The following is a 56905-nucleotide window of genomic DNA, read 5'->3' as shown; positions in this document are numbered from 1 at the left end:
GCCGGCGTGCTCAAGGAACTCGAGCGCCGCCAGAAGTCCCGCGCCACCCGTACCGGCCGCGACGCCCTCGACCGCGCCCTCATCGACATCGCCGGGCTGTACCGCGACGCCCTCGCCATGCGTTTCGCCGGCCGCGGCGTCCCCATCACCCTCACCCACCCGGACATGGCCGACGAGATCACCGACCTCGCCACCAGCGTCCGCCCCGAGGGCCTGCTCCGCAGCATCGACGCCGTCCTGGCCTGCCGCGAAGCCCTGGACCTCAACGTGAAACCCCGCTTCGCCGTAGCCGCCATGGTCGCCACCCTCATCGCCGCCCGCGCCACCTGACCGGCCGCTCAGCCATCGTTTCCCACAACGAATGACCTGCCGTTTTCGCGTTCCGACCGGGAGACGATAGACTCACACCGCCTGACGGCACGCCGCCTTAGCTCAGTCGGTAGAGCGCTTCACTCGTAATGAAAAGGTCGGGGGTTCGATTCCCCCAGGCGGCTCCAAGGTCAAAGGCCCTTTCCGGGATTCCGGGAAGGGCCTTTGGCGTTTCTGACGACACCATGTGACGACAGTCCTGGGTTTCGTCGCCGAAGAGGCCGTCGGATGCATCGTCTCCGACCACCGGAACTCGGGCGAGCGGGTTTTCCCGTGAATAGGCTGGGTGGGTGGCATACGAGGCGGTCTACGCGATGATCTTTCGTGCGGTGGACGAGGGCAGTGATGACCCTGCCAGGCCGTATGCCGGTGTGCGGTTGATCAGGGAGGGCGAGGAGCTCGTGCATGCGGCGGCGCCGCCAGGACGGGTTCCTGTTTGTGGCACGACCGCACGCGTCATCGTCACCGGGTTTCCCTGGTCGGACCCTATTTCGGGGGTGTACAGGCGGTGTCCGGAATGTGAGCGGTTGTGCCCGTTGAAGTTCAGGCGGCGCGCATGGCTCGGTAGACGGCGGCGCCGATGAATTCGCCGAGGGTGTCGGGGGTCCAGGGGGTTTCGGCGGCCAGGAGGGTGCGGACGGCGCCTTCGCCCGCGGAGACCCAGAGTTCGGCCAGGGCGGGGAGTTTGTGGTCGGCGTTCTCGGTGCCCCAGGCGTGCAGGGTGGGGCGGAGCAGGGCGGTGCAGCGGGTGACGGCGAGTTGGCGGCCGCGGCCGAAGGAGCCGGCGACGGCGGGGTCGGGGTTGCCGTAGACGAGGCGCCAGGCGTCGGGGCGGCTGGCGGCCTTGTGCAGGAGGGCGCGGAAGCCTTCGACGAAGACGGTCTCGTCGGCGTTGGTCGTGCGCGGCGGCAGGACCTCGATCACGCCGGAGATGAGGTAGTTCTCCTCGCGCTCGAGCAGGGCCTCGATGAGCTGGACGCGGTCGGGGAAGCACGCGTAGACCACGGGCCGGGTGACGCCCATCCGGTCGGCGACGGCGCCCATGGTCACCCCGGCGACACCGCTCTCGACGGCGATGGCCAGCGCGGCATCGAGCACCTGGGGGCGGCGGCGTTCCGGGCCCAGGTGTGCGGCTCTTCGTCGCCGCGCCACGGCTGTCTCGCTACCCACGCTCACCACCTTAGCAATGCGACTTTTTTCCTTCATTCGTGTAGGAAGATTTACTACAGTGTTGTAGGAAGTGGTCTTCCGATGAGGAGTCGATGATGTCCCAGGCCCTGTTCCACCCGAAGAACAGCGATTTCGCGCAGTTCGACCCGGCCACGCGGGCGCTGCTGCGCACCGTCGTGGAGTGGTTCGAGGCCCGCGGCAAGAAGCGGCTGATCCGCGACGATCACGAGCGGGTGTGGCCCGCGGAGTTCGTCGACTTCGTGCGGCGGGAGAAGCTGTTCGCGACCTTCCTCACCCCGGCCGAGTTTGCCGACGGTGATCCGGACAAGCGCTGGGACACCGCCCGCAACGCCGCGCTCAGCCAGATCTTCGGCTTCTACGGGATGACGTACTGGTACATCTGGCAGGTCACCATCCTCGGCCTCGGGCCGATCTGGCAGAGCGGCAACGTCGCCGCCAAGCGCAAGGCGGCCGCGCAGCTCGACGCCGGGGAGATCTTCGCCTTCGGCCTGTCCGAGCAGCAGCACGGCGCCGACGTGTATTCCACCGACATGATCGTCGACCCGCAGGCCGACGGCACCTACACCGCCACCGGCGCGAAGTACTACATCGGCAACGGCAACCTGGCCAGGATGGTGTCGGTCTTCGGCCGCCGCTCCGACAAGCCGATCATCGACAGCGCCGCGGCGATGCGGCAGAAGCCGACCGACGCCGACTACGAGGGCTACCTGTTCTTCGTCGCCGACAGCCAGCATGAGGCGTATCAGCTGCGCAAGAACGTGGTGGCTTCGCAGATCTACGTCGCCTCGTTCGAGCTGGACAACTACCCGGTCGCCGAGGAAGACATCCTGCACACCGGCGAGGACGCCTTCCACGCCGCGATGAACACCGTGAACATCGGCAAGTTCAATCTCGGCTTCGGCGCGATCGGCGCCTGTGAGCACGCCTTCTACGAGGCCGTCGACCATGCCGACAACCGCATCCTGTTCGGCCACCGGGTGACCGAGTTCCCGCAGGTCCGCGCGCTGATCACCGACACCTACGCCCGGCTGATCGGCATGAAGCTCTACAGCGAGCGGGCCGTCGACTACATGCGTTCGGCGAACGAGGACGACCGGCGCTATCTGCTGTTCAACGCGATCGAGAAGATGTCGGTGACCAGGCAGGGGCAGCGCGTCATCGAGGACCTCGCCGATGTGATCGCGGCGCGCGGCTTCGAGAACGACATGTACTTCCCGATCGCGATGACGGCCATGTTCGGCCTGCCCCGGCTGGAGGGCACCGTGCACGTCAATATGGCGTTGTCGCTGAAGTTCATGGCCAACTACATGTTCCATCCCGCCGACGTCGGGCTGGCGGTGCTGCGTTCGCTGCCCGGCGCCGCGATCGCTCCGGCGGCGACGACGCGGGCCGTCGCGGGCGCCCTGTCGTGGTCGAGCCGCAAGCTCGCTCCGCGCGCGGGCGCGGTGATCAAGCCGCTGCGCGCCGAATTCGCGGGCGCCGCTTACGCTCCGGTGCCGACCAGGCGTGACGGCGCCGACGACGAGTTCCTGTTCCGGCAGGGGCCCAGCTCGGGGCTCGGCAAGGTGCGCTTCGCGGACTGGCTGCCGGTGTTCGAGGAGTTCGCGACGGTCCCCAATGTCGCGGTGTTCCTCGAGCAGGTGCGCGCCTTCCAGGCGCTGTTGGCCGCCGCGGGGCCGACCGCGCGGCAGCAGCGCGACGTCGACTTCCTGTTCGTGATCGGGGAGCTGTTCACGGCGGTGCCCTACGCGCAGCTGGTGCTGGAGCAGGCGCGCATCGAAGGCACCGATCACGCGGTGCTCGACCAGCTCTTCGACGGCTTCGTCCGCGAGTTCTCCCGGCACGCTGTCGCGCTGCACGGCAAGCCCAGTGCCACACCGGCGCAACAGAAGCGCGCCATGGACCTCGTGCGCCGCCCGGTCGCGGACGAGCGGCGCTTCGAGCGGGTCTACGCCGAGGCGCGGTCGCTGGCGGGCGCGTACGAGATGAACCCGTAGGAGCATCGTCGGCCGATGAGTTCGCGGTGGTCGCGCAGTCTCTACTGAGAGGGGGCCGGTCGAACGAGGAGGCTTCGTGCGCACACTGGCGATCACGCAGAACATCACCGTCGACGGCGCGGTGGAGATGCTCGGTGACTGGTTCGATCCGACGGCGAGCAATGCCGAGCAGCTCGCCGAACTGCACCGGCAGACCGCCGCGTCGGACGCGCTGGTGCTCGGCAGGCAGACCTTCGAGGACTTCCGCGGGTACTGGCCCGAGCAGGTCGACGACCGGACCGGGATCACCGAATCGCTGAACCGGCAGCACAAGTACGTCGTGTCGGCCACGATGACCGAGCCTGGGTGGCAGAACTCGACGGTGCTCGCCGGCGATCCGGTGACCCTGATCGCCGAGCTCAAGGCGCGGCCGGGCGCGGACATCGTGGTGACCGGCAGCATCCGGCTCAGTCATGCCCTGATCGAGGCGGGTCTGGTCGACGAGTACCGGTTGTTCGCCTATCCGACCGTGCAGGGCGAGGGCAGGCGCTTGTTCCCGGACGGGTACGAGGTGCCGCGGCTGCGGCTGGTCGAGTCCAGGGTCCTCGACGGATGGGTGGTCTATTCGCGCTACGCCGTCGACAGGTAGACAGTCAGGGCGCGTCGGTCAGGCTGACGTCGTGCGCTACCGCCGTCGCGTGCAGGCCGTCGGCGCCCGGCTCGATGGCGGTGAGGCGGGCGCCGAAGGGGAGCTGGCGCAGGGGGACGACGAAGGTCAGGGTGCTGCGGAGCAGCGACAGCGGGATCGCCGGGCCGCCGATCGCGGGTTGGGCCGAGACCGGGGTGACCTCGATGCCGCCGTCCACCGGGGTGACGGTGACGAAGACCGTCGCGGGGACGGAGATGCCCGCGACGGGGAACTTTCCGGTGACGCGCAGGCCCTCCGGGCTGTCGGAGATCGACTCGACACTGGACGGTGCGAAGGTGCGCACGACGTCGTAGGGGACGACGGCCGTGGCGGTCGCCGTCGCGGCGACCAGGTTCGAACCGCGGCGGTTCAGCACGTCGGACAGGGACGCGGTGACATCGGTGAGCGCGACGTCCAGGTCGCGGACGGAGATGTCCTGGCCGCTCCAGTCGCCGACCCGGATGTCGATGTCCTGGTAGATGCCGTCGACGGCCTGGGTCAGGAACGGGTAGCCGCCGATCGTGACATCGGGGCGCTGGGGCAGCTCGTACTCGGCGGCGACCTGGCGGCCGATCTCGTTCTGCGCCATCACGACCGCGACCCGATCGCCGACGACCAGCGCGATCACGAGCACGACGAGCAAAATCAGCACTGCGCGCATGCGCTCACCCCTTCGGCCATCACACCATCATGCTGTGGATCGCCGCCCGGTGTCGGGAACCGGCGTGCGCGAACGTGCAGAAAAACCTTTGCATAGAAATCTGTGCAAAGAGTACTGTGCATATATGGCCGAGGAAGTAGCACCCAGGGAGATCACCGATCCCGTCACACTCAGGGCGCTGGCACATCCGTTGCGGCAGCGCATCCTTCGCGCGCTCGCGGAGAAGGGCCCCGCCACGGCCACCGCCTTGGGAGCGCTGCTGGGGGAGAACACCGGCGCCACCAGTTATCACCTGCGTCAGCTCGCCGAGCACGGATTCATCGAGGAGGCTCCGGAACTGGCGAAGGGCAAGGAGCGCTGGTGGCGTTCGCCGCCGAAGGATCTGCGGTACCGGCTCGACAAGACGCAGTCGCCGGAGATGCGCGAACTGCTGGAAGGGCTTGTCGCGCAGTACATCACCGAGGATGTCGAGACGTTCCAGCGCTTCCTGGCGGAGCGGGAGGAACTGGGCGAGTGGGGCGATGTGATGCCCTTCTCGCGCGGCGCGATCTACGCGACCCCCGAGGAGCTCGAGGCCTTCTGCGAGGACTACCTCGCCCTGCTCAAACGCTTCCAGGCCACGCACGCCGAAGGGCGGCCGGGCACGCGCCGGGTGCTGACCCGCTTCCTCGCCTTCCCGGCGCCAGGGATGACCGACAACGAATAGAGATCGACCGTGCTTCTGCGAACAGCCCTGCTCACCGGCATGATCGCCGCTGTCGTAGCCGGTGCGCCGGTCGCGCGGGCGGACGGGCCGACCACCACCGATATCACGTTCGGCCGTTCCGACGGGACCACCACCACCGGCACGGTCCACGCGCCGGCCGACGCGACCGGCCGCCCCGGCGTCGTGCTCGTGCACGGCTCGGGGACCTCACCCAGCCCTCAATACGCCCAGGTCGCCGCGGCATTGGCGCGTCAGGGCATCGTCGCGCTGACCTACGCCAAGCGCACCGAGGACTACACCCCGGCCCACCGCGACTACTCCCTGCTCGCCGAGGACGCGCTCGCCGGCGTCGCGGCGCTGCGGGCGCGGCCGGAAGTCGATCCGGCGAAGGTCGGCCTGTGGGGGCTGTCCGAAGGCGGCTGGGTCGCGCCGATGGCCACGGCGCGCTCGGCCGACGTCGCGTTCCTGATCACCATCGGGGCCAACTCGGGCGCGCCCGCCGCACAACAGAACTGGGCCAACGAGACGAGATTCGCGGCGGGCGGCGTGCGCGGTTCGATGGTGGACACGCTGGGACGCAACGCGATCCGCGTGTCGGCCGGTGCGGGCCTGTTCGCCCAGGCCGACTACGACCCGACGCCGGTTCTGGAGAGCATCCGGCAGCCGGTGCTCGGGATCTGGGGTGAGCTGGATCGGCTGACCCCGCCCGGTGACAGCCTGCGCGGCTTCCAGAAAGCGTTCGACCGCGTCGGCAAGACGAACTACACACTGCGCACCCTGCCTGGCGCGCAGCACGGCGGTTTCACGACGACCGACGGGTTCGACAAGGGCGAGGACCTGGCTCCCGGCTACGCCGAGCTCATGGGTGATTGGGTGACCGCGCTCCCGGCCTCGGCCGACAGGTCCGCGGACAGACCTGCGGCGCAAGCGCATTCGGTGTCGCCGTTGACCCCGCTGTCGTGGTGGGAATCGCCGGCGGCGTTGCTCGCGGTCCTGGTGACGACGGTGCTCGCCTTCGCGGCGTACGCGCTGACGGGTCTCGTGCGCGCATGGCGTCTGCCGCGCCCCGGCCCGGCCCGGATCCTGGTGGTGACGGCCGGTATCGGTGTGGTCGGCACGATCGCGCAGCTGGTGTGGGTCGCCTCGACGCGGGCGACCTCGTTCGGCCCGCTGCTGTTCGGGCGCACGCTGCCGTGGGTGGCCCTGCAGGTGATCGCGGTGTGCGCGGTGGTCGCGCTGGGGTTCGTCGTCGCCAGGGGTGGCGGCGAGTCGGCCGTGGCGCGGACGCGGTGGGCGCTGCTCGTGTGCGGCGGCGTCGGTTTCACGCTGTGGGCGCTGTATTGGGGCCTGCTGCTGCCCTGAGAAAAGGGAAGACCCCGACCCGGGAAGGGTCGGGGTCTCGCGTTGCTCCTGAGCCGATCGCCGTTGACCGGACCCAGGAGAACCGACTCGGGTCAGCGGGCGGCGACGTTGCGGCGGGTGGCCCGAGAGTAGGTGGCCGAACGCAGGATCTGGCGCAGGATCGCGTCGAAGGCGTCGGTGTCCTCGATGTTTCCGAGGTGGCCGTGCGGCAGCACGTGGACATCGGCCAGGTGGCCGGTGCGGCGCAGGATGTCGACGATCGGCCGGGACATGCGCTGCGGGAGCAGCCGGTCCTTGGCGCCCGCGATCACGGTCGTCGGCACGGTCAGGTTGGCGGTGCCCTCCGTCAGGTCCATGTCGGCCATGGCGGCGGCGTGGCGGCCGCGCGCGAGCGGACGGCACGAGCGGATGATGCCGATCGCGAAGGCGATCTCCTCGGCGCTGGCCTCCGGGGTGCAGATCCGGTACCGGAACATCTGCTCGGTGAACCAGCCGCCGGGGATCGGCAGCGGCGCGAACAGCAGCGACTCGCTCACCGGCTGCGGCATCCGCACCGGCGCGCCGAGCAGGGTGACCGGGTAGTCGGCGACGGTGAGCTGCTTGTTCAGCACCGGCAGCATGTCGGTTTCCCAGCGGATCCCGCCGTTGGCGGTGTTGGCCAGCAGCACCGCGGCGGCCCGCTCGCCGACCTGCTCGGGGTGGTGCTTGGCCCAGGCCTGGATGGTCAAGCCACCCATGCTGTGCCCGGCGAGCACGGCCTTCTCGCCCGGACGCAGCGTCGCGTCGAGGACGGCGGCGAGGTCGTCGGCCAGGGTGTGCTCGCTCGGGGTGGCGGTGCCGAGGGTCGATTCGCCGTGGCCGCGCTGGTCGTAGGCGACCACGCGGTACTCGCCGGCGAAGGCGTTGAGCTGCGGGTTCCAGTATTCGATGCTGCACGCCCAGCCGTGGATGAGAACCAGGGTGGGTGCGGTGTCGGGCCCGTAGACGTGGACCCGGAGATCGGCGCCGTCGGCGGTGGTCACCGGGACGACCTGGGGCGCGGTGGCGGGGGCGTTGAGCTTCGCGGTGGCGAAACCGCGGGTACGCAGTCCGGTGCGGAACCGGGCACTCACGCCGCCGAGCGTCATCATCGACTTCGCTAGCATGTCGGCACTCCTTTGTGTCGTAGGCCACCGTACAGTGCGTGCTGGGGTGCTAGCTAGTGTTAGCGGGTCACAGTGTCCCATTTGTTGTGAACGGGGTCACGCGAGGCGCTGACACTGTGAAATCGCCCGGATTCGCCGGAAAATTACAGCGTCCGGCGTGCTGGACGGCCTCGTCTCGGCCCCAGTACCGTGGGAGCGTGGACAGCACGCCGGTCATGGCCGAGAACCCGAGCACGGAGACGCCGCCGGTCTGGCGACGGCTGGCTCCGCCGCTGATCACGGCCGGGCTCGGCATCGGCACGCTGGCGCTGCTGCATTTCCGCGACCCGCACGTCGAGGGGTCCTACGGGCTGTGCCCGGTCTACGCGCTGTTCGGGGTGTACTGCCCGGGCTGCGGCGGCATGCGGGCGATGCACAATCTCACCGACGGGCGCGTGCTCGACTCGCTGCACAGCAACATCCTGGCGTTGCCGCTGGTCATCGCGTTCGCGGTGTTCGTCGTCGACTGGGCGCTGCGCGCGCGCCGGGGTGAACGGTGGCGCCTGCCCGGGCTGAGCGCGGTGACGGTGTGGTCGTTCGTCGGCGTGCTCACCGCCTACACCGTGTTGCGCAACACGCCGTGGGGAACCTGGCTCACGCCCGTCTGATACTGGTGCCCGCGCCGTCGGGCAGGCAGTCTGGACGTATGCGCGATTCACTGAAGGATCGAGTCCGACAGAAGCTGTTGCGCCAGCTGGCCGAGGACGGCCCCGACCCCGAGCGCGACGACACCAGGAGCATCTCGGTCGCCGACGACCTCGAGGCACTGGAGATGGTGCCCTCCGACGATCCCCTCGTGGAGGAACTGGCCCAGCGCTACCTGGTGTTCTGATGCGCCGACCCGCCCAGCGGCGGGAGCGTCGGCAGCGGCTTGGTGCCCAGCCAGAGCGCGAACAGTGGACGCAGCGGGGCCACGCTGTAATGGCCTGCCAGATCGACGAATTCCTCGGTCGTCACCGAGCCGTGCCGATAGCGCGCGGTCCACTCCCGGACGAGTTCGAAGAACAGATGGTCGCGCAGCTCCAGGCGTAGCGCGTGCAGGGTGAGCGCGCCGCGCTTGTAGACGCGGTCGTCGAACATGTCCTTCGGGCCGGGGTCGCCGATGACGATGTCCTGCGGCTGGCGCGCCAGATTGGTCCGCGCGGCCCTGGCCAGCTGGTCGGCGGTGGGGCCGCCCGCCGCTTCGGACCAGATCCACTCCGCGTAACAGGCGAAGCCCTCGTGCAGCCAGATGTCGCGCCACTGCTTCAAGGTCAGGCTGTTGCCGAACCACTGGTGCGCCAGCTCGTGCGCGACCAGGCGCTCCGAACCGCGTTTGCCGTCACAGTGATTGGCGCCGAACACCGAGATGCCCTGCGCCTCGATGGGGATGTCGAGCTCGTCGTCGGTGACCACCACCGTGTAGCCCTCGAACGGGTACGGCCCGAACTTCTCGGTGAACAGCGCCATCATCTGCGGCTGCCTGGCGAAGTCGTGCTCGAAGTTCGCGCGCAGCCGCGGCGGGACGACGGCCTGCATCGGCACCGGCTCGCCGGGCGCGCCGATCCGGTACTTGCGGTAGTTGCCGATCTGGATCGTCGCCAGGTAGCTGGCCATCGGCTCGGGCTGCTCGTACACCCAGGTCGTCTGGCTGGCCTTGGCCTGCTTGCGCATCAGGGTGCCGTTGGCGACAGCGTAGAACGGGCTGTCGGTGGTGATCGAGATCCGGTAGGACGCTTTGGAACTCGGGTGGTCGTCGCAGGGGAACCAGGACGCCGCGCCGTTGGGCTGGCTCGCCACCAGCGCGCCCTCGGTGAGCTCTTCCCAGCCGACCTCGCCCCACGGCCCGCGCACCGGCTTCGGCGTGCCCGCGTACTGGACGGTGATCTCCAGGACCCCGCCCGCGGGAATCTTCTGCTGCGGGGTGACCGAGAGCTTGTTGTGCTGGTGCGCGAACTTGGCGGCCTTGGCCCCGTTCACGAACACCTTCGACACCGTCAGCGCCTGCGACAGATCGAGGGTGAACCAGGACCGCACCGCGGTGGTCACCGCGATGACTACCGCGCGCCCGGCCAGGCGGTTGCTGGCGGGCTTGTAGCTCAGTTCCAGTTCGTACCGGGAGACGCGGTAGCCGCGGTTCCCGTTCTGCGGTAGGTAGTCGTCGATGGGGGCCTCGTAGAACTTGCTCCGCATCAGGCGGCTCCGCGCTGCCTCGACTCCGGCGTCGCGGCGGTGCCGGTCCACGGCGAGATGGGGTTGCCCCACCAGCGGGTCGACGGTGGGACCACGTCACCGCGCATCACCAGCGACGCGGGGCCGATGGTGGCGCCGGCGCCGATGTGGGCGGCGGGCAGGGCGACACAGTGCGGGCCGAGGGTGGCGCCCGCGTCCAGGGTCACCGTGTCCATGGACATGATGCGGTCATGGAACAGATGGGTCTGCACCACGCAGCCGCGCTCCACGGTCGCGCCGTCACCGAGTGTCACGAGGTCCGCCTCCGGTAGCCAATAGGACTCGCACCATACCCCGCGGCCGATCTTGGCACCGAGTCCACGAAGCCACAGGTTCATCACGGGAGTACCCGTGGCGGCCCTGGCGAACCAGGGCGCCGCGACGGTCTCGACGAAGGCGTCGGAGACCTCGTTGCGCCACACGAACGAGCTCCACAGCGGATGCTCGACGGCGCGAATCCGGCCGACCAGCAACCACTTCGCGGCCACCGCGAGCGCACCCGCCACCGCGCCCGCCGCCATCAACACCAGGCCGGAGAGCAGCGCCGCGACGAGATAGTCCGAATGCCGCGCGATCAGGGCCAGGGTGAACAGCACGCCGAGGCCGATGGCGAACGTGACCATCACCGGAATCAACCGGCAGGTCTCGACGAACGCGCGGGCCAGCTTCAACCGCAGGGGCGGATCGAACGTGCGTGAGGTGTCGCTGGATTCGGTCGCGCGGCGCAGTCGCACCGGCGGGCTGCCCAGCCACGACGAGCCGGCCTTGGCCTTGGTCGGCGCCGCCGACAGCACCGCGACCAGCCCGTTCTTGGGCACCCGGCGCCCCGGCGCGGTCATGCCGGAGTTGCCGAGGAACGCGCGCTTGCCGACCTTGGCCTCGCCGATGCGCAGCCAGCCGCCGCCGAGTTCGTAGCTGGCGATCATGGTGTCGTCGGCCAGGAACGCGCCGTCGGAGACGACGGTGAACTTGGGCAGCAACAGCACCGTCGACGCCTCGACGTTCTTGCCGATCTTCGCGCCGAGCAGGCGCAGCCAGATCGGGGTCAGCAGGCTGGCGTAGAGGGGGAACAGGAACGTGCGGGCCGAGTCGAGCAGGCGCTCGGTGGCCCACACCTGCCAGCCGGTGCGGCTGCGCACGGGGTGGTAGCCCTCGCGCAGGCCGATGCCGAGCAGGCGCACGGCGAGCACGGTCGCGACGGCGTACACGGCGAGACTGAGCAGGGTGGCGACCGGCAGGATGGCGAAACCGCGCAGCGCGGCGGCGCCGATGGTGGTCTCCTCGCGCACCCACCAGGCGATGAACGTGCCGCCGACGGCCAGGCCGAGCACGGGCATGGCGGCCAGCGCCATCGAGGACAGGCCGAACACGATCAGCCAGTGCCTGGCGCGTTCGGGCGCGTGGTCGGGCCAGCGGCGCGGGGCCTTGCCCGTCTTCGTGGCGGGCGAACCGGCCCATTCCTGTTCGGCCTTCACCTTGCCCGAGACGGCAGAACCGGGCGCGATCTCGGCCTTCTTGCCGATCTTGGTGCCGGGCAACAGGATCGAGCGGGCGCCGATCACCGCGCCGTCGCCGATGGTGATGCCGCCGATGTGCACGACGTCGCCGTCGACCCAGTAGCCGGACAGGTCCACCTCGGGTTCCACGCTGGCGCCGTCGCCGAGTTCGAGCATGCCGGTGACCGGCGGCAGGGTGTGCAGGTCGACGCCCTTGCCGATCTTCGCGCCGAGCGCGCGGGCGAAGGGCACCATCAGCGGTGCGCCGGAGAGGCTTTCGGCACCGCTGGCCTCCGACAGGCGCACGGCGGCCCACAGTCGCAGGTGCACCCACGAGCCGCGCGGATACGTGCCGGGGCGCAGTCCAGCGAGCAGCACGCGGGAACCCGCCACACACAACGTCATCCGGCCCAGCGGCGAGATGAACAGCACGAAGGCCAGTGCGATCCACCACCAGGACAACCGCGGCAGCCACGGCAGCGAGCCGGACCAGCCGGCGATGGCCGACACCACGGCCAGCCAGGTGACCCACTGCAGGCCGGTGAGCGTGGTGAGCGGAATGGTGGCCAGCACCTGGGTGAGCTGTGCGCGCAGCGGTGTCGGCGCCACCACGCGCTCGTCGACCTCCGCGACCGGTGCGCTGCCGTCGAGCAATTCCACCAGCGAACCCAGCCGCGGATGATCGTAGAGATCGGCGACGGTGACGTGCGGATACCGCTCGCGCAGCGCCCCGACCAGCTGTGCCGCCGCCAGCGAGCCGCCGCCCAGGTCGAAGAAGTCGGCGTCGAGGTCGGTGGGTTCGGCGCCGAGGATGGCGTCCCACAGGCCGGCGACCCAGGCCGCGGTGCCGCCGAGCCCGGATTCGGCGGGCTCCTCGGAACTCGGCAGGGGCCAGGGCAGAGCGTTGCGGTCGACCTTGCCCGAGGTGCGGGTCGGCAGGTCGGGGACGACCGCGAGCCGCGGCACCAGCGGAGCCGGGAGCTGTTCGGCCAGGATCTCCCTGGCCTTCTTCACGTCGAAGTCGGGTCCGGCGCCGGTGAGGTAGCCGACCAGGATCTTGTTGCCCGCCTTGGTCGTCCGGATCGCGGCGGCCGCGCCGCTCACGCCGGGCAGGTGCTGCAGGGCGTTGTCGATCTCGCCGAGCTCGATGCGGCGGCCGCCGATCTTGATCTGGTCGTCGGCGCGGCCGAGGAAGATCAGGCCGTCGGGGTCGTTGCGCACCAGATCGCCGCTGCGGTAGGCGCGTTCCCAGCCGAGCGAGGGCAGCGGGGCGTACTTCTCGGCGTCCTTGGCCGGGTCCAGATAGCGGGCGAGGCCGACACCGCCGATCACGAGTTCCCCGGTCTCGCCCACCGGCACCGGCTGACCCTGCGGGTCGACGACGGTGAGGTCCCAGCCGTCCAGCGGCAGGCCGATGCGGATCGGCATGGTGCCGTCGAGCAGCGCGGCACAGGCGACGACTGTGGCCTCGGTGGGGCCGTAGGTGTTCCACACCTCGCGGTCGGCGCCACCGGCCAGGCGTTCGGCCAGCTCCGGCGGGACCGCCTCGCCGCCGAAGATCAGCAGCCGCACCGAATCGAGTGCCTCGGCGGGCCAGGTTGCGGCCAGCGTCGGCACGGTGGAGACGATGCTGATCTCGCGGCGCATCAGCCACGGGCCGAGGTCGGCGCCGGTGCGCACGAGGTCGCGCGGGGCGGGAACCAGGCAGGCGCCGTGGCGCCAGGCCAGCCACATCTCCTCGCAGGAGGCGTCGAACGCCACCGACAGGCCGGCCAGCACGCGGTCGCCGGGGCCGATCGGAGCGTGCCGCAGGAACAGGTTGGCCTCGGCGTCGACGAAGGCCGCGGCATTGCGGTGGGTCACCGCGACGCCCTTCGGGGTGCCGGTGGAGCCGGAGGTGAAGATGATCCAGGCGTCGTCGGCGGGGCTCGGCAGGGTGTTCCAGTCCGAGGTGGGCGGGCGGCCCGCCGTGGCGGTGGCCGATTCGATGCCGTCGGCGGTGGCCATGGCGCTCACCCTGGCCTCGCCGAAGACGAGCCGGGCGCGCTCCTCCGGGTCGTCGGCGTCGACGGGTACGTACGCGGCGCCGCAGTACAGCACGGCCAGGATGGTGACATACAGCGCGGCCGAGCCCGACGGCATCCGCACGCCGACCCGGTCGCCGGGGTGCACGCCGGCCGCGGTGAGCTCGACCATCCTGGCCTCGATCGCCGCGATCAGCTCCAGGTAGGTGAGCACGACGGTGCCGTCGTCGATGGCCGGTGCGTCGGGGTGGGCCAGTGCGGTGCTGGTGAGGATGTCGACCAGGGTGCGCGGCGGCGCGGCCAGGTCGGCGCGTAACAGCGGATCACGCAACCTGGCCGGTTCCTCAGTGCGTGGCTCGAGCATCGTGCTCAGTCCACCTCTCATCGGTTGACCCCCATCGGTGTCGTCAGTCATTTCACGGTCGGGTTACCGGAGGGCAAACAGGATGGTCACCAGATGCCAACGGTACTCGGGAGGTGAGCGCTCGGACGGCAGCGCGAAGCGTGCCGTCGGCGCCGATCACGAGGGTGATCCCGGGTCCTCGCCCAGCGCGGTGAGGGCGAGCTGGTGCAGCTGCCGTTGCTCGCCGGCATCGAGCCGCTCGAGCACCCGCGCGGTGGCGTCGGCGATCAGGCGGTCGGTGCGCTTGCACTGCTTGCGCCCGGCGTCGGTGATCCGCAGCCGGTACTTGCGGCGGTCCTTGCCGTCGCGGGTGCGTTCGACCAGGCCGCCGCGTTCCAGCGCGTCGACCAACCGGACGACTTCGCTGCGGTCGATGCCGAGCGCGTCGCCGACCTTCTTCTGGGTCAGATCCGCGTTCTCCGCGATGAAGGTGAGCACCCAGTGATCGCGCAAGGGGACGTCGATCTCGGCGTGCAGTGCCTTCGTGAGCCGTCCGAGTGCGTACACCGGGTAGCGCGGCAGGCCGCGGACGGCGTTCGGGTTCGTGGACATGCCGGCCACTCTAACAAATAGTTGAGCGGATCAATCATCTGGGTCTTCCATCGTGGATACGGCAGATCATTGGCGGTAGGGCAATCGAGCGGCAATCCGCGGGAGTGGTTGACAGCGCCCGCGATCGTCTGTCACTCTCGTCCACAGGTCACGAGTACCAGCGTCAAGCCCCGGCTAGCTGGTCGGCAACCCTCCTCCGCGGTGGGGTGCTCCGGGTGACGACCAGGCCGCCGTCCGCAGTGGGCGCGGCAAGCGCGGACTCGCCTTCTTCGATGAACCGGGTCCCTGAGCCGACGGGATTTCGTGATGACCGCAGTAATCGACCCCACCTGTGCCCTGGCCGCCGTCTCCGGCGCCGACCTGCGCGTACCGCTCGTCCAAGGCGGCGAGAGCACCTACGCCAACTTCGACTACGCGGCCAGCGCGCCCGCGTTGCAGCAGGTCACCGACCGGATCTCGCAGCTGCTGCCGTACTACGCCAGCGTGCACCGCGGCGCAGGCTACGCCTCGCGGATCTCCACCGAGTGCTACGAGGCCTCGCGCGGCTCGGTCGCGCGGTTCCTCGACGCCTGCGACGACCAGGTCGTCGTGTTCACCCGCAACACCACCGACTCGCTGAACCTGCTGGCCGGGTGCGTGCCGGGAGAGACCGTGGTGCTCGACATCGAACACCACGCGAACTTCCTGCCGTGGACCGCGCACGGGCGCCGGGTGGTGCGCGCCGCCGACACCGTCGAGGAGACGATCCGGCGCGTCATCGGCGAATTGTGCAGCAGGCCTGCGGCTTTGCTCGCGGTGACCGGCGCCTCGAATGTCACCGGCGAGGTGCTGCCGCTCGAGCGGCTGGCCACCATCGCCCACCAGTGCGGCGCGCGGATCCTCGTCGACGCGGCGCAGCTGGCCCCGCATCGCCGGATCTCCCTGCGCGAGAGCGGAATCGACTACCTCGCGTTCTCCGGGCACAAGCTCTACGCGCCGTTCGGCAGCGGTGTGCTGGTCGGGCGCCGGGATTGGCTCGACGCCGGGGCGCCGTACCTGGCGGGTGGCGGTGCGGTGCGCGAGGTCGGCGTCGATCGGGTCGACTGGGCCGCGGCGCCGCAGCGGCACGAGGCCGGGTCGCCGAACGTGCTCGGCGCGGCCGCGATCGCCGCCGCCTGCGACGCGCTCGCCGCCATCGATCCCGCCGAACTCGTTGCCCACGAACGGTTCCTGGCCGACCGGCTGCGCGCCGGGTTGTCCGCCCTGCCCGGCGTGGACGTGGTCCGCATCTGGTCCGACAGCCCCGACACCGTCGGCATCGTCTGTTTCACCGTCGCCGGTCACGCCCCCGGCCAGGTCGCCGCCTACCTCTCCGCCGAACACGCCATCGGCGTCCGCGACGGCCGCTTCTGCGCCCACCCCCTCCTCGCCCACCTCGGCCTCGACGCGGCCCTGCGCGCCAGCATCGGCCTCGGCACCACCGCCGCCGACGTGGACCGCCTCATCGAAGCGATCACCCGCCTCGTCACCACCGGCCCCACCTGGACCTACACCGCCACGGGCGCCCACTGGAACCCCACCCCCGAAACCCGCCCCCTCACCTCCGACACCCTCACCGGCGCCGCCCCCTGCCTGATCGGCTGATCTGTCCGACGTGGTCCGGCTGCCTGTCGGGCCACGTCGAGCCGACCAAGATCGAAAAGGTTTGACCCTCCGGCAAATTGGGTAACGGCCTCTCCGCAGGTCGCGATGAAGGCCCCAAGGAACGTACGAACTCCAAGGGGATTCAGTGACTCGACCGATGCAGCCGCCCGATCCGTGGGCCCGTCCGCCCAGGCCACAGGACAAGAAGCGCCGCTGGCCGTTGATCGCGGGGGTCGGCGTGGCCGGCGTGCTCGGTCTGGGGGTGCTCGGGAGTATCGCCGAGGAGCAGCCGTCCCCGACGGCCACGGCCACGTCGACCACTCGGCCTGCTGAAACATCGACCACCACAAGAACTTCGACGGTCACGTCGTTGACCTCGACCGCGGCGGGCGCCGCGACCCTCGCACCGACCACGACTGTCCCAGTCGCGACGCCCACAACCACCATCGCCGCGCCGCTTGTCCCGGCCGTGCCGACGACCACTCAGACGCCACCGCCACCGCCGCCCGTGGTGATCGTCACGACCACGACAGTGCCGGCTCCTCAGCCCTTCGTGGCCCCACCACCCGCACCGTCCGCCTCCAACGTCTACTACGACAACTGCACAGAGGCACGGGCCGCCGGCGCAGCCCCGATCATGCGCGGCGAGCCCGGGTACCGAGCGGGTCTCGACCGCAACAATGACGGCGTGGCCTGCGAGTAGGCGAGGTCAGTCGGCCGCTGAATCGGGATCAATCAACTCGCCCGGCACTGTTCGCCCGAGGTGTGCGTCCCGCGCGGATTCGACGAGGTCCGCGCCGCCGTGCGTCCTGATGAGGTAGTCCGTCATCTCCATCGACTGGATGACGTCACCGGCGCGAACTCGCTGCGCGACCTCGTCCGAGAAAATGCGTGAACTCGCCTCTCGGCGACCGATGAATCACCATCGCGTCCAGTGTGCCGCACGCCAGCACTCCACCAGAGCGTCGGAGCTCGACTGGGTCTCCGATGTCGAATGTCCCCGTATCCCACTGCGAACGGATTGCGCCGGAAGCTGACAGGGAATACGCCGGTGACGCGGAATTCGCTCATGCGCTGTGATCCGTTCAGAGGTCCAGGGCGGTGGGGCGGTGGTATTTGCCGTTGTAGTAGAGGAGGGGGGCGGCGGCGGGGGTGTGTTGGGTTTCGTCGTGGACTCGGGTGACCAGGCCTACGGCGAGGGTGTGGTCGCCGATGTCGATGAGCTGGTGGATGGTGGTGCGCAGCCAGATGGGGGTGCCGTGCAGGACGGGCTCGCCGGTGTCGAGGGTGGTCCAGAGGGCGCGGTCGGTGAAGCGTTCGGCGGCCGTGCGGGAGAAGCGGTGGGCGAGGTCGTGCTGGTGCTCGCCGAGGAAATGGATGACGACCGAGTCGGCGGCGCGCAGGGCGTCGATGCTCGACGAGGTGTGCGCGATATTGAACGAGACCAGCGGCGGTTCCAGCGACAGCGACGCGAACGAGGTGGCGGTGAAGCCGACGGGGCCGCTCGCTCCGCCGATCGTCACGACGGTGACGCCCGCCGGATAATGGCGCATCGACGCCCGATATTGCTCGGCCGTGATCCCGCTCAGATCGTCGGGAACCACCAGTTCTGCCGGAGTACGTCGCACTTCACCCACCGCCCCAACCTACGCCCTGTTGCTGGAGCGCCGGCGCGCTCGAGGTCGCCGCCCCTCCTCGAGGTCGGGTCGTTGTGATCGCGAGCACGCGGGCAGTCGGCCCGGTCGCGCGGCGGTGCTCGCTCAATCCACCTGGATCGGCAGGCCCGCGGTGATGCGGACGAGTTCGCGGAAGTTGGTGCGGAACACCGTGTTCGGGTGGCCGCCTGCCGCCCAGACCTCCGGGTGTTCGGAGAGGGCGGTGTCGACCCAGGTGGGCAGGTTGGTCGGGTGGCCGACGGGGGCGGTGCCGTCGATCGGCTGGCCGGTGACCCGCTCGACGAGTTCGGCGGGGGCGGGGCGGAGGGTGCCTTCCAGGCGTTTGCCGGTGCGGACCAGATCGACGGCGTGGTGGTCGGCGACCAGGAGCAGCACCGGGTCGTTGTCGAGCAGGAAGACCTGGGAGGTGGTGATGGCGGTCGGGTGGGCGCCGAGCGCGCGGGCGGCATCGGCGGCGGTGGACGCGGGCGTCTCGGGGGAAACGATGACGCCGTGGTGCCCGCGGGCGATGAGCGTGTCGGCGACGCGGCATGCGACCGCCGGAAGAGACGACCTGCGCATGAATCCAGAGTAGGTGGATTGCGGGAAAGATGCCGGGGGAGTGGGAATTCGGGGTGCGGGGCAGGGCACACGCGCGCAGCTGACCTCGCGCCAATAGACTCGTCGCATGACTGATTGGCAGGCCTTCACCGTCGAGATCGCCGACCACGTTGCCCAGGTCACGCTGACCGGGCCGGGCAAGGGCAATGCGATGGGACCCGATTTCTGGCGCGAGCTGCCGGAGATCTTCCGCGAGCTCGACGCCGACCCGCAGGTGCGCGCCGTCGTCCTCACCGGCGCGGGCAAGCACTTCTCGTTCGGGCTCGACCTGGCGGCGATGGGCGGCATGCTCGCGCCGGTGCTGGCCGACGACGCGAAGGCGGCGCCGCGCACCGAGTTCCTCAAGGTGGTTCGCGGCATGCAGGATTCGGTGACCGCGGTCGCCGAGTGCACCAAGCCGGTGATCGCCGCGGTCTCGGGCTGGTGCATCGGCGGCGGACTCGACCTGATCGCGGCCGCCGACATCCGCCTGGCCAGCGCGGACGCCAAGTTCAGCCTGCGCGAGGCGAAGGTGGCGATCGTCGCCGACATCGGTTCGCTGCAGCGTCTGCCCGGCATCATCGGCGAGGGCAACCTGCGCGAGCTGGCCTTCACCGCCAAGGACATCGACGCGGCGCGCGCCGAGCGGATGGGCCTGGTCAACGAGGTGTTCGACGATCAGGAGGCCGTGGTGGCCGCCGCGCACGCGATGGCGCGCGAGATCGCCGACAACCCGCCGCTGGTGGTGCAGGGCATCAAGGACGTGCTCGAGCACCGCACGGCCCCCGCGGTGGCCGACGGCCTGCGCTACGTGTCGACCTGGAACGCCGCGTTCCTGCCGTCGAAGGACCTCACCGAGGCCATCACGGCGGTGTTCCAGAAGCGCGCGCCCGAGTTCAAGGGCGAGTAAAGGCAGTTCCAACGGTTGCCACGGCAGCCGTTCTGTCTACATACTTGCATCGCACAACTATTTGATTGATGCAAGTAAAGGTGAAATCGAGTGAGCACGAGCCGGCGATCGACACGATCGCCATCCAGCTCGTCCGGCTGCATCGGCTGCGCGATCGGGCACTGGCCCAGATCAAGGACCATTCCGGGATCGACCCGGCGGGGTTCGTCGTGCTGTTCCGGCTGGTCTGTGACGGTCCGATGCGCTCGGGCGCGCTCGCCGACGCGGTCCATTCGGACGCGTCGACGGTGAGCAGACAGGTCGCGCAGCTGGTGGAACGAGGCCTGGTGCGCCGCACCGCCGACCCGGACGACGGCCGCGCCACGGTACTCGAGGCGACCGATTCCGGCCACGAGACGGCCGACCGGATCCGGGCCAGGCGCCGCGACTCGATCGCCGTCGTCACCGAGGACTGGTCGAGCGAGGACCGGGCGGCCTTCGCCGCACTGCTGTCCCGCTTCGTCGCGGACTACGACGCGGCCCGTCCGGTCCTGTCCCGCTCGCCCGAGCCGATCTCCAGCGCGAGGGAGCACGAGTCGTGACGGCCACCGTCGATCCGGCGACGGACTCGCCCGCCGGCTTCACCCACCGCCAGATCCTGACCGTCCTGTCCGGGCTGATGCTCGGCATGCTGCTGGCCTCGCTCGATCAGACGATCGTGTCGACCTCCATCCGCACCATCGCCGACGACCTGCACGGCTATTCGCTGCAGGCGTGGGCGACCACGGCCTACCTGATCACCGCCACGATCAGCACCCCGCTCTACGGCAAGCTCTCGGACATGTTCGGCCGCAAGCCGTTCTTCCTCAGCGCGATCGGGCTGTTCGTGATCGGCTCGCTGCTGTGCACGCTGGCCACCTCGATGTATCAGCTGGCGGCGTTCCGTGCCTTCCAGGGCCTCGGCGCCGGTGGCCTGATGTCGCTGGCGCTCGCCATCACGGGCGACATCATCAGTCCGCGGGAAAGGGCCCGCTACCAGGGCTATTTCCTCGCGGTGTTCGGGATATCGAGCGTGCTGGGCCCGGTGCTCGGCGGTCTGCTCGCCGGCCAGGACACCATCCTTGGCGTCACCGGCTGGCGCTGGGTGTTCCTGGTGAACGTGCCTCTCGGCCTGCTCGCGCTGGTGGTGGTGACCAGGGTGCTGAAGCTGCCGCGCAAGCCGCACGCCACCCATCGGATCGACTTCCTCGGCGCGGTGATCCTCGCAATCGGGCTGGTGCCGTTGCTCATCGTCGCCGAACAGGGACGCGAATGGGGCTGGGGCAGCACCGGATCGGTGGTCTGCTACGTCGTCGGCGCGCTCGGCCTGGCCGGTTTCGTCGCGGTGGAGAGGTTCATGGGCGATGCCGCGCTGATCCCGCTGCGCATCTTCGCCAACGGCACGTTCGCGCTCGGTGTGGTGATCTCGTTCGTCGTCGGCTCGGCCATGTTCGGCGGCATGCTGCTGCTGCCGCAGTATCTGCAGGTCGTGCGGGGCGCCGGGCCCACCGAGGCGGGGCTGCAGATGCTGCCCCTGGTGCTCGGGCTGATGCTCGGTTCCATCCTCTCGGGCCGGTTGATCTCGAAAACCGGCCGCTACCGGGTGTTCCCGGTGATCGGCGCCGCGACGCTGACCGCCGGGCTGTTCCTGCTGCACCTGCTCGACGCGACGAGCCCGCTGGCCCTGGCGATGGTGTTCATGGCGATCACCGGCTTCGGCCTCGGCAACCTGATGCAGCCGCTGACGCTGGCCCTGCAGAACGCGTTGCCGCCCAAGGACATGGGCGTCTCCACCGCGGCGGCGACCTTCTTCCGGCAGATCGGCGGCACCCTCGGCGCCGCGGTCTTCCTGTCGATCCTGTTCTCCCTGCTCACCCCGAACATCACCGAGCAGATGGAGAAGGCCGCGAGCGATCCCGGCTATCAGCAGGCCGTGATCGCCGGCGCGCAGAGCGCCAACCCGGCCGACGTCGCGCTGGCGAAAGGTCTGCTGGCCCACGACACCTCGGCCGCGGGCGCGGTACTGAGCGACAGCTCGATCATCCAGCAGCTGGATCCGAAGCTGGCCGAGCCGTTCCAGGTGGGCTTCGCCGACGCGATGTCGACGGTGTTCCTGGCCGCGACCGGCGTCGCGCTGCTCGCCCTGATCCTGGTGCTGTTCTGGAAGGAGGTGCCGCTGCGCACGCAGGGCGGTATCCAGGCGGCGGGGCGGCGCGAGGACGCCACCGAGACGAGCTGAGCCGGGGTGGTGAAGGTGGAAGTGCCCATGGTGGGGTGAAAGTCCCCCTAGGGGTGGCTGTTTCGGAGCGCCCGGGTCCATAGCGTTCGTTACGTCGAAAACGAACGCTAAGGAGTACCCGAAATGCGCATCAAAAACACCATCGCCGCCGGACTGCTGGCCCTGGCGACCGTCGCCGGGGTGTCGACGGTCGCCGCGGGCACGGCGTCCGCCGGACCGGAGGGCACCTACTACGGCACCTACGCGACCCTCGCCGCCTGCCGGGCGGACGGCGAGTCGTCCTACACCGGCGGCTACTACTGGGAGTGCGTCGAATACTGGGACGGCTGGGACCTCTACATCTGGTACTAGTCCCGGCGTGAGGAGGGGCATCCGGCACAGCGCCGGGTGCCCCTTCTCGCGTTCGGTGGGACCAGGTCCTGGGCAATTGGCTAGATTGTCGGTCTGAGTTCCCCCGGAGAGAGATTTGTCCGCATGCTGAAGTTCGCCGTGCTCGGTGAGATCCGTGCCTGGCGCGGCGGGACCGAGCTCGACCTCGGTTCCCGGCAGCAGCGCGCTCTCCTGGCCGCGCTACTGCTGCGGACCGGTCGATCGGCGACCGTCGACGAACTCATCGACGACGTCTGGGGCGAGAACCCCACCGCCAGCGCCGTCGGCGCGCTGCGCAACCACATCCTGCACCTGCGCCGGGTGCTCGAACCCGAGCGCGCGGCGGGCGCGCCGCCCAGCGTGCTGGTGGCCCTCGGCGGCGGCTACGCGCTGCGGGTGCCCGCGGGCTGCGTCGACATCGAACAGGTCGACGAACTGCTGGCCGGTCTGCACTCCGGCGATCCGGGAACCGCGCGCGAGGTCGTCGACGCGGCCCTGCGGCACTGGACCGGAACACCACTGGCCGGGCTGCCCGGCCCCTTCGCCGACCGGCAGCGCGCCCACCTCGTCGACCGGCGCCTGCTCCTGCTCGAACAGCGCGCCGAACTGGACCTGCGGCGCGGCCGCTACGCCGAGGCCGTCGCCGAACTCACGCCGCTGTGCGCCGAGCACCCGCTGCGGGAGCGGCCGCGGGGCCTGCTGATGACGGCGCTCTACCACTCCGGCAGGCAGGCCGAGGCGCTGCGCGTCTACGCCGAGACCCGCCGCGACCTGGTCGACCAGCTCGGCATCGAGCCGGGGCCCGAGCTCGCCGAGCTGCACCGCCGCATCCTCGCGGGTGAACTGGCGGCCCCTGCCACGTCGCCGCGACCGCGGGCGACGCAGCGCGTGGCCCAGCTGCCCGCCGACGTCGTCGACTTCACCGGGCGTGGCGATGTGGTCGACCTGCTCGCCGAGCGGCTCACCGCCGGCGGCACCGGCGTCCCGGTGTGCACGATCGGCGGCATGGGCGGCATCGGCAAGAGCGCACTGGCCGTGCACGTGGCGCACCGGGTTCGTGACCGGTTCCCGGACGGGCAGCTGCACGTCGACCTGCACGGTTTCGCCGCCGACCGGACCGGCGGGGCCACCGCCGCCGACACCCTCGGCGACTTCCTGCGCGCGCTCGGCGTGCCGGAGGGCGAGCTCGCGGGCGGCGCCGCGGAGCGCGCCGCCCAGTTCCGCAGCAGGCTCGACGGCAAGCGGGTGCTCGTCGTTCTCGACAACGCCCGCTCGGTGGACCAGATCGCGCCGCTGATCCCTGGCACGCCGGGATCGGCCGTGCTGGTCACCAGCCGGTCGGCGCTGCCCGAGCTGCCGGGCAACACCGCGGTCCGCCTCGATGTGCTCACCGACGCGGAGGCACACAGCCTGCTGGCCGGTATCGCTGGTGCGTGCCGGATCGCCGCCGAACCGGAGGCCGTCGCGGCGGTGCTGCGCGCGTGCGGCGGGCTGCCGCTGGCCGTGCGGATCGTCGGGGCCAGGCTCGCCGCGCGCCCGGCCTGGACCGTGCACACCCTGGCCGAGCGGCTGCGCGACACCGAGCAGCGGCTCAGCGTGCTGCGCACCGGCGAACTCGCCGTGGAACTGGCCTTCCGGATCAGCTACGACCAGCTCGACGCCGGGCACGCGCGGGCCTTCCGGATGCTCGCGGTGCCCGAGGTCGGCGAGATCTGCACCGAGGGCGCGGCCGCGATCCTCGGCGTCGACGTGCTCGACGCCGAACAGGTGTGTGAGGACCTGGTCGATCTGAACCTGCTCGAGACCGCCGCGCCGGGGCGCTACACCTATCACGACCTGCTGCGCCTGTTCGCCAGGGAACTGCCGGCCACCGGGCAGGCCGATCCGCCGCTCACCGCGCTGCGCAGGCTGCTCGACTTCTACCTGGCGACGGTGAAACACACGGTGGCCGTGTGCAATCCGGGCACCCGGCTGCCCGAGCACCTGCGGCCGACCACGGCGCCGGGTATCCGTTTCGCCGACGAGCACGCCGCCCAGGCCTGGCTCGTCGAGCAGCGCCACAACCTGGTCTCGCTGTATCGCCAGTGCGCTCAGACCGGCGGGCCGGTGCTGGCTCCCGCCGCCGATATCGCCTGGGCCACGGCCGAACTCATCGACGGCGGCGCGAACTGCCTGGAAGTCGCGCGGGCACTGGAGGAACTGCTCGACGCCGCGCTGCGCACCGGCGACCGCTCGGTGGAGTGCCGGGTGCGGGTCGCCCTCGGCGCGCTGTTCGCCTATTCGCTCGGCGCGCTGCGGCAGGGCCGCGACCACCAGCGGATCGCGCTGTCGCTGGATCGCGGCACCATCAGCGACGCCAGGCTCACCGCGTTCGCCGCGCAGCTGTTGTCGTCCTCGACCAGGCGCGGCACCGAGACGGCCGCGCCGCTCGCGCATTCGGCGAGGGCGATCCGGCTGGCCAGGCGGATCGGCGACCGCGCCATCGAATGCGCCTGCCTGGTGCACGAGGTGAAGACGCTCTCCGACGCGGGCGAGTACGCGGCGGCCCGCGAACGCGCGATCACGGCCAAGGCGATGGCGGCCGAGCTGGGCAATCGGTCGCTCGAGGTGATGGCGACCCACGAACTCGGCGTCACGCTGGTCTATCAGGGCGAGACGGCCGAGGGCGTGCGGCTGTGCACGGAGGCCGTGGCCTCGGCGCGGGTCGGCGGCATCGAACTGCGGCTGGGCTGGGCGCTGTCCCGGCTGGCGCACGTGCTGTTGATGGCGGGCCGGGCGCCGGAGGCCGAGCCCGTGGTCGACGAGGCGATCGAGGTGCTCACCCGGGCCATCGGTCCGCTCACCCGGGCGCGGGTCCTGGTGCTGCAGGGGCTGATCAAGCAGGCGATCGGCAGGCCCGCCGCGGCGGAGGAGTCGTTCCTCGCGGCGGCCGAGGCGTTCGAGTCGATGCAGGACCCCCATCTCACCCACGAGCGCCTCGACGCCGAGCTGGAGGCGCCGGTGATGGCGCTGCTGCACGACCACCTCGCCGCCCTGCGTGCCCGCCGCGACATCATCGCGGCGTCATAGTGGCATCATCGCGGGCCCGAATCGGGTTGCGGCGGTGGCGAACACATGTGTTCACGCGATAGATTGGGTTACGTACACCGGTATTCGCGCAGGCGAGCCGCGTCGTCGCCGGGGGGTCGGCGGCCCGGACCGGGTAACGAGAACGGGAAGCCCGAACCAGGTTCGGACTTCCCGTTTTTCGTACGAGCTCGGCTCAGTGGCCGGATTCCTTCAGCCGCGCGAAGGACTCGTCGATGATCTTCTCGGCCTCGGCGCGGTTCAGCCACTCCGAACCCTGGACGTACTTGCCCGGCTCGAGATCCTTGTACCGCTCGAAGAAGTGCTTGATCGCGGACAGCTCGAACTCCGAGACGTCGGACAGGTCCTGGATGTGATCCCAGCGGGGGTCGCCCGCGGGCACGCACAGCACCTTGTCGTCGCCGCCCGCCTCGTCGGTCATGCGGTACACGCCGACCGGACGCGCCTCGACGATCACACCGGGGAACACCGACTCCGGCAGCAGCACCAGCGCGTCCAGCGGATCGCCGTCCTCGCCGAGGGTGTTCTCGATGAAGCCGTAGTCGGCCGGGTAGCCCATGGAGGTGTACAGGTACCGGTCGAGCTTGACCCGGCCGCTCTCGTGATCGACCTCGTACTTGTTCCGAGAACCCTTCGGGATCTCGATGGTGACGTCGAACTCCACGCCATCTCCTTGCTTCGAGTGCTTGTCGTAGCCGAATCGCCAGATCGTTCTGGGGAACCGTTGCGCAACGAGGATAGTGTGGTGTGCTGGTACACCGGTGCGGCAGGCGGCCAAGGCGCGCAGTCGAGCAGTGTCGGACGGCGTTGAGGGAGAGCGACGGGCGTGATCGGTCGAAGCGATGAGAATTCGGGACCGCGCTCGCGCGGGACCCGCTGGATCTGGCTGTCCGCGGTGGTGGTGGCGTTGTTGCTGATCGCCGGGGGTTTCGCCGCGATCGCCAAGCCGTGGACGCCGGAGTTCCGGCACGGCGGGCTCACGATCGCGGACGCGCCGAGCACCGACCTGCCGGGCGCCGCGGTCGCCCCGGCCCGATCCGACGCGCCCGCGCCCACGGTGGCCGGGATCGCCGCCGCGCTCGCGCCGGTGGTCGGCAGCCCCGATCTGGGCGCGTTCGCCGGACAGGTGACCGATCCCACCAGCGGCACGGTGCTGTGGAGCCAGGACCCCGCCAAGCCGATGATCCCGTCGTCGACGGCCAAGATCATGCTGACGGCCGCCGCGCTGCTCACCCTGCCCGACGATCAGCGGGTGGCCACCAAGGTCCTCGCGGGCGCGCCCGGCGAGCTGGTGCTCGTGGCCGGGGGCGACCCGACTCTGACCAACACCACCGACGGCGGCTACTACACCGACGGCGCCCGGATCGCCGATCTGGCGGCCCAGGTGAAGGCCGCGGGCAGGCAGGTCAGCGCGATCGTCGTCGACACCACCGCCTACACCGGTCCGACCCTGGCCTCGGGCTGGGATCCGATCGACATCCCCGAGGGCTCGATCACCCCGATCGAGCCGATCATGCTCGACGGCGGCCGCTTCGATCACACCGCCGACTACTCGCCGCGCACCTCGACCCCCGCGCTGGACGCGGGCCGGGCGCTGGCCGCGGCGCTCGGCGTCGATCCGGGCGCGGTCCGGGTCGGCCCGGCCGACCGCACCGGCGTCGAGATCGCGAAGGTGGAGTCGGCGCCGCTGCGAGTCCGCCTGCACGACATGATGATCCACTCCGACAACGTGCTCGCCGAGACCATCGGCCGCGAACTGGCCGTGGCCACCGGGCACGAGGCCTCCTTCGCCGGCGCCGTGGCGGCCACCGCCGCCGCGCTGAGCAGCGCCGGATTCGATGTCAGCGGACTGCATCTGGCCGACAACAGCGGCCTGTCCGTCGACGATCGGGTGCCGCCGCGGCTGCTCGACTCGATCGTGGCCACCGCCGCCGAGCCCACCGGCGCCGCCGCCGTCGTCCCGGCCGGCACCCAGGCCAGGCCCGAAACCGATCCGCGCGCAGCGGCTCTCGCGCCGCTGCTCGACGACCTGCCCGTCGCAGGCGGCACCGGCACGCTCGCACCGCGCTTCGTCACCCAGAACCGCCAGGGCGCGGGGTGGGTGCGGGCCAAGACCGGAACTCTGAGCGTCGCCAGCGCGTTGGTCGGGTATGTGCTCGACCGTGACGGCCGGGTATTGACCTTCGCGCTCATGTCCAACGACCGGCTGCCGGAGGTCAGCAGGCCCGCCCTCGACGCGGTGGCGGGCGCCCTGCGCGACTGCGGTTGCAACTGAGAGCGGGTGGCGATGACCGAGGACAAGCGCACGAATTCCGGTTTCAGCGGCGCGGTGGACTGGCGGCTGGCCGCCCGCACCGGCGCCGTGCTCGCGCCCGCCGGACCGCGCACCTCACGCCGGATCGCCGAACAGATCGTCGCCGAACTGGCCGAGGCCTCGGTGCGGGCCGAAGGTCCGGTGCGCGAGGTGAGCGGGCTGCTCGACGACCGGCCGGTGCCCGAGGCCAGGATCGTCGACCGGGCGGGCTGGATCTCGGCCGCCGCGGATTCGATGGCCGTGCTCACCGGCACCGAGGCCACCAGCGCCACCGGCAAGCTCGTCGGTAAACCGGCGGGCGTCCAGGCCGGGACCATGCTGGCCTTCCTGTCGACCGCGATCCTCGGCCAGTACGACCCGTTCACCGGCGCGGACGGCACGCTGCTGCTGGTGGCGCCCAACATCCTGCACGTCGAGCGGGCGCTCGGCGTCGACCCGTCGGACTTCCGGCTGTGGGTCTGCCTGCACGAGGTGACCCACCGGGTGCAGTTCTCCTCGGCGCCGTGGCTGGCCGACTACATGCGCACCAATGTCGACATCCTCAGCGAGGTCGGCGAGGAACCGATGAGCGAGCTGCTCGGCCGCCTGCTCAACGAGGTGAAGGCCCGGCGCACCGGTGAGAACGCCGACGATCCCAACAGCCGCGGCGTCGTCGGCCTGCTGCGCGCCGCGCAGGCGCCGCCGCAGCGGGAGGCGCTCGACCGGCTGCTGATGCTCGGCACCCTGCTCGAAGGGCACGCCGATCATGTGATGGACGCCGTCGGACCCGCGGTGGTGCCCACGGTCGCCGACATCCGCGCGGCCTTCGACCAGCGCAGAAAGAAGCCGACCAACCCCATCCAGCGGCTGCTGCGCGCGCTGCTCGGGGTGGACGCGAAGGTCGCGCAGTACGTGCGCGGCAAGAAGTTCGTCGACGCGGTGGTCGAGCGGGTGGGCGTCGCGGAGTTCAACACGGTGTGGACGAACGCGGAGACACTGCCGCGTCTCGACGAGGTGGATCACCCGGAGCGGTGGATCGCCCGGGTGCTGTAGGGCGATGACGGTGCGACTGCCCGAGACGGCGGCGGTGCTGGCGGTGCGCCGCGGCGTGCGCGAATGGGTGACCGCGCGGGGCGGGCGGATGCCCGTTGTCGTCGGGCTGTCGGGTGGGGCCGATTCGCTGGCCCTGCTCGCGGCCGCTGTCGTCGAGGCGGGCGATGTGACGGCCGTGGTGGTCGATCATCAGCTGCAACCCGGCTCGGGCGAGGTGGCCGCGGGGGCCGCCGCGCAGGCGCTGGCGCTGGGCTGTATTGACGCGGTCGTCGTGCCGGTCGAGGTCGGGCGGAACGGGGGAGCGGAGGCGGCGGCGCGGGCGGCGCGGTACGCGGCGCTGGAATCCGTGCGGGCGGGGCGGCCGGTGCTCCTCGGGCACACCCTCGATGACCAGGCCGAGACTGTGCTGCTCGGGCTGGCGCGCGGGTCGGGTGGGCGGTCGATTCAGGGGATGGCGGCCTGGAACGAGCCGTGGGGGCGGCCGTTGCTCGGGGTGCGGCGGGCACAGACCCGGCAGATGTGCGCGGACCTGGGAATCGAACCCTGGGAGGACCCGCACAATCTCGATCCGGCGTACACCAGGGTCCGGGTGCGGACCGAGGTGTTGCCGCTGCTGGAGGCCGTGCTCGGGGGCGGTGTGGCGCAGGCGCTCGCCCGCACCGCGGATCAATTGCGCGACGACGGGGAGGTCCTCGACGCGCTGGCCGCCGACCTGCTGCGCGCGGCGAGATCGTGCGGCGAGGGCACCCGCGCGCAACCGGGGCGGGGGCGCGCCGACGGCTCTCGCGAGGCGGTGGCCGCCGGAGAGCCCGGGAGTTGCCGCCCTCCCGGCACCGGCGCGCCATCGGAGACCACCGGAGGCAGTGGCCCCGCCGACACCGATCGCCCGACGCTCTCGATCGAGATCCTGGCCACTGCGCCCGCGGCCCTGCGCCGCAGGACGATCCGGGCGTGGCTCGCCGAACAAGGGGTCAGCGGGTTGCTGAACGCCCATTTACAGGCGATCGACGAGCTGGTGAGCGACTGGCGGGGCCAGGGCGGGGTCGCCGTCGCGGGTGGCGGCAGGGACCACAGGTTGGTCGTGGCGCGCGAGCATGGCACGCTGACGGTACGCGCGCAGCCGCGTCTCGATGCCACATAACACGAAGGGACACCCACTTCCGTGTACGGAGACGACATCGCTTCGGTGCTGATCACCGAAGACCAGATCAAGGCCAAGATCGAGGAACTCGCCGAGCTGGTCGCCAAGCGTTATCCGCCGGACGCGCCTGAAGGCGACCTCCTGCTGATCGGTGTCCTCAAGGGCGCGATCTTCTTCATGACCGATTTCGCCAGGGCCCTGCCGATCCCGACGCAGCTCGAGTTCATGGCCGTGTCGTCCTACGGGTCGTCCACCTCGTCCTCCGGTGTCGTGCGCATCATGAAGGACCTGGACAAGGACATCGCCGGGCGCAATGTGCTGATCGTCGAGGACATCATCGACTCCGGTCTGACGCTGTCCTGGCTGCTGCGCAACCTGGCCACCCGCAACCCCGCCTCGCTGGAGGTGGTGACCCTGCTGCGCAAGCCCGACGCGCTGCGCACCCCCGTCGAGGTCGCGCACGTGGGCTTCGACATCCCGAACGAGTTCGTCGTCGGCTACGGCCTCGACTACGCCGAGCGCTACCGCGACCTGCCCTACATCGGCACCCTCGACCCGAAGGTCTACTCCTAGTCCGTCGGGGCGAAGGCCCGCAGGACCGCGTCGACCAGGGCATCGGCGAACGCGGTGTCCAGCGGGCCGGAGCGCGGTAACCAGCGCTGGGTGATCGGTCCGTAGAGCAGGTCGACCATCAGATCCAGATCGGCGTCGGCTCGGATCTGGCCCGCGCTCCGTGCCTTCGCCAGCCGTCGCACTTTGGCGGCGTGCACCGGCTGTTCCAGCTGCTCGCGATACTGCGCGGCGAGTCCCGGGTCGTTGACGACCTCGGTGAGCACCGCGCGCAGGGGCGCGTCGAAGGCCGGGTCGGCGAATTCCGCGACCGTGGCGCGCAGCACCGTCTTCAGATCGGCGGCGAGGTCGCCGGTGTCCGGCAGCTCGATGGCGCCCTCGGCGTCTTCGCTCTGCGCGAGGATCGCGTCGAAGACCACCGCGCCCTTGGACGGCCACCACCGGTAGATCGTCTGCTTGCCGACGCCGGCGCGGGCGGCGATGGCCTCGATGGTCAGCTTCGCGTAGGCGACCTCGCCGACGAGTTCGCGGGTCGCGCTCAGGATCGCCGCGCGGGAGCGTTCGCTGCGACGGGTGCTGTCCGGGGTGCGTGCCATGGGCGCGAGTCTAGCCCGAAATAAAACGAGACGTTCCGTCTTGACAAGTGTTCGACTGCGCGGCATCCTTGATGACATCGAAGCGAGACGAACCGTCTCGTCGCACTTGAAGGAGACCCACATGACCCGCGCAGCCGACGAAACCCGCACCTGGTTCATCACCGGCGCCTCGCGAGGCCTCGGCCGAGCCTTCACCGAAGCGGCGCTCGCGGCCGGGGACCGCGTCGTCGGGGTCGCCCGTGACGTCACCCCGCTGGCCGAGCTGGTCGCCGCCGCCGACGGCAGGCTGGTCACGTTCCCGCTCGACGTCGCCGACCGCGCCGCCGTCTTCGCCGGGGTGCGCACGGCGTTCGAGGTGTTCGGCAGGCTCGATGTCGTCGTCAACAACGCGGGCGGCGTCGTCCTCGGGATGCTCGAGGAACTCACCGAGCGGCAGGCCCGTGAGCACCTCGACGTCAACTTCTTCGGCGCGCTGTGGGTGAGTCAGGCGGTGGTGCCGCTGCTGCGCGAGCAGGGCTCCGGCCACATCCTGCAGGTCTCCTCGATGGGCTCGGCGGGCGGCTTCGCGGCGACCGGCGTGTACGGCGCGGGCAAGGCCGCCCTCGACGCCATGACCGAGGCGCTGGCCATGGAGGTCGAGCGATTCGGCATCGCCGTCACCATCCTGCAGCCCGGCGGCTACGAGACCGGGCTGTTCACCAGCGGCCTCACCATCACCGAGCAGAACCCGGCCTACGCCGAACTGCGCGCCTGGCTCGAGCAGATGTGGAGCGAGTCGAAGGACGCCGACCCGGCCCTGGCCGCCGAGGTGGTGCTGCGCATCGTCGACATGGCCGAGCCGCCCAAGCGCGTCATCCTCGGCGACGCCGCCTACGGCATGGTCGCCGACCTGACCGCCGCCCGCACGGCCGAACTCGCCAAGTGGGAGCACCTGAGCAGGCAGGCCGGCTGAGGATCAGCTCCCGACGACGCGCAGCAACGCGCGGATGTCGGCCTCGATGAGCCGGAACAGCGCGTACGACCCGATGAAACCGAGCACCCCGCCCACGCAGACCGCGCGCAGCGGGGTTGTCGTCGTCAGCAGGTCGGGCACCGGCAGGAAGGTCGCGCTGACCACGGCGAGCAGCGGGATCGACGCGGCCGTCATCAGATAGCGGTGACAGCGGGTGAGCAGGCCGGTCAACGCCACGCCGTCGCCACGGAAGTCCTGGCCGTGGTGCAGGAACAGCGGGTAGACGCAGCGCGTGAGATACAGGGTGATCAGGAAGAACGGGTAGGTCATCGCGATGGCGGCGCAGATGGCCGCCGCGAGCAGGAAGTGCACGGCTGTGCGCACGGGTAATTCGTCATCGGCGAGGCCGATGGTGGCGGCGAAAACGACCGCCGCCACCAGCCAGAGCGCGAAAGCCACTGCCACCGCGCGGTTTCCGAAACGCAGACAATCGCGGCGGGTGCGGTCGAGGGTGTCGGGGCCACAGACCCGGCCCTTACGCAACCGGCGCGGGACGATCAGCAGCCTGCGCGCCGCGTAGATCAGCACCACCGCGCCCGCGGCGAAGAACGCGGCGTTGGTGACGCCGGCGACCGAGATCAGCGTGTCCCTGGTGGCGGAGGTGAGGCGATCGACGATCAGCGCGGTGTTCAGCCGGGCGTTGTAGGCGGCGGCCAGCATGTTCGGTATCGCGACGGCGAGCATGAGCACCGGAAACAGGAACGAGCGCAAGCGGATTCGCCAGCTGCCGGCAGGCGGGTCGACGAGTTCGCGGGCGTGCCCGTCCAGGCACAGGTCGAGCTGGGCGGCGAGGATGTCGCCGTCCGGCCAGCGGTCGGCGCGGTCGGCGGCAAGGCAGGTGAGCAGGACCCGGCGCAGCGTGGGCGGGCAGTCGGCGGGCACCAGGTCTGCGGCGATGCCGTCGGCGCGGCGCTCCAGGGCGGCGCCGAGCGCTATCTCCGGGCGCAGGTCGTCGAGGGGGACCGTGGTGTCGTCGAAGGGTTTCTGGCCGGTCAGCAGTTCCCACAGCACGACGCCGAGCGAATAGATGTCGGCCCTGGTGTCGAGATCCTCGGCGGTGCGCGCCCTTCCGGGATGGCAGGCCTCGAGCTGTTCGGGCGACATGTACGACAGCGAGCCGCCGAAATACGAGACCGGACTGGTGCCCGCCGACCGGCTGTAGCTGATGTTGAAGTCGGCCAGCTTCGGCACACCCTCGGCGGTGAGCAGCACGTTCGCCGGCTTCACGTCACGGTGCAGGACCTCGTTGGCGGCGGCGTACTGCAGAGCCCGCGCCAGCCTGCTGCCCAGCCAGGCGACGGTTTCCGGCCAGCTCAGCCGGGCGATCTCGGCGCGCACGGCGGAGTCGGTGGGCCGGATCTCGCCGCGCTCGGCCATGGCGGCGTCGACCGCGTCGAGCAGCAGCAGACTCGTGCGTTCGGCGGGCGGGGTCGCGCGGACCCAGCGCAGCACGCCCAGCAGGGTCCCGCCCGGCAGGAACTGCATGTACAGCAGCCGCAGGGCGGGGGAGCCGTCGGCGGGCGGGTCCAGCACGTGCTGGTCGAACACGCGCACGACGTAGTCGTGGTCGAGCTGGGCCATGGTCTGCGGTTCGGTGCCGCTGTCCGCGGAGATCTTCACCGCCACCAGCCGCTGCATCGACCGCTGCCGCGCCAGGAACACCCGCGCGAACGCGCCGACTCCCAATTCGGTGAGCAGCTCGAAATCACCGATCCGACCGCCGACCTCGATCCGGTCGAGTCCACGGCGATCGGTCGGGTGCATGTCGGCGGTGCGGTCGAGTGCGGGCCTGGTCGCTTCGGTGGTACTCGTCGGGCTCACGGACGGGGGTACGGGCGCGGCGCGCCCGTGGTTCATCCGGTCAGCTGACAACTCGCTCGAGGGCGGCGAGGTCGGCTTCGAGCGCGCGGAACAGCAGGTAGGAGCCGATGAAGGCGACGATGCCGCCGACACAGAGCACCCGCACGGCCACGATCACCTGCGGGATGTCGCCGGGCGGCAGGAACGTGACGCCCGCGACCGCGAGCAGCGGCACCGAGGCCGCGATGGCCAGGTACCAGGTGCAGCGCCGGGTCAGCGCCCGCAGCCAGACGCCGTCGTCGACGCTGATCTCGCCGTGCCGCAGGAAGATCGGATAGATGCAGCGCACCAGATAGAACGTGACCAGGAAGAACGGGTAGGCCACCGCGATCGCGCCGCACACCAGCAGCGACGCGAGGAAGTGGACGACGGCGCGGCTGGGCACGTCACCCGACGACAGGCGCAGGGCGATCGGGAAGGTGATCCCGGAGATCGCCCACAGCGAGAACGCCACGATGACGAACTGGTCGCCGAGACGCAGGGTGTCGTGTCTGGTCCGGCGTAGCGTCGCCGGGTCGTAGCGTTTCCCGTGCCGCATGCCGCGCGGCACCGATAGCACGAAGCGGGCCAGATACAGCAGCACGACGGTGCCCAGCGGGAAGAACACCAGGTTCACCCCGGCGGTGATCACCACGAACGACTGCTGCGCGGTCTCGCTGAGCCTGCTCACCACCAGCGTCTGGTTGTGCACGATGTTGTACCAGGACGCCAGCGCGTTCGGCACGCCGACGGCGAGCACCATCACCAGCAGCGGCACCCGCCGCCAGCGGAACTGCCAGCTCGTCGGCGGCGGGTCGACGAGGTTGCGCGCCCGCTCGTCCAGACACAGGTCGAACTGCTTGGCCAGCACCCCGCCGTCGGGCCAGCGGCGGTCGCGGTCGGGTTCCAGGCAGGTGAGCAGGACGCGGCGCAGCGCGGCGGGGCAGTCGGCGGGCACCCGCTCGAGCGCCGCGCTCTCGACGCCGCCGGTGCGCCGTTCCAGCATCGCCTCGAGGGTGGTCTCGTCGCCGCTGCCCGCGGCCGCCGCGGTGCTGTCGTCGAACGGCTTCGCGCCGGTGAGCAGCTCCCACAGCACGACGCCGAGGGAGTAGATGTCGGAGCGGGTGTCCAGGTCGGCGGCCGAACGGGCCAGGCCGGGATGGCACGCCTCCAGCTGCTCGGGCGACATGTACGACAGCGAGCCGCCGAAATACGACACCGGACTGGTGCCCTCGATCTCCCGGCTGAAGCTGATGTTGAAGTCGGCCAGCTTCGGCACGCCCTCGGCGGTGAGCAGGACGTTCGCGGGCTTCACGTCGCGGTGCAGCACGCCGTGCGCGGCGGCGTAGGCCAGCGCCTCGGCCAGGCGCCTGCCCAGCCAGGCGACGGTCTCCGGCCAGGTCAGCTCGGCCAGTTCGGCGCGCACGCTCGAGTCGGTGGGCCGGATCTCGCCCTTCTCCTCCATGGCCGCGTCGACCGCGTCGAGCAGCAGTTTGCCGCTGCGTTCGGCCGGTGGCGTGGCGCGGACCCAGCGCAGCAGGCCGAGCAGGGTGCCGCCGGGCAGGAACTGCATGTACAGCAGCCGCAGCCTGCGCTTGTCCGCGGGCGCGGCGCCGGTGTCGAGCAGCCGCTGATCGAACACGCGCACGATGTAGTCGTGGTCGAGCTGGGCCAGGGTCTGTGGCTCGGTGCCGCGATCGGCGGAGATCTTCACCGCGACCAGCCGCTGCATCGAGCGCTGTCTGGCCAGGAAGACCCGGGCGAACGCGCCGGTGCCGAGCCCGGTGAGCAGTTCGAAATCGTCGATGCGCTGGCCGATCTCGATGCGGTCCAGCGGCGCGAACACACCGGGCGACGAGTCGGCGGCGGTCGCCGCCGACGTCGCTGTCGCGGTGAGATCGAGCTCGGGCGTGGTCACCTCAGTAGTACGAGTCATCTCCGCCGGATGGTTCACGGTCGGGTCGGCGCGGTGCGTGCTCTGCTCGAGGTCGTCGGTGTTGAGCAGCCCGCGCAGGCTCGACGCCTGATCCGGGTATTCGCGCAGGCACTCGCGGGGGTCGACGCGCTCGCCGCTGTGCCTGCGGATCACGAACTCCTCGAACACCAGCCCCGCCGGCAGCGAGGCTCGGTCGAGTTCGGGGAACTCGGCGCAGTAGGTGTCGAGGCGCTTGCGCACGATGTCGGCGCCGGCGTGGTGCAGCCAGCGATTGCGCAGGTCGACGCGGATCAGCTCGTGCAGGGCCTGTCTGCGCAGGGTGCGCGCGTCGGGGAGGAATTCGGCGATCTCGGGTGGACGCTCGGCGGCGGAACCCCATGCTTCGGCGAACGCTTCGACCATGTCGCCGCGCACGTTCGTCGACCGACCGTCGGGCAGGTCGCCGTTTCCGGTGTTCTTGCTCATCCACCGACCTAAGGTTCGCGCCACACCGACACCATCGGCCCCCGAGCCCTCTCCGAATGATAACTTGCGCATTCACGGCAGATCACCCGAATCTCGAGACCATGCGACGGGGGGCGAATCCGCAGATGCACGAAGACCTCACAGCGGTAGCATGGGAGTCCGTCGACGACGACGGCGTGACAGACGCTGAGGTGACGATGGGTGCCCAGGCCTATCCCATCGGCGGCCCGGCGGCGGCGCTGGCCGCCCGGGTACGCGCGGGCACGATCACGCCCGTCGACGTGGTGACAGAGGCCTTGGCGCGCATCGCGTCGGAGAATCGAAAGATCAACGCGTTCACCGTCGTCCGTGCCGAACAGGCGCGCGCCGAGGCGCTGGAGCTGGCCGCCCGCGACGATCTGGACGAGTTGCCGCTGGCCGGGGTGCCGATCGCGGTGAAGCAGAACATCGCGGTGGCCGGGGTGCCGACGCGCACGGGTTCCGCGGCGACCGCCACCGATCCGGTGGCCGCCGATCATCCGGTGGTGGCGCGGCTGCGGGCCGCGGGCGCGATCGTCGTCGGCGTGACGGCGATGCCCGAGCTGGGCCTGTGGGCCACCACCGACGAGGACGGCACCGTCACCCGCAATCCGCGCGATGTCGGGCGGTCCGCCGGTGGCTCCTCCGGCGGCGCGGCGGCGGCGGTGGCCGCGGGGCTGGTGCCGATCGCGCACGGCAACGACGGGCTCGGCTCGATCCGGGTGCCCGCTGCGGCGTGCGGTGTCTTCGGGATCAAGCCGGGCAGACAGGTGGTGCCCGCCGGAATCGGCGCCGACTCGTGGGCGGGCATGGCCGAGAACGGCGTGCTCGCGACGACCGTCTCCGACGCGGCGCTGGCCCTGTCGGTGCTGGCCGAACGCTCCGACCTGGCCGAGCTACGCGCACCGCACCGACTACGTATCGGACTGGCCGTGGCTCCGCCGTCGCGGCTGGTCCGGATGGATCGGCACTGGACGGCGGCGGCGCGCACCGCGGGCGCGCGGGCGGCGGCGGCCGGGCACCTGGTGGAACCGATCGACCTGCCCTACGGTGACTCGGCGCTCGCCATGCTGCTGCGCTGGCCGAGCGTCGGACTGGCCGACGCCGAGCGACTACCGAATCCCGAACTGCTGCAACGCCGTACCAGGCGGCACCTGGCGGTGGGCAGGATGATCCGGAGGCTGCGCCTGGTCCGGGCGAGCCAGGTCGACCGGATCGAAGCGGGCATGGTCGACTTCTTCGAGAACTTCGACGTGGTGATCACCCCGACGCTCGCCGCGCCGCCACCGAAAGCCAAGCGCTGGAGTTCGCGCGGCTGGGCCGCGAACGTCCTCGCCTCGGCGCGCTACGCGCCCTTCACCGGCGTCTGGAACCTGCTCGGCTGGCCGGCCGCCTCGGTACCGATGGGCACCCACGCCGAGGCACACACCCCACTGGCGGCGCAGCTGGCAGGCCCGCCGGGAAGCGAGGCCACCTTGCTCGGCCTCGCCGCCCAACTGGAGCTGACGAACTAGACCGCGATGGCCTGCGGCTGCTGCTGCGGCTCGGAGAACCCGCCGTCGACGGCGCGACCGGCGAATTCCAGGATGGTCGGGCGGGTGTCGTCGGCCCGCCACGCCACCGCGAGCTCGCACGGGGAAAGGCCGGTGACCGGACGCGCGGTCAGGCCGGGCCAGCGGTACATCGGCACGTTGTTCTCGGCGAGCAGGCAGACGCCGAGGCCGAGGCTCACGGCCTCGAGCTTGTCCTCGGGAGTGGCCGCCTCGGCGCCGATCTTGGCGGCGCGGCCGCCGCGGGCGTCGTTGCCGAGCCAGAAGTCGCGCACCGCGCCCGCCTCGGTGGGCAGGGCGATGAACGGCTCGTCGAGCAGGTCGGCGAAGTCGATCGCGTCCTGCTCGGCCAGGGCGTGGTTCTCCGGGAGCAGCACCCAGCGCGGCTCGGTGCGCAGTACCTGCCAGCGGTAGCGGTTGGGATCGGGCAGCGGCAGCCACACCAGGGCCAGGTCGGCCTGGCGGCCCGCCAGGCCGCTGGACGGGTCGTTCCAGGAGGCGGCGTGCAGGGCCAGGCGGTGGCCGCTGGCGCTCTCCAGGTCGTTGAGCAGACCGCGGCCCAGCGCGGACTGGATGCCCACGCGCAGCACCTCACCGGCCTCCTGCAGGGAGACGTTGGTGACCTCCCAGAGTTCCAGGATCTTGCGTGCGCCTTCGAGCAGTTCCTTACCGGCGACGGTCAGGGCGACACTGCGCTGGTTGCGGTCGAACAGGACCACGTCGAGCTGGCGTTCGAGCTGGCGGATCTGCCGTGACAGCGTCGGCTGAGCGATGTGCAACCGCTGAGCGGCGTTGGTGAAATGCAGTTCCTCAGCGACGGCGACGAAATACCGCAGATCGCGCAAATGCGGGTCCATAGCACCTTGCTATCAGAATCGGTCGGGAAATTCCAGCCAAAACGGGCAAGGAAGTTCGCGTAGGTGGATCAAAACAGTCACCAGGTTGGTATCGGACAGCATATGGCCTGGCATGTAGCACTGCATCATTGAGGCGTCATTGTTGTGCCACGGCCGGGGATCGGCCGTTGGCGAGCTCGGGGCTGGGCGCTTGACCAGCAAAGATGCGGCCGGACTCACAGGAATCGGCGTCGCGGAGCGGGCGCTCAGGGGCCGGGTTCGCGCGGCAAAACGTACCGCTGACCACTGTTCTCGCCGCCATCAAGATCAATGAGTGACATTCGTCACAAAGAGGTTTTGGGGCCGTGAATCCGGCCGCGACGAGCGAGCGCCGCGGCCGGATCGCGGCTACCGCTCCTTCTTCAGCCGCAACACGGCGGGCAGGTCGATGCGGCGGATGCCCCGCGCGCCCGCCGCCCGCATCGCCGCCACCGCGACGACCAGCTTGTTCATGTCGTACGGGTACCAGAACAATTCCTTGCTCGTGGTCGGCAGCTTCGGCTTGGTCATCGCCTGCGCGCGGCAGTACTTGCGCAGACCGGCCGCGCCGCCCCAGCGCGCGCCCACGCCGGACAGGCCCCAGCCGCCCATCGGCATCGCCGGGTTGAACAGGTTGGCGAACACGTCGTTGATGTTCACCGCGCCCACGTTCAGCTGCCTGGCCACCCGCTCGCCGCGCGCCTTGTCGCCCGTCCAGACCGAGGCCGACAGGCCGTAGATCGAGTCGTTGGCCAGCCGGATCGCCTCGGCCTCGTCGGCCACCTTCATCACCGGCAGCGTCGGCCCGAAGGTCTCCTCGGCGACGCAGGACATCGAATGGTCCACGTCGACCAGCACGGTCGGTTCGAAGAACGTGCCGACGCCCGTGCGCTTGCCGCCCGTGGTGACCCGCGCGCCCGCGGCGACGGCCTCGTCGACGTGGCGCTGCACGATCCGCACCTGGTTCTCGTTGGCCAGCGCGCCCACGTCGTGCTTCGACGCGCGGCCGTCGGCGCCTTGGCGCAGGGCCGCGACGGCATCGGTGAGCTTGGCGACGAACTCGTCGTAGACCGGCGCCTCCACGTAGACGCGCTCCACCGAGATGCACACCTGACCGGCGTTGAACATGCCGCCGAAGGCGATGCCGTGCGCGGCGCGGTCGATGTCGGCGTCGGCCAGCACGATCGCCGGATCCTTACCGCCCAGCTCGAGGCTGTAGGGCACCATGCGCTCCGCGCAGGCGGCGGCGATCCGGCGGCCGGTGGCGGTCGACCCGGTGAACTGGATGTAGTCGGCGTTCTCGACGACGGCGGCGCCGGTCTCGCCCGCGCCCGTGACCACCTTGAACACCGGCGGCGCGCCGATCTCGGCCCAGCCGCGCGCGAGCTCCACCGCCGACAGCGGCGTGACCTCCGAGGGCTTGAGGATCACCGCGGCGCCCGCGGCCAGCGCGGGGAACACGTCGATCGCCGGCATCGCCAGCGGGAAGTTCCACGGAGTGATCACCCCGACCACCGGGTACGGGCGGTAGGCCACGGTCAGCGACTTCACCCTGGCCAGCGGGCTGTGCGGGGACGGGTGCTCGTCGGCGAGGAACTTCCCGGCGCGGCGCGCGTAGTAGCCGAGCAGGTCCACGGCGAAGGCCGGATCGATGAGCGCGTCGACGCGCGGCTTGGCGGTCTCGGACTGCAACACCTCGGCGAGCTGCTCGGTGTTGTCGATGAGCCAGTCCTGCATCTTCAGCAGCCAGCGCTTGCGGCCCTCGGGGCCGATCGCCTCCCACTCCGGCTGGTACAGGCGCAATTCGCGAACCGCCGCCGCGACATCGTCCGGCGCGACGATCGGGACGGTGCCGGTGCGCTCACCGGTCGCCGGATTGCGTACTTCGATCACGGCCGCGGTCTGGTCGAGTTCAGTCACTGGTGTGCTCCCACTGCGTTGTGTGCTTCAGTTCACCCAACTACAGCGTGGCACAAAACGGACCCGACCGACCGGGATCTATCCGGCTTCTTGCGCCGCGGCGTCCCTGGCAGCGATCCGGCGCAGCGGCGGCTCGGTGGGCGGCGGCACCCGGCGATCGGGGAGTTCGGCGAGCAGTGTGGTCGTGGCCGCGGCGATGGCGGCGACGGCCTTGTCGACGGCGGGCTTGGTGGTGCTGCTCAGCCCGGAGATGCCGCCGACTTTGCGCACATATTGCAAGGCGGCAGCGTAGATCTCCTGCTCGGTGGCGGCAGGCTCCAGACCACGCAAGACGGTGATATTTCTACACATGTCAGAACCATAGACCTGTGTGACAGGTCACGCGAGGCATCCGCGGCACTAGACTCGGCCCCATGCCTGCCAGGGGAGTACCAGCGCTGACCACCTTTCCGTATCCGGAACTAGACGAGCGCGAGGAAGACCACTGGTCCGGCGCCGGCGTGAGCGACGACGAGCTGCGCGCGCTGGCGCTGGGCGCCTTCTACTCCACGCGCTGGGACGCCTTCCACGACGCCATGCTGCTCGGTCCCGAACGCGAGCATCCGCTCGGCGACCGCCGTGAGCTGGCCATCGACACGCTGACCGGCGCGTGGGGCATCACCGACGGCACCGAGGCGCGCGCGTCGATGGAACAGCTGCTCGAGGGCATGCACGCCCCGCTCTACGCGCTGGTGCACCCGCTGGTGATGGCCTCCATCAACGCCAGCGAACGCGACCGCTTCGGCGAACGCGCCGACCGGCACCGTGCCTTCCTGCGGCAGGTCGGTTCGTTTCGGGGGATGGACAACCCGGAGGCGCTGGTCCGCGACTACGACATCTGGGCGCAGGCCATCAAGATCGGGTTCACCGAGCACCTGGCCCGTCCGCTGCCCAACGACATCCACGCCTGGGACCTCGCCCGCGTCGTCGCGGTCGCGCGGATGGCGTTCACCGCCGGCTACCTCGAGGCCGACGTGGCCTGGGAGTACGTCATGCGCGCGCTACCGCCCGCTCAGCGCCGCTACCGCAACTGGCGGCAGTTCGGCGACGCCTACCTGGCCGGCTGGACCTACTGGCAGGCCACCGAGGACCTGGCCGAACTGAAGAACGGCGGCGTCGACCGCCGCATGGAACTGCTGCGCCTGTGGACCCGCCCGACCAGCCCGTGGCGCCGGATCGAGCTCAACGAGCCCGAGCAGAAGACGGAGACCGAGGTGACCGAGCCGAACTGACCTCAGTTCGGCTCGGCCTGGTGGCTACAGGCTGCGCAGGATGCCGCGGCCGTAGCGCTGGAACTGGGTGTCGTCGACCATGCCGAGCGAGTGGCGTTCCACCAGCAGTTCCCACTCCGCGTAGAGCTGGGAGACGCCCGGGTCGGCCGGGCCTGCCGCGCCGTCGGCGGCCTGCCTGCGCACCGCGAAGTTGACCGCGCAGGTCACCCGCTCGGTGTCGGCCCGGTCAACGCCCGCGAAGTGCAGCGTGCGATTGCCGTCGCTCACGTCCATTCCCGAGCCGCCGCCGTGCCTGGTGTCGATCTCGCCGGGCGCCGACCGCGAGCCCTCGACGGTGCGCGCGCCCAGAATGGCGGGCACGGGCAGTTCGTGCGCGTAGCGCTCACCGCCGATGGCGATGAACAGCAGGCGCGTCGTCGTCGCGGCCAGCAGTCCGGTGCCGTTGCCAGCGGGCGGCGCCGCCACGGCGATCGCGGTCTCGAGCACGTACTCGTCAGGCGTGACGTACCTGTTCAGCGCGTTGACCGCGGCGCGCGACTCCTTGCGCGGCGCCATCCTGCGCACCGCGCGCTCGACATCGGCCCTGGTCGGTCCCGACTTGCCCCACTCCGGCGGGGGCGGGGTGAGATCGGGCGCGGCCACGTCGATGCGCTTGGTCGCCATGATCTGGTCGTTGATGCGGTCGACGATGCCCAGCGCGGCGGGCACGTCGTGCTCGGCGATGAGCACCGGAAGCGGGGTGCGGTCGGCGGGCACGCCGGTGAGCACCGGGGTGGGATACCGCAGGTAGATCTCGATCACCACCGCGTCGTCGGCGCGGCGGTTCAGCCGCACCTTGAGCAGGTCGGCGATGGGAACATCGAGTACCCGCTCGCCGTCGGTACCAGGGCGGAGAACGGTGAGCCGTCCACGTCCGTGGCGCAGAATCGCTGTGGGTGTGCGTAGCTCGACGATGTCCATACCCCCTGCGCTGTAGTTGTGTCGTCGCCCACGATATGGCGGGCATGACATGATTGTGGCCACTTGCAACAACACGTCCGAGGTATTCGGGAACCTCCCTCGTGCCTCGAGCGTTTACCAGTGCAACTGCACCAGCAGCCGAACTGCGCGATGTATCGAACTAGACCGTACGCGGTAACGTGGCATGTCCGCATCCGAAACCCGCCGATCTCGACGCTTCGCTAGGCACACCCGGAGAAATAACCGGAAAGGACTGGGCCGTCCGGCCGACGCTCTATGAACCGCAAGACAGTGTTTCGCACTTTGGCGATCATCTCGGGCATCATGCTCATGATCTGGCTGTTCAGCTTTCTCAGCGATGACACGCGCGGCTGGGAGAGTGTCGACACTTCCGTGGCGCTCAGCCAGCTGGAAGACAAAGCCAACGTCAAGAACGTGCAGATCGACGACAAGGAGCAGCAGCTCCGCGTCGAGCTGAACAATGGCAACGAGGCGACGAACAACAACAGCAAGATCGTCGCCAAGTATCCGGGCGGCGGTGAGAACTCGGCCAAGGTCCTCGATGCCGTGCAGAAGTCCGGCGCTCCGTACGACACGGTCGTCAAGCAGGAGAGCTGGCTGTCCCAGCTGCTGCTGTTCATCGTGCCGATGGTGCTGCTGGTCGGCCTGTTCATCTTCGTGATGTCGCGGATGCAAGGCGGTGGCCGCGGCGGCATGATGGGCTTCGGCAAGTCGAAGGCCAAGCAGCTGTCCAAGGACATGCCCAAGACCACCTTCGCCGATGTGGCCGGCGCCGACGAGGCCGTCGAAGAGCTGTACGAGATCAAGGATTTCCTGCAGAATCCGGCCCGCTACCAGGCCCTCGGCGCGAAGATCCCGAAGGGCGTGCTGCTCTACGGCCCGCCCGGCACCGGTAAGACGCTGCTCGCGCGCGCCGTGGCCGGTGAGGCCGGTGTGCCGTTCTTCACCATCTCCGGTTCGGACTTCGTCGAGATGTTCGTCGGTGTCGGCGCCTCCCGCGTGCGCGACCTGTTCGAGCAGGCCAAGCAGAACAGCCCCTGCATCATCTTCGTCGACGAGATCGACGCGGTCGGCCGCCAGCGCGGCGCGGGCCTCGGCGGCGGCCACGACGAGCGCGAGCAGACGCTGAACCAGCTGCTCGTCGAGATGGACGGCTTCGGCGACCGCACCGGCATCATCCTGATCGCGGCGACCAACCGCCCCGACATCCTCGATCCCGCGCTGCTGCGCCCCGGCCGGTTCGACCGGCAGATCCCGGTCGGCAACCCCGACCTGGCAGGCCGCCGCGCGATCCTGCGGGTCCACTCGCAGGGCAAGCCGATCGCGCCCGACGCCGACCTCGAGGGCCTGGCCAAGCGCACCGTCGGCATGTCCGGCGCCGACCTGGCCAACGTCATCAACGAGGCCGCACTGCTCACCGCGCGTGAGCACGGCGCGGTGATCACCGGTGAATCGCTGGAGGAATCGGTCGACCGCGTGATCGGTGGTCCGCGCCGCAAGAGCCGGATCATCAGCGAGCACGAGAAGAAGATCACCGCCTACCACGAGGGCGGCCACACCCTGGCGGCCTGGGCGATGCCCGACATCGAGCCCGTCTACAAGGTGACCATCCTGGCCCGCGGCCGCACCGGCGGCCACGCCATGACGGTGCCCGAGGACGACAAGGGCCTGATGACCCGGTCGGAGATGATCGCCAGGCTGGTGTTCGCGATGGGCGGCCGCGCGGCCGAGGAACTGGTGTTCCACGAGCCGACGACGGGCGCGTCCTCCGATATCGACCAGGCCACCAAGATCGCCCGCGGCATGGTCACCGAGTACGGCATGAGCGCGCGCCTCGGCGCGGTCCGCTACGGCCAGGAGCAGGGTGACCCGTTCCTGGGCCGCTCGATGGGCGTCGCGTCGGACTACTCGCACGAGGTGGCCCGCGAGATCGACGAGGAGGTGCGCAACCTGATCGAGGCCGCGCATACCGAGGCCTGGTCGATCCTGAGCGAGTACCGCGAGCAGCTCGACGCGCTGGCGACCGCGCTGCTCGAGCGCGAGACTCTGCACCGCAAGGACCTCGAGACCATCCTGGCCGGTGTCGAGAAGCGGCCGCGGATCACCGCGTTCAACGACTTCGGTGACCGCCTGCCCTCGGACAAGCCGCCGGTGAAGACGCCGGGCGAGCTGGCCGCCGAGCGCGGCGAGCCGTGGCCGCCGGTGCAGCCGGTGCCGCCCGCGCCGGTCCCGGCGGGCGCGCCGCTCGAACCCGCCAACGGCTACCCGGCGCAGCCGCCACAGTACGGCCAGCCCGCGCCGCCCGCCAGCGGTTACCCGCTGCCGTCCGGCGCGCCGACCCAGGCGTTCCCGAGGCAGGGCGGCACGCACGGTTCGCGTCCCGACTACGGCGCACCGGCCGGCTGGTCGGCGCCGGGGTGGCCGCCGCGCGAGGAGCAGCAGCAACCGCAGCAGCCACCGCAGGCCCCGCAGGGACATAGCGGTGCGTGGGCTCAGCCGGAGCAGCCGCGCCACGGCGGCGGCTTCCAGCCCTGGGGCGAGGCGCCCGCCGCGCCGCCGCAGCAACCAGCGCCCGGCAGCGAGCCGGAGAACAAGGACTGGGAAGGGCCGAACGGCCGTCGCTGACGGACGGCCGACTACGCTCGACCGTCTGACGCCGGACAGGACCGGCAGAAAAGCCGGAGTCATCCGGTGATGTGGAGGTACGGAGAAGTTGTCGGCCGACAAGAATCTCGCTGAGCAGGCGCGGAACGGGCGGCTCGCCGATCCGGCGGGCGAACTCGGCGCGAACAGCCCGGCGGAGCTGACGGCGCTGGCGACGGGACGACCGTTCGACCAGGCCAGGGCCGAGGCGGCGGTCAGGGAACTGCTGCTCGCCGTCGGCGAGGACCCGGACCGCCCCGGCCTGCTCGACACCCCGGCCCGGGTCGCCCGCGCGTACCGGGAGATGTTCGCCGGGCTCTACACCGAGCCCGACGAGGTCCTGGCGACGACCTTCGACGAGGGCCATCAGGAGCTCGTGCTGGTCCGCGACATCCCGATGTTCTCCACCTGCGAGCACCACCTGGTCTCCTTCCACGGCGTCGCGCACGTCGGGTACATCCCCGGCACGCACGGCCGCGTCACCGGCCTGTCCAAGCTGGCCCGCGTCGTCGACCTCTACGCCAAGCGCCCGCAGGTGCAGGAGCGGCTGACCAGCCAGATCGCCGACGCCGTGATGCGGCGGCTGGATCCGCGCGGCGCGATCGTCGTCGTCGAGGCCGAGCACCTGTGCATGGCCATGCGCGGCATCCGCAAGCCCGGCGCGAGCACCACCACCTCGGCGGTGCGCGGCCTGCTGCAGACCAACGCCGCCTCGCGCGCCGAGGCGCTGGACCTGATCCTGCGCAAATGAGCCGGCACCTGGTGACCGCGCGGGACGGCCGCTCGTGTGTGGTCATGGGTGTGGTGAACGTGACCGGGGATTCGTTCTCCGACGGTGGCCGCTATCTCGATCCCGAGCTGGCCGTCGCGCACGGCATCGCGCTGTACGAGGCGGGCGCCGACATCGTCGATGTGGGCGGTGAGTCGACCAGGCCGGGCGCCGACCGCGTCGACCCCGCCACCGAGGCCGCCCGGGTGGCGCCGGTGATCCGCGCGCTGGTCGACGCGGGCGTGCCGACCAGCGTCGACACCATGCGCGCCGAGGTCGCCGCGGCCGCCCTGGACGCGGGGGTGTCGGTGATCAACGACGTCTCCGGTGGCCGCGCCGATCCGAACATGGTGAAGGTCGTGGCCGAGTCCGGCGCGCCGTGGATCCTGATGCACTGGCGGGCAGGCGCCGACTACCGGCACACCGGCCCGGCCGATCACTACGACGACGTGGTCGCCGAGGTGCGCGCGGAGCTCGGCGCCCAGGTGGAGCTGGCCGTCGCCGCGGGCGTCGCGCCGGAACGCCTGATCCTCGACCCCGGCCTCGGCTTCGCCAAGAACGCCGAACACAACTGGGAACTGCTCGCCGCGCTGCCCGAGCTGGTCACCGAGGGTCTGCCGATCCTGATCGGCGCCTCCCGCAAGCGGTTCCTCGGCGCGCTGCTGGCCGACGCGTCCGGCCCGCGCCCGCCGGACGGCAGGGAAACCGCCACCGCCACCGTCTCCGCGCTGGCGGCGACGCACGGCGCGTGGGGTGTGCGGGTGCACGATGTGCGTGCCTCGCTGGACGCGATCGCCGTCGTCGACGCGTGGCGCCGCGCCACCGCCGCCCGAGGAGTCTCCCGATGAACTCACCGCTGCTGCCCCCGCCCGCCGGCCGCCCCGCGACCTCGCGCATCGAACTGCGCGGTCTGCGCGTGTTCGGCAGGCACGGCGTCTTCGACTTCGAGCGCCGCGACGGCCAGGAATTCGTCGTCGATCTGACGGTCTGGGTCGACTTCGCGGCGGCCGCGGCCTCCGACGACCTCGCCGACACCGTCGACTACGGCGCGCTCGCCGAGCGCGCGGTGCGCATCGTGGCCGGTCCGCCGCGCGATCTGATCGAGACGGTGGTCTCCGAGATCGCCGACGACGTGATGGCCGATCCGCGGATCGAGGCGGTGGAGGTGGTGGTGCACAAGCCGTCGGCGCCGATCCCGCACACCTTCGCCGACGTCCGCGTGGTCGCCACCCGCTACCGCACGGTGCAGCCGGGGCCGCGTCGATGAGTCGCGCCGTGCTGTCGATCGGGTCCAACCTCGGCGACCGCCTCGCGCACCTGCGCGGCGTGGTCGAGGCGCTGGGGGAGCGCGTGTGCGCGGTCTCGCCGGTGTACACCACGGCCCCGTGGGGCGGCGTCGACCAGGACGACTACCTCAATGCCGTTGTGCTGGCCGAGGATCCGGCCTTCGACGACTACGCCTGGCTGCGCTTCGGCCAGGATCTGGAGCAGGCGGCGGGCCGGGTCCGCGAGGTGCGCTGGGGCGCGCGCACCCTCGACGTCGACGTGGTGAGCTGCACCGATGCGAGCGGCGCCGCCATCGTCCGCGACAGCGACCCCGCGCTGATCCTGCCGCATCCGCAGGCCAACAACCGGGCCTTCGTGCTGGTCCCTTGGCTCGATGTGGAGCCGTCGGCGGTGCTGAACGATGTCCTGATCGCCGACCTGCTCGCCGGTCTCGATCCGGCCGAGCGCGCCGGGGTTGTGCGCACCGACCTCGTGCTGCGCGACGAGAGCGCCCGCCCGTGCTGAAGCCGACCCGGGTCCTCGACCTCGCGCTGAACGTCGTGGTGGCCGCCGCGATCGCGTGGATCGGCACCCGTTTCGCGTATTCGACGTTCCCGTCCATCTCGGTGGCGGCGGGCGCCTCGCTGCTGCCGGTCGCCGCGATCGAGGCGGCGCTCGGGTTCGTCATCAAGGCCAAGATCGCCGAGGAGAAGATCGGCGACGGCCCGAAGGAACTGCATCCGATCAATGTGGCGCGCACGGTCGCGCTGGCCAAGGCCTCGCTGCAGGTCGGTTCGCTGGCCGCCGGCGTGTGGCTGGGATTCCTGCTGTGGGTATTCCCACAGCGCGGCACGCTGACGGCGGCCGCCGCCGATTCGCCGGGCGCCGTGGTCGGCATGTTCGCCGGTTCTGCCCTGGTTGCTGCGGCATTGTGGTTGGAGTACTGCTGTCGCGCGCCGGAGGAACCGCCGGACGAGCCCGCTACCACCTAGCAATTTGCGAATGGAATCACCGCGATCTTTGGTGGGCCGACCAGCAGTTTCCGGCTACCCTGGCCCACATGGTTTCACCCTCCCGTAGCTCAACGCCCCGTCGACGGCGGGACGACGCGGGAAAGCTCTTCATCGGCGTGCTCATCCTGCTCGGTCTGACAGCAAGCGTTTTCCTGATCTTCAGCGAGAACGTCCAATACGTACGCGTGGGCCTGGTAGCGGCGCTGTGGGCAGCCGTGATCGGCGCGCTCGCGGCCACCAGGTACCGCAAGGAAGCAGCGGTCGACCAGGCCAAGGCGCGCGATCTCCAGACGGTGTACGAGTTGCAGCTCGAGCGCGAGATCAACGCGCGGCGCGAATACGAGATGGGTGTCGAGGCGCGGGTGCGCGCCGAGGTCGGCGCCGACGCCTCGGAGATCGCGGCCCTGCGCGCCGAGCTGGCGCTGCTGCGCCAGAACCTGCAGGCCCTCTTCGACGGCCCGCTACCCGAGGAACAGCCCGCTCTGCAGGCCGACGCGGTCCGGATCGACGCCCTGCCCGCCGCCGACTTCGACGCCTTCGACGACGCGGATCATGAATTTCCGGATAGCCCGGTGGATGCCAACGCCGCGTGGTTCGGCCCGTGGCAGCAACCGCCCAGCGCACTGAAACCGGTGTTCATGCAGCCGGTTTCGGCCAACTTCGCCGACCCCTACGACGACCCCGTCACCGCCGAGACCTCCGCCGTCCAGCTCGACGATTACGCGGAGTCGCAGAAGACCGAGCAGGCGCCGCAGCCCGCCGCCAACGGCAAGACCCCGCCGCCGCGCCTCTCTGCGCCGAACACCCGCCGGGTCGACAACGACGGCAACCCCATCGCCGACTCGGAGGCCGACACCAAGGCCACCGCCCCGGCCACCGGCGACATCCCCGCCACGAACGCCCCGGCCACCGGCGACTTCCCGGCTGCTCCAGCCGCGACCGCCGGCACCGGCACGACGGTTCCGGGCTCGGCCACCGACGTGGCGGCATCGACGACGGAAGACGCCCCCGCCCCGAGCAACGGCGCACCGACCCCGACCGGCACGGCCGACCGGCCCGCCGCCCCGAAGCCGAGCGCCGACACCCCCACCGTCGGCACCAGCTCCCGCCGCCGCCGTCGCGCCGAAGAGGAAGGCGCTCCCCGCCTCTCGGTCGCCGACATCATGGCCAACCTGCAATCGGAGTCCAGCTCGCGGTCCTGACCGGCCGGCGCCCGGCTGTGGCGGAGATCATTGCGGCCCCTGGCTGATGGCCAGCTATTCTCGGTGCGTACGTCCGGTACCCGCACGGCGGGACTGGAACGCAATCGAGAGGACAACGTTGACCTCGAGAAGTGTCAATTCCGATGGCGCGAACGTGGGTGTCGACCCAGCGCCCGCACGACTGACGGTGGGAATCGTCTCGGCGGGACGGGTGGGTTCGGCCCTCGGTGTCGCGCTCGAGCGAGCCGGCCACGTGGTGTTCGGTGTCGCCGCGATCTCCGATGCCTCAGTGCACCGGGCACGGACGCGGCTGCCCGATTCACAGATCCTGCCGGTGGAGCAGATCGCCCAGCGCAGTGAGCTGTTGCTGCTCGCCGTCCCCGACGCCGAACTGGCCGGGCTGGTCCGTGGACTCGCCGCGGCGAAGGTGGTGCGCCCCGGCACGATCGTTGCGCACACCGCGGGCGCGCACGGCGTCGGCGTGCTCGCCCCGCTCACCGAGCAGGGCGCCCTCGGCCTCGCCCTGCACCCGGCGATGACCTTCACCGGCCACGACGAGGACATCGACCGCCTCGCCAACGCCTGCTTCGGCGTCACCGCCGCCGACGAGGTCGGTTACGCGATCGGTCAGGCCCTGGTGATCGAGATGGGCGGCGAACCGGTCCGGGTGTCGGAGGAGCAGCGCACGCTGTACCACGCGGCCCTCGCGCACGGCGCCAATCACCTGGTGACGGTGATCGTCGACGCGGTCGCCGCGTTGCGCTCGGCCCTCGACGGGCCCGGCCTGCTCGGTCAGCCCCTGATCGACGAGCAGCCCAACGGCCTGCCCGAACGCCTGCTCGCCCCGCTCGTCTCGGCCGCGCTCGACAACGCGCTGCGCCGTGGGGGCGCCGCGCTGACCGGCCCGGTGGCGCGCGGCGATGTCGACGCGGTCGCCGCGCACCTGTCCGCACTCGAGTCGGTGGACGAGCGCCTGGCCGCGGCCTACCGCGCCATGTCGCTGCGCACCGCCGAACTGGCAAAGACCAATCCGGCCCTGCTGGAGCTGCTCGCCGAGAAAGGCCACTGATGGAACCCAGGCAAGTGCATCACCACGAGGGTGGCGCCAGGGCGACCGGCGCGTACAAGCCCGGCGTGCTCACCGTCCACCACGACCCCGAGGTCCTGGCGACGATCACCAAGACGCTGCGCGGCGCGGGCCGCACCATCGGTTTCGTGCCGACCATGGGCGCGCTGCACGAGGGCCATCTGCAGCTGATCCGCCAGGCGAAGCTGACCAATCAGGTCGTGCTGGTCTCGATCTTCGTCAACCCGCTGCAGTTCGGCGTGAACGAGGATCTCGACGCCTACCCGCGCACCCTCGACGCCGATCTCGAACTGCTCCGGCACGAGGGCGTCGACCTGGTGTTCGCGCCGTCGGCCTCCGACATGTACCCGGAGGGTCCGCGCACCACGATCATGCCCGGCCCGCTCGGCGCCGAGCTCGAGGGCGAGACCAGGCCGACCCATTTCGCCGGGATGCTCACCGTCGTCGCCAAGTTGCTCAACCTCGCGCACGCCTCGGAGGCATACTTCGGCGAGAAGGACTACCAGCAGCTCACGCTGATCCGGCAGATGGTGCGCGATCTGAACATGGACGCGAAGATCGTCGCCTACCCGACGGTCCGCGAGCCCGACGGCCTCGCGCTGTCCTCGCGCAATCGCTACCTCGACGCCACCCAGCGCGAGGCGGCGCTGGGCATCTCGGCCGCGCTGGCCGCCGGCCGCCACGCCGCCGGCCTCGGCCCCGAGGCGGTGGTGCGGGCCGCCCGCGGGGTGCTCGACGCCGTCGACGGCATCGAGGTCCTCTACCTCGAACTGCGCGACTCGAACCTCGGCCCGGCGCCGGAGAACGGCAACGCCCGGCTGCTCGTCGCGGCCAAGGTCGGGACCACCCGGCTGATCGACAACGCCCCGATCGTCCTCGGCGCCCAGCTCGACGGGCACCCCGACGCGAACTCCCTGCCTGCCTCGCAGGCGCACTGAGAAAGGCCACCACGATGTTGCGCACCATGATGAAGTCGAAGATCCACCGCGCCACGGTGACCCACGCCGACCTGCACTACGTGGGTTCGGTGACCGTCGACCAGGACCTGCTCGACGCCGCCGATCTGCTCGAGGGCGAGCAGGTCTGCATCGTCGACATCGACAACGGCGCCCGCCTCGAGACCTACGTGATCGCGGGTGAGCGCGGTTCCGGCGTCATCGGCATCAACGGCGCCGCCGCCCATCTCGTGCATCCGGGCGACCTGGTCATCCTCATCGCCTACGGCCAGATGGACGAGCAGGAACTGCGCGACTACGACCCGAAGGTGGTCTTCGTCGACGATCGCAACCGTCCGGTGGAGCTCGGTTCGGACCCGGCGCACGCGCCCGAGGGCTCCGGCCTGACCTCCCCGCGCTCCCTGTCGTTCGCCTGAGCGCGGCGGGGGGACAGCGATGCTGCTGACGATCGACGTCCGCAACACCGGAATCGAGCTCGGCCTCTTCTCCGGCAGCGGCGACCACGCGAAGCTGGTGCGGCACTGGCGGATCCACACCAATCCGCTGTTGACGGCCGACGAGTTCGCCATGCAGGTGCGCGGCCTGGTCGGTGACGAACTCGACCAGGTTGTCGGCGTCTCGGCCCTGTCGACGGTGCCGCCGGTGCTGCGCGAATTGCGCACCATGCTGGCGCGCTACTGGGCGCATGTGCCGCACGTGCTGGTGGAACCCGGTGTGCGGACGGGCATTCCGCTGCTGGTGGACAATCCGAAGGAAGTCGGCGCCGACCGCATCGTCAACTGCCTCGCCGCGTTCCGCCGCTTCGGCGGTCCCGCGATCGTCGTCGATTTCGGCACCGCGATCTGTGTGGACCTGGTCTCGGCGAAGGGCGAGTTCCTCGGCGGGGTGATCGCGCCGGGCGTGGAGATCTCCACCGAGGCCCTGGTCGAGCGCAGCGCGCTGCGCCGGGTGGAGCTCACCAGGCCGCGCTCGGTGCTGGGCAAGAACAGCATGGAGTGCATGCAGTCGGGCGCCGTGTTCGGTTTCGCGGGCCTGGTCGACGGCCTGATCGACCGCATCCGCGACGAGTTCGACGCCTTCGCCGGCTCCGATGTCACCGTCGTCGCCACCGGGGCAGGCGCGCCGCTGATCGTCCCGGAGTCCGAGACCATCGACCAGCACGAGCCGCATCTGACCCTGACGGGCCTGCGGCACGTCTACGAGCGCAACAAGAAGTAGCGATGTGGCGCAGCTCATTTTCGCCGTGGCGCGCGAGAGCTGCTAAACTCACGCTCGTGTATTTCCGTGTGAGCACCCAGGAGTGTTGTCGAGGCTGACCTGCCTCGATCGTTCGAGGCTGACGTTTTCCCCTCGACCGATTCACACCTCCTGGAGATTCGCTCATGCGTTCTTCTGTCCTTTCCCTTTCCTCCGCGCGCGACCGTAGCGTGGCTTCCGCGTTGCCGACCCGCCTGCGCCCCGCTGACCTGCTGCGTCTCACCGACGAAGGCGCCGAAGACGTCCTCGCGGGCCGCTACGACCATCTGCTGCCCGCCGACGGGCTCTGGCCGACCGAGGAACGCTGGGCGACCCGCCTGATCGCCGACGACGAGGTCGATGTCTGGCTGATCAGCTGGACGCCGGGAAAATCCACGGAATTGCACGATCACGCCGGTTCGCTCGGCGCGCTCACCGTCCTGTCCGGCGCACTGTCGGAATTCCGCTGGAATGGCACCGAGTTGCGCAGGCGCACGCTGGCGGCCGGCGATCAGGCCTCGTTCCCCATCGGCTGGGTGCACGACGTGGTGCGCGCGCCCGCCGCCGCCGAATCCGTCGGTCCGCTCGATCCCACGCTGAGCGTGCACGCCTATTCTCCGCCGCTGTCGGCGATGTCCTATTACGAGGTGACCGGCCACGGCACGCTGCGCCGCACCAAAACCGTCCTCACCGACCAGCCCGAAGGTGACCTGTGATGAGCCGTTTGACTATTGATCAGATGCTCGAGAACGCCCGTGCCGAGCTGCGCAGGCTCTATGTCTACGACCTGCCCGCCGCATTGGCCAGGGGCGCGATTCTGGTCGACATCCGCCCGGCGGCGCAGCGGGTTCGGGAAGGTTCACTACCCGGCGCGCTGGTCATCGAGCGCAATGTCCTGGAATGGCGGCTCGACCCGACCTCGTCGGCGCGTTTGTCGCTGGCCGTCGACCACGACGTGGAATGGATCATCTTCTGCTCCGAGGGCTACACCTCGTCGCTGGCCGCGGCGTCGTTGCAGCAGCTCGGTCTGCACCGGGCCACCGATCTCATCGGTGGATATCAGGCGCTGAAGTCGGCGGGGATGACCTCGGTCGCCGTCGCCGCGCCGCATTTCGCCCGCGAGCTGAATGCGCTCGCCGCGCTCTAGCGCGTACCGCGCCGCGGCGCCGGTCCGAGTTGCCCTGTCCACGTGCGGGTTCGGGCGCCGCTGAGCTGGGATTGTATTTCGGTTGTGTGACGTGGATTGCACTGCGCCGAGGAATGGTCGGGGCGTCGTCGGCCGACCGCCGAGATCGGTGCGGGCGGGGCGCATAGCATTTGCGTGACACGCTACTGTTATCGGATGTGAGCACCCCTAACCCCGCCGAAACCGGCCGCGCCGTCAGTTCCGCCGTGGACAGTGATGTCCCCGAGCAGATGCGGATTCGCCGGGACAAGCGGGAACGGCTACTCGCCGACGGCGGCGAGGCCTATCCGGTGGTGGTGCCGCGCACCCACACGCTGGCCGAAATCCGCGCCGCCTACCCGGATCTGGAGCCCGATACCCAGACCGGTCTGCAGGCCGGGATCGCCGGCCGCGTCATTTTCGTCCGCAATACGGGCAAGCTGTGTTTCGCCACCCTGCAGGAGGGCGACGGCACCAAGCTGCAGGCGATGATCAGCCTCAACGGCGTCGGCGCCGATGCGCTGGCCGCCTGGAAGTCCGATGTCGACCTCGGCGACTTCGTGTACGTGCACGGTGAGGTCATCTCGTCGCGGACCGGCGAATTGAGCGTCATGGCCGACTCCTGGTCGATGGCGGCCAAGTCGCTGCGGCCGCTGCCGGTGGCGCACAAGGAGATGAACGAGGAGTCGCGCGTCCGGCAGCGTTATGTCGACCTGATCGTACGTCCAGAAGCCAGGGAAATGGCCCGCACCCGCGTGAACGTGGTCCGCGCCCTGCGCAACGCGCTCGAGCGCCGCGGCTTCCTCGAGGTCGAGACCCCGATGCTGCAGACCATCCACGGCGGCGCCGCCGCGCGCCCGTTCGTCACCCATTCCAATGCGCTGGACATGGAGTTGTTCCTGCGTATCGCGCCGGAGCTGTTCCTGAAGCGCTGCGTGGTCGGCGGCCTGGAGAAGGTCTTCGAGATCAACCGGAACTTCCGCAACGAGGGCGCCGACTCCACGCATTCGCCCGAGTTCGCGATGCTGGAAACCTACGAGGCTTACGGCACCTACGACGACTCGGCGACGATGATCCGGGAATTGATCCAGGAAGTCGCGCAGGAAGCATTCGGCACCCTCGTGGTGACCCTGGCCGACGGTACGGAATATGATCTCGGCGGCGAGTGGACGACCGTCGAGATGTATCCGTCCCTGTCGGAGTCCATCGGTGTCGAGGTGACCCCGGAAACGACTGTGGAGGAATTGCTGGCACTCGCCGATCGGGTGGGTCTGGAAATTCCGGCGGGCAAGGGCTACGGGCACGGCAAACTCGTCGAAGAACTGTGGGAACACGCGTATGGCGACAAGCTGTACGCGCCGACTTTCGTCCGGGACTTCCCGGTGGAGACCTCGCCGCTGACCCGCCAGCACCGCAGCAAGGCCGGCGTCACCGAGAAGTGGGACCTCTATGTGCGCGGGTTCGAGTTGGCAACGGGCTATTCGGAGTTGGTCGACCCGGTGATCCAGCGCGAACGGTTCGTCGATCAGGCGAGGCTGGCCGCCGCGGGTGACGACGAGGCGATGGTCCTCGACGAAGACTTCCTCGCGGCGATGGAACACGGCATGCCGCCGACCACCGGAACCGGTATGGGAATCGACCGCTTGTTGATGGCACTGACCGGTTTGGGAATCCGGGAAACGATCCTGTTCCCTATTGTCCGGCCGAGTAGTCGCTGACCAGTAGATTTGCGAGCCGAAGGGCTCGTGTTGGAATTTTCGTAATTAGAGGTATTCTTGCCTCGGGTATTCGGCCTGGAGGCAGGCTTGACGATTTCGAGAGGACGTTCATCTCATGGCAAAGAAGGTCACCGTTAGCCTGATCGACGATGTCGACGGTGAGTCCATCGCGGACGAGACCATCGAGTTCGCTATCGACGGTGTGTCGTACGAGATCGACCTGTCCGAGGCCAACGCGGCCCGGCTGCGCGAAGGGCTGGACGAATGGGTCGCCAACGCGCGTCGCGTGAGTGGCCGTCGCCGGACGAAGGCGGCAGGCGCCCCCGCTCCGCAGGGCAAGAGCCGCGTTTCCATGGACCGGGAACAGAGCGCCGCAATTCGTGAATGGGCTCGTCGCAAGGGCCACAAGGTCTCCGCTCGCGGCCGCATCTCGGCCGATATCACCGAGGCTTACAACAAGGAAGTCGGCAAGGCCTGAGCTCGACCGCGGTCCGGGATCGCTTCGGCTCGATCCCGGACCGGCCTCGCGGAGCCGGTGCCCACTCCGGTCGGGGCAGGCGACGGGTCTCTCTCCTGGAGATAGACTGATGTTCGTGCGCAAGGATTTTCAAGTCGGCCGAGGCCGGCCATCCGACCTGGTCCGGCGAGTACATGGGTGACTCGTCGGGCGGGGGCGAGCGCGCACGAGTACGGCCGGATTCGTGGAGAGGCGGGATGACGCTGTGACCGCGATGGCCAGTTCTTTTCTCCGGTATACCGATGACACGGGGCGCCAGCACGAATTGTCCTTGGACCCGGAACGGCAGCGTTTCACCATCGGCCGCAATGTGCAGGCCGATCTCGTCCTCGGTTGGGACGCTGAAGTCTCGAGACTGCACGCCGCGGTGGAATATCTCGGCGCGCACTGGACCATCGTCGACGACGGACTTTCCCGCAACGGCACCTTCGTCAACGGCGAACGGCTGATCGGTCGCCGCCGCCTCAGTCCGGGCGACCGTATCCGGGT

53 protein-coding genes, 1 tRNA gene and 1 riboswitch (2 of these 55 only partly in view) are annotated in these 56905 nt (G+C 70.2%); of the genes, 38 read left to right on the top strand and 16 right to left on the bottom strand.

Annotation, left to right across the window (positions count from 1 at the left end; genetic code table 11):
- Nucleotides 1-330, top strand: partial view of a DNA polymerase III subunit delta' gene (locus DFR69_RS32065; RefSeq protein WP_110041431.1) — the end only. The gene continues 870 nt to the left of window position 1, outside the view; only the last 330 of its 1200 coding nucleotides appear in the window; its start codon lies off the left edge, out of view; its stop codon occupies nucleotides 328-330.
- A 91-nt stretch (nucleotides 331-421) separates the two neighbouring features.
- Nucleotides 422-497: transfer RNA gene (locus tag DFR69_RS32060), tRNA-Thr, on the top strand.
- Nucleotides 498-912: 415 nt separating this feature from the next.
- Here DFR69_RS32060 and DFR69_RS32055 read toward each other — a convergent pair.
- Entirely contained in the window at nucleotides 913-1539 is a 627-nt protein-coding gene (locus DFR69_RS32055) for a TetR/AcrR family transcriptional regulator (protein WP_110041453.1), read from the bottom strand.
- Nucleotides 1540-1634: 95 nt separating this feature from the next.
- On the opposite strand from DFR69_RS32055, the gene DFR69_RS32050 reads away from it, so the two are divergent.
- A complete protein-coding gene (locus tag DFR69_RS32050; RefSeq protein ID WP_110041430.1) occupies nucleotides 1635-3557 on the top strand; it encodes an acyl-CoA dehydrogenase family protein in 1923 nt (640 codons plus the stop codon).
- Between the two features lie 76 nt (nucleotides 3558-3633).
- Nucleotides 3634-4185 carry a dihydrofolate reductase family protein gene (locus tag DFR69_RS32045; RefSeq protein ID WP_110041429.1) on the top strand — a complete coding sequence of 184 codons (552 nt, stop codon included), beginning with the start codon at nucleotides 3634-3636 and terminating at the stop codon, nucleotides 4183-4185.
- 4 nt (nucleotides 4186-4189) lie between these two features.
- Here DFR69_RS32045 and DFR69_RS32040 read toward each other — a convergent pair whose 3' ends face one another.
- Complete coding sequence (locus tag DFR69_RS32040) at nucleotides 4190-4885, bottom strand: LmeA family phospholipid-binding protein (RefSeq protein ID WP_110041428.1); 696 nt, start codon at nucleotides 4883-4885, stop codon at nucleotides 4190-4192.
- 124 nt (nucleotides 4886-5009) lie between these two features.
- On the opposite strand from DFR69_RS32040, the gene DFR69_RS32035 reads away from it, so the two are divergent.
- Both DFR69_RS32035 and DFR69_RS32030 read left to right on the top strand, forming a co-directional pair.
- Nucleotides 5010-5591: an ArsR/SmtB family transcription factor gene (locus DFR69_RS32035; protein ID WP_110041427.1), complete on the top strand. Its 582-nt coding sequence runs from the start codon at nucleotides 5010-5012 to the stop codon at nucleotides 5589-5591.
- 9 nt (nucleotides 5592-5600) lie between these two features.
- On the top strand, nucleotides 5601-6953 hold the full coding sequence (locus tag DFR69_RS32030) for an alpha/beta hydrolase family protein (protein ID WP_208644081.1): 1353 nt from the start codon (nucleotides 5601-5603) through the stop codon (nucleotides 6951-6953).
- 92 nt (nucleotides 6954-7045) lie between these two features.
- Here the strand turns inward: DFR69_RS32030 and DFR69_RS32025 are convergent, their stop codons facing one another.
- The gene (locus DFR69_RS32025; protein ID WP_110041426.1) at nucleotides 7046-8098 is read right to left on the bottom strand and encodes an alpha/beta fold hydrolase; all 1053 of its coding nucleotides are present in this window, start codon (nucleotides 8096-8098) and stop codon (nucleotides 7046-7048) included.
- Nucleotides 8099-8295: 197 nt separating this feature from the next.
- On the opposite strand from DFR69_RS32025, the gene DFR69_RS32020 reads away from it, so the two are divergent.
- Nucleotides 8296-8745, top strand: coding sequence for a DUF2752 domain-containing protein (locus DFR69_RS32020; RefSeq protein WP_244198564.1), 450 nt, complete (start codon nucleotides 8296-8298; stop codon nucleotides 8743-8745).
- A 38-nt stretch (nucleotides 8746-8783) separates the two neighbouring features.
- A complete protein-coding gene (locus DFR69_RS32015; RefSeq protein WP_110041425.1) occupies nucleotides 8784-8969 on the top strand; it encodes a hypothetical protein in 186 nt (61 codons plus the stop codon).
- On the opposite strand, the gene DFR69_RS32010 is transcribed toward DFR69_RS32015, so the two are convergent.
- The 3 genes from DFR69_RS32010 to DFR69_RS32000 all read right to left on the bottom strand — a co-directional run bounded on the left by DFR69_RS32010 (nucleotide 8954) and on the right by DFR69_RS32000 (nucleotide 14823).
- Nucleotides 8954-10309: a M1 family metallopeptidase gene (locus DFR69_RS32010; protein ID WP_110041450.1), complete on the bottom strand. Its 1356-nt coding sequence runs from the start codon at nucleotides 10307-10309 to the stop codon at nucleotides 8954-8956. The two genes, DFR69_RS32015 and DFR69_RS32010, sit on opposite strands and share 16 nt — an antisense overlap.
- Nucleotides 10309-14232, bottom strand: coding sequence for a Pls/PosA family non-ribosomal peptide synthetase (locus tag DFR69_RS32005; protein WP_110041424.1), 3924 nt, complete (start codon nucleotides 14230-14232; stop codon nucleotides 10309-10311). The genes DFR69_RS32010 and DFR69_RS32005 overlap by 1 nt, the downstream gene beginning before the upstream one ends.
- A 156-nt stretch (nucleotides 14233-14388) precedes the next feature.
- Entirely contained in the window at nucleotides 14389-14823 is a 435-nt protein-coding gene (locus DFR69_RS32000) for a MarR family winged helix-turn-helix transcriptional regulator (protein WP_110041423.1), read from the bottom strand.
- Nucleotides 14824-14969: 146 nt separating this feature from the next.
- Nucleotides 14970-15084, top strand: a riboswitch (SAM riboswitch).
- Between the two features lie 45 nt (nucleotides 15085-15129).
- Between DFR69_RS32000 and DFR69_RS31995 the strand changes: the two genes are divergently transcribed.
- The gene (locus tag DFR69_RS31995) at nucleotides 15130-16446 is read left to right on the top strand and encodes an aminotransferase class V-fold PLP-dependent enzyme (protein WP_110041422.1); all 1317 of its coding nucleotides are present in this window, start codon (nucleotides 15130-15132) and stop codon (nucleotides 16444-16446) included.
- 145 nt (nucleotides 16447-16591) lie between these two features.
- Entirely contained in the window at nucleotides 16592-17149 is a 558-nt protein-coding gene (locus DFR69_RS31990; RefSeq protein ID WP_244198563.1) for an excalibur calcium-binding domain-containing protein, read from the top strand.
- A 382-nt stretch (nucleotides 17150-17531) separates the two neighbouring features.
- Here DFR69_RS31990 and DFR69_RS31985 read toward each other — a convergent pair whose 3' ends face one another.
- Together DFR69_RS31985 and DFR69_RS31980 are read right to left on the bottom strand one after the other, a co-directional pair.
- Entirely contained in the window at nucleotides 17532-17999 is a 468-nt protein-coding gene (locus DFR69_RS31985; RefSeq protein ID WP_244198569.1) for a flavin reductase family protein, read from the bottom strand.
- Nucleotides 18000-18206: 207 nt separating this feature from the next.
- Entirely contained in the window at nucleotides 18207-18683 is a 477-nt protein-coding gene (locus DFR69_RS31980; RefSeq protein WP_110041419.1) for a YbaK/EbsC family protein, read from the bottom strand.
- A gap of 106 nt (nucleotides 18684-18789) precedes the next feature.
- Here DFR69_RS31980 and DFR69_RS31975 point away from each other — a divergent pair, with 106 nt between their 5' ends.
- The 5 genes from DFR69_RS31975 (at nucleotide 18790) to DFR69_RS31955 (ending at nucleotide 25306) form a co-directional block, all read left to right on the top strand.
- Entirely contained in the window at nucleotides 18790-19611 is an 822-nt protein-coding gene (locus DFR69_RS31975; protein ID WP_110041418.1) for a crotonase/enoyl-CoA hydratase family protein, read from the top strand.
- A 68-nt stretch (nucleotides 19612-19679) separates the two neighbouring features.
- Nucleotides 19680-20192 (top strand): MarR family winged helix-turn-helix transcriptional regulator, encoded by a 513-nt coding sequence (locus tag DFR69_RS31970; RefSeq protein ID WP_110041417.1) that lies wholly within the window; start codon nucleotides 19680-19682, stop codon nucleotides 20190-20192.
- Nucleotides 20189-21868 carry an MDR family MFS transporter gene (locus DFR69_RS31965; RefSeq protein ID WP_110041416.1) on the top strand — a complete coding sequence of 560 codons (1680 nt, stop codon included), beginning with the start codon at nucleotides 20189-20191 and terminating at the stop codon, nucleotides 21866-21868. The genes DFR69_RS31970 and DFR69_RS31965 overlap by 4 nt, the downstream gene beginning before the upstream one ends.
- A 123-nt stretch (nucleotides 21869-21991) precedes the next feature.
- Nucleotides 21992-22219: a hypothetical protein gene (locus DFR69_RS31960; RefSeq protein ID WP_110041415.1), complete on the top strand. Its 228-nt coding sequence runs from the start codon at nucleotides 21992-21994 to the stop codon at nucleotides 22217-22219.
- A 123-nt stretch (nucleotides 22220-22342) separates the two neighbouring features.
- A complete protein-coding gene (locus tag DFR69_RS31955) occupies nucleotides 22343-25306 on the top strand; it encodes an AfsR/SARP family transcriptional regulator (RefSeq protein ID WP_110041414.1) in 2964 nt (987 codons plus the stop codon).
- A gap of 193 nt (nucleotides 25307-25499) precedes the next feature.
- Here DFR69_RS31955 and DFR69_RS31950 read toward each other — a convergent pair whose 3' ends face one another.
- Nucleotides 25500-25988 (bottom strand): inorganic diphosphatase, encoded by a 489-nt coding sequence (locus DFR69_RS31950; RefSeq protein WP_110041413.1) that lies wholly within the window; start codon nucleotides 25986-25988, stop codon nucleotides 25500-25502.
- Between the two features lie 162 nt (nucleotides 25989-26150).
- On the opposite strand from DFR69_RS31950, the gene DFR69_RS31945 reads away from it, so the two are divergent.
- From DFR69_RS31945 to hpt, 4 genes are read left to right on the top strand one after another with little or no spacing between them, the layout of a single operon-like run.
- Nucleotides 26151-27599 (top strand): D-alanyl-D-alanine carboxypeptidase/D-alanyl-D-alanine-endopeptidase, encoded by a 1449-nt coding sequence (locus DFR69_RS31945; protein ID WP_110041412.1) that lies wholly within the window; start codon nucleotides 26151-26153, stop codon nucleotides 27597-27599.
- Between the two features lie 12 nt (nucleotides 27600-27611).
- On the top strand, nucleotides 27612-28670 hold the full coding sequence (locus tag DFR69_RS31940) for a zinc-dependent metalloprotease (protein ID WP_110041411.1): 1059 nt from the start codon (nucleotides 27612-27614) through the stop codon (nucleotides 28668-28670).
- 4 nt (nucleotides 28671-28674) lie between these two features.
- Nucleotides 28675-29811: a tRNA lysidine(34) synthetase TilS gene (tilS, locus tag DFR69_RS31935; protein ID WP_110041410.1), complete on the top strand. Its 1137-nt coding sequence runs from the start codon at nucleotides 28675-28677 to the stop codon at nucleotides 29809-29811.
- A 21-nt stretch (nucleotides 29812-29832) separates the two neighbouring features.
- Complete coding sequence (gene hpt / locus DFR69_RS31930; RefSeq protein WP_110041409.1) at nucleotides 29833-30384, top strand: hypoxanthine phosphoribosyltransferase; 552 nt, start codon at nucleotides 29833-29835, stop codon at nucleotides 30382-30384.
- On the opposite strand, the gene DFR69_RS31925 is transcribed toward hpt, so the two are convergent.
- Complete coding sequence (locus DFR69_RS31925) at nucleotides 30381-30977, bottom strand: TetR/AcrR family transcriptional regulator (protein WP_110041408.1); 597 nt, start codon at nucleotides 30975-30977, stop codon at nucleotides 30381-30383. The two genes, hpt and DFR69_RS31925, sit on opposite strands and share 4 nt — an antisense overlap.
- 121 nt (nucleotides 30978-31098) lie before the next feature.
- Between DFR69_RS31925 and DFR69_RS31920 the strand changes: the two genes are divergently transcribed.
- Entirely contained in the window at nucleotides 31099-31929 is an 831-nt protein-coding gene (locus DFR69_RS31920; RefSeq protein WP_110041449.1) for an SDR family NAD(P)-dependent oxidoreductase, read from the top strand.
- Between the two features lie 3 nt (nucleotides 31930-31932).
- Here DFR69_RS31920 and DFR69_RS31915 read toward each other — a convergent pair whose 3' ends face one another.
- Both DFR69_RS31915 and DFR69_RS31910 read right to left on the bottom strand, forming a co-directional pair.
- Nucleotides 31933-33753, bottom strand: coding sequence for a serine/threonine-protein kinase (locus tag DFR69_RS31915; RefSeq protein WP_444980190.1), 1821 nt, complete (start codon nucleotides 33751-33753; stop codon nucleotides 31933-31935).
- 97 nt (nucleotides 33754-33850) lie between these two features.
- A complete protein-coding gene (locus tag DFR69_RS31910) occupies nucleotides 33851-36229 on the bottom strand; it encodes a serine/threonine-protein kinase (RefSeq protein WP_110041406.1) in 2379 nt (792 codons plus the stop codon).
- Nucleotides 36230-36426: 197 nt separating this feature from the next.
- On the opposite strand from DFR69_RS31910, the gene DFR69_RS31905 reads away from it, so the two are divergent.
- Nucleotides 36427-37761, top strand: a complete 1335-nt coding sequence (locus DFR69_RS31905; RefSeq protein ID WP_110041405.1) for an amidase — start codon at nucleotides 36427-36429, stop codon at nucleotides 37759-37761.
- Here the strand turns inward: DFR69_RS31905 and DFR69_RS31900 are convergent.
- From DFR69_RS31900 to DFR69_RS31890, 3 genes are all read right to left on the bottom strand, one after another.
- Nucleotides 37758-38654, bottom strand: coding sequence for a LysR family transcriptional regulator (locus tag DFR69_RS31900; protein ID WP_110041404.1), 897 nt, complete (start codon nucleotides 38652-38654; stop codon nucleotides 37758-37760). The genes DFR69_RS31905 and DFR69_RS31900 overlap by 4 nt on opposite strands.
- A 387-nt stretch (nucleotides 38655-39041) precedes the next feature.
- The gene (locus DFR69_RS31895) at nucleotides 39042-40592 is read right to left on the bottom strand and encodes an aldehyde dehydrogenase family protein (protein WP_110041403.1); all 1551 of its coding nucleotides are present in this window, start codon (nucleotides 40590-40592) and stop codon (nucleotides 39042-39044) included.
- Between the two features lie 78 nt (nucleotides 40593-40670).
- Nucleotides 40671-40943 carry a DUF2277 domain-containing protein gene (locus DFR69_RS31890; protein WP_110041402.1) on the bottom strand — a complete coding sequence of 91 codons (273 nt, stop codon included), beginning with the start codon at nucleotides 40941-40943 and terminating at the stop codon, nucleotides 40671-40673.
- A gap of 62 nt (nucleotides 40944-41005) precedes the next feature.
- Between DFR69_RS31890 and DFR69_RS31885 the strand changes: the two genes are divergently transcribed.
- Nucleotides 41006-41863, top strand: a complete 858-nt coding sequence (locus tag DFR69_RS31885) for a DUF1266 domain-containing protein (protein WP_110041401.1) — start codon at nucleotides 41006-41008, stop codon at nucleotides 41861-41863.
- A 24-nt stretch (nucleotides 41864-41887) separates the two neighbouring features.
- Here the strand turns inward: DFR69_RS31885 and DFR69_RS31880 are convergent, their stop codons facing one another.
- Entirely contained in the window at nucleotides 41888-42823 is a 936-nt protein-coding gene (locus DFR69_RS31880; protein ID WP_110041400.1) for a hypothetical protein, read from the bottom strand.
- Nucleotides 42824-43099: 276 nt separating this feature from the next.
- Here DFR69_RS31880 and ftsH point away from each other — a divergent pair, with 276 nt between their 5' ends.
- The 16 genes from ftsH to DFR69_RS31800 all read left to right on the top strand — a co-directional run.
- Nucleotides 43100-45469, top strand: a complete 2370-nt coding sequence (gene ftsH / locus DFR69_RS31875; RefSeq protein WP_110041399.1) for an ATP-dependent zinc metalloprotease FtsH — start codon at nucleotides 43100-43102, stop codon at nucleotides 45467-45469.
- Between the two features lie 178 nt (nucleotides 45470-45647).
- Entirely contained in the window at nucleotides 45648-46238 is a 591-nt protein-coding gene (gene folE / locus DFR69_RS31870) for a GTP cyclohydrolase I FolE (protein WP_110041448.1), read from the top strand.
- The gene (gene folP / locus DFR69_RS31865; RefSeq protein ID WP_110041398.1) at nucleotides 46235-47104 is read left to right on the top strand and encodes a dihydropteroate synthase; all 870 of its coding nucleotides are present in this window, start codon (nucleotides 46235-46237) and stop codon (nucleotides 47102-47104) included. The genes folE and folP overlap by 4 nt, the downstream gene beginning before the upstream one ends.
- Complete coding sequence (gene folB, locus DFR69_RS31860) at nucleotides 47101-47523, top strand: dihydroneopterin aldolase (protein WP_110041397.1); 423 nt, start codon at nucleotides 47101-47103, stop codon at nucleotides 47521-47523. The genes folP and folB overlap by 4 nt, the downstream gene beginning before the upstream one ends.
- Nucleotides 47520-48047: a 2-amino-4-hydroxy-6-hydroxymethyldihydropteridine diphosphokinase gene (folK, locus tag DFR69_RS31855; protein WP_110041396.1), complete on the top strand. Its 528-nt coding sequence runs from the start codon at nucleotides 47520-47522 to the stop codon at nucleotides 48045-48047. Before folB ends, folK begins: the two co-directional genes overlap by 4 nt.
- Nucleotides 48041-48514 (top strand): DUF3180 domain-containing protein, encoded by a 474-nt coding sequence (locus DFR69_RS31850; protein WP_110041395.1) that lies wholly within the window; start codon nucleotides 48041-48043, stop codon nucleotides 48512-48514. Before folK ends, DFR69_RS31850 begins: the two co-directional genes overlap by 7 nt.
- A 68-nt stretch (nucleotides 48515-48582) precedes the next feature.
- A complete protein-coding gene (locus DFR69_RS31845; RefSeq protein ID WP_146229477.1) occupies nucleotides 48583-49737 on the top strand; it encodes a DUF6779 domain-containing protein in 1155 nt (384 codons plus the stop codon).
- 154 nt (nucleotides 49738-49891) lie between these two features.
- A complete protein-coding gene (locus DFR69_RS31840) occupies nucleotides 49892-50806 on the top strand; it encodes a Rossmann-like and DUF2520 domain-containing protein (RefSeq protein ID WP_110041393.1) in 915 nt (304 codons plus the stop codon).
- Entirely contained in the window at nucleotides 50806-51762 is a 957-nt protein-coding gene (gene panC / locus DFR69_RS31835; protein ID WP_110041392.1) for a pantoate--beta-alanine ligase, read from the top strand. Before DFR69_RS31840 ends, panC begins: the two co-directional genes overlap by 1 nt.
- Before the next feature lie 14 nt (nucleotides 51763-51776).
- Nucleotides 51777-52196, top strand: coding sequence for an aspartate 1-decarboxylase (gene panD / locus DFR69_RS31830; RefSeq protein ID WP_110041391.1), 420 nt, complete (start codon nucleotides 51777-51779; stop codon nucleotides 52194-52196).
- Between the two features lie 19 nt (nucleotides 52197-52215).
- Nucleotides 52216-52998, top strand: a complete 783-nt coding sequence (locus DFR69_RS31825; protein ID WP_110041390.1) for a type III pantothenate kinase — start codon at nucleotides 52216-52218, stop codon at nucleotides 52996-52998.
- Between the two features lie 164 nt (nucleotides 52999-53162).
- Nucleotides 53163-53732, top strand: a complete 570-nt coding sequence (locus DFR69_RS31820) for a cysteine dioxygenase (protein ID WP_110041389.1) — start codon at nucleotides 53163-53165, stop codon at nucleotides 53730-53732.
- Nucleotides 53732-54163: a rhodanese-like domain-containing protein gene (locus tag DFR69_RS31815; RefSeq protein ID WP_373867100.1), complete on the top strand. Its 432-nt coding sequence runs from the start codon at nucleotides 53732-53734 to the stop codon at nucleotides 54161-54163. Before DFR69_RS31820 ends, DFR69_RS31815 begins: the two co-directional genes overlap by 1 nt.
- 269 nt (nucleotides 54164-54432) lie before the next feature.
- Nucleotides 54433-55899 carry a lysine--tRNA ligase gene (gene lysS / locus DFR69_RS31810; protein ID WP_186817471.1) on the top strand — a complete coding sequence of 489 codons (1467 nt, stop codon included), beginning with the start codon at nucleotides 54433-54435 and terminating at the stop codon, nucleotides 55897-55899.
- A gap of 115 nt (nucleotides 55900-56014) precedes the next feature.
- On the top strand, nucleotides 56015-56377 hold the full coding sequence (locus DFR69_RS31805; RefSeq protein WP_110041387.1) for a histone-like nucleoid-structuring protein Lsr2: 363 nt from the start codon (nucleotides 56015-56017) through the stop codon (nucleotides 56375-56377).
- Between the two features lie 253 nt (nucleotides 56378-56630).
- On the top strand, nucleotides 56631-56905 hold the start of the coding sequence (locus DFR69_RS31800; protein ID WP_110041446.1) for an FHA domain-containing protein. 340 nt of this gene lie beyond the right edge of the window; only the first 275 of its 615 coding nucleotides appear in the window; the start codon lies at nucleotides 56631-56633; the stop codon falls past the right edge of the window.

It is taken from the genome of Nocardia neocaledoniensis (genome assembly GCF_003182135.1).
Lineage (GTDB): Bacteria > Actinomycetota > Actinomycetes > Mycobacteriales > Mycobacteriaceae > Nocardia > Nocardia neocaledoniensis.
Note: the sequence above shows the minus strand (reverse complement) of the source record. Positions and strands in the feature narration are given on the sequence as shown.

Coding starts and splice junctions, on each gene's coding strand:
- DFR69_RS32050 (WP_110041430.1), top strand. CDS start 1,635: ATGTCCCAGGCCCTGTTCCACCCGAAGAACAGCGATTTCGCGCAGTTC.
- DFR69_RS32040 (WP_110041428.1), bottom strand. CDS start 4,885: ATGCGCGCAGTGCTGATTTTGCTCGTCGTGCTCGTGATCGCGCTGGTC.
- DFR69_RS32035 (WP_110041427.1), top strand. CDS start 5,010: ATGGCCGAGGAAGTAGCACCCAGGGAGATCACCGATCCCGTCACACTC.
- DFR69_RS32025 (WP_110041426.1), bottom strand. CDS start 8,098: ATGCTAGCGAAGTCGATGATGACGCTCGGCGGCGTGAGTGCCCGGTTC.
- DFR69_RS32015 (WP_110041425.1), top strand. CDS start 8,784: ATGCGCGATTCACTGAAGGATCGAGTCCGACAGAAGCTGTTGCGCCAG.
- DFR69_RS32010 (WP_110041450.1), bottom strand. CDS start 10,309: ATGCGGAGCAAGTTCTACGAGGCCCCCATCGACGACTACCTACCGCAG.
- DFR69_RS32005 (WP_110041424.1), bottom strand. CDS start 14,232: ATGCTCGAGCCACGCACTGAGGAACCGGCCAGGTTGCGTGATCCGCTG.
- DFR69_RS32000 (WP_110041423.1), bottom strand. CDS start 14,823: ATGTCCACGAACCCGAACGCCGTCCGCGGCCTGCCGCGCTACCCGGTG.
- DFR69_RS31995 (WP_110041422.1), top strand. CDS start 15,130: ATGACCGCAGTAATCGACCCCACCTGTGCCCTGGCCGCCGTCTCCGGC.
- DFR69_RS31985 (WP_244198569.1), bottom strand. CDS start 17,999: ATGCGCCATTATCCGGCGGGCGTCACCGTCGTGACGATCGGCGGAGCG.
- DFR69_RS31980 (WP_110041419.1), bottom strand. CDS start 18,683: ATGCGCAGGTCGTCTCTTCCGGCGGTCGCATGCCGCGTCGCCGACACG.
- DFR69_RS31975 (WP_110041418.1), top strand. CDS start 18,790: ATGACTGATTGGCAGGCCTTCACCGTCGAGATCGCCGACCACGTTGCC.
- DFR69_RS31970 (WP_110041417.1), top strand. CDS start 19,680: ATGCAAGTAAAGGTGAAATCGAGTGAGCACGAGCCGGCGATCGACACG.
- DFR69_RS31960 (WP_110041415.1), top strand. CDS start 21,992: ATGCGCATCAAAAACACCATCGCCGCCGGACTGCTGGCCCTGGCGACC.
- DFR69_RS31955 (WP_110041414.1), top strand. CDS start 22,343: ATGCTGAAGTTCGCCGTGCTCGGTGAGATCCGTGCCTGGCGCGGCGGG.
- DFR69_RS31940 (WP_110041411.1), top strand. CDS start 27,612: ATGACCGAGGACAAGCGCACGAATTCCGGTTTCAGCGGCGCGGTGGAC.
- tilS (WP_110041410.1), top strand. CDS start 28,675: ATGACGGTGCGACTGCCCGAGACGGCGGCGGTGCTGGCGGTGCGCCGC.
- DFR69_RS31925 (WP_110041408.1), bottom strand. CDS start 30,977: ATGGCACGCACCCCGGACAGCACCCGTCGCAGCGAACGCTCCCGCGCG.
- DFR69_RS31920 (WP_110041449.1), top strand. CDS start 31,099: ATGACCCGCGCAGCCGACGAAACCCGCACCTGGTTCATCACCGGCGCC.
- DFR69_RS31915 (WP_444980190.1), bottom strand. CDS start 33,753: ATGCACCCGACCGATCGCCGTGGACTCGACCGGATCGAGGTCGGCGGT.
- DFR69_RS31910 (WP_110041406.1), bottom strand. CDS start 36,229: ATGAGCAAGAACACCGGAAACGGCGACCTGCCCGACGGTCGGTCGACG.
- DFR69_RS31905 (WP_110041405.1), top strand. CDS start 36,427: ATGGGTGCCCAGGCCTATCCCATCGGCGGCCCGGCGGCGGCGCTGGCC.
- DFR69_RS31900 (WP_110041404.1), bottom strand. CDS start 38,654: ATGGACCCGCATTTGCGCGATCTGCGGTATTTCGTCGCCGTCGCTGAG.
- DFR69_RS31890 (WP_110041402.1), bottom strand. CDS start 40,943: ATGTGTAGAAATATCACCGTCTTGCGTGGTCTGGAGCCTGCCGCCACC.
- DFR69_RS31885 (WP_110041401.1), top strand. CDS start 41,006: ATGCCTGCCAGGGGAGTACCAGCGCTGACCACCTTTCCGTATCCGGAA.
- DFR69_RS31880 (WP_110041400.1), bottom strand. CDS start 42,823: ATGGACATCGTCGAGCTACGCACACCCACAGCGATTCTGCGCCACGGA.
- ftsH (WP_110041399.1), top strand. CDS start 43,100: ATGAACCGCAAGACAGTGTTTCGCACTTTGGCGATCATCTCGGGCATC.
- folP (WP_110041398.1), top strand. CDS start 46,235: ATGAGCCGGCACCTGGTGACCGCGCGGGACGGCCGCTCGTGTGTGGTC.
- folB (WP_110041397.1), top strand. CDS start 47,101: ATGAACTCACCGCTGCTGCCCCCGCCCGCCGGCCGCCCCGCGACCTCG.
- folK (WP_110041396.1), top strand. CDS start 47,520: ATGAGTCGCGCCGTGCTGTCGATCGGGTCCAACCTCGGCGACCGCCTC.
- DFR69_RS31845 (WP_146229477.1), top strand. CDS start 48,583: ATGGTTTCACCCTCCCGTAGCTCAACGCCCCGTCGACGGCGGGACGAC.
- panC (WP_110041392.1), top strand. CDS start 50,806: ATGGAACCCAGGCAAGTGCATCACCACGAGGGTGGCGCCAGGGCGACC.
- panD (WP_110041391.1), top strand. CDS start 51,777: ATGTTGCGCACCATGATGAAGTCGAAGATCCACCGCGCCACGGTGACC.
- DFR69_RS31825 (WP_110041390.1), top strand. CDS start 52,216: ATGCTGCTGACGATCGACGTCCGCAACACCGGAATCGAGCTCGGCCTC.
- DFR69_RS31820 (WP_110041389.1), top strand. CDS start 53,163: ATGCGTTCTTCTGTCCTTTCCCTTTCCTCCGCGCGCGACCGTAGCGTG.
- DFR69_RS31815 (WP_373867100.1), top strand. CDS start 53,732: ATGAGCCGTTTGACTATTGATCAGATGCTCGAGAACGCCCGTGCCGAG.
- lysS (WP_186817471.1), top strand. CDS start 54,433: ATGCGGATTCGCCGGGACAAGCGGGAACGGCTACTCGCCGACGGCGGC.
- DFR69_RS31805 (WP_110041387.1), top strand. CDS start 56,015: ATGGCAAAGAAGGTCACCGTTAGCCTGATCGACGATGTCGACGGTGAG.